Annotated in this window: 53 protein-coding genes (1 of these 53 only partly in view); 29 read left to right on the plus strand and 24 right to left on the minus strand. The window is 72.1% G+C overall.

Features of this window, described 5'->3' with window-relative positions:
• Positions 1 to 81: 81 nt before the first annotated feature.
• Together nagA and ACFWM7_RS00625 are read right to left on the minus strand one after the other, a co-directional pair.
• Entirely contained in the window at positions 82 to 1,239 is a 1,158-nt protein-coding gene (gene nagA / locus ACFWM7_RS00620) for an N-acetylglucosamine-6-phosphate deacetylase (RefSeq protein ID WP_383253412.1), read from the minus strand.
• The gene (locus ACFWM7_RS00625) at positions 1,239 to 2,132 is read right to left on the minus strand and encodes an ROK family protein (RefSeq protein ID WP_383253536.1); all 894 of its coding nucleotides are present in this window, start codon (positions 2,130 to 2,132) and stop codon (positions 1,239 to 1,241) included. Before ACFWM7_RS00625 ends, nagA begins: the two co-directional genes overlap by 1 nt.
• A 431-nt stretch (positions 2,133 to 2,563) precedes the next feature.
• Between ACFWM7_RS00625 and ACFWM7_RS00630 the strand changes: the two genes are divergently transcribed.
• Both ACFWM7_RS00630 and ACFWM7_RS00635 read left to right on the plus strand, forming a co-directional pair.
• On the plus strand, positions 2,564 to 3,841 hold the full coding sequence (locus ACFWM7_RS00630) for an ABC transporter substrate-binding protein (RefSeq protein ID WP_383253414.1): 1,278 nt from the start codon (positions 2,564 to 2,566) through the stop codon (positions 3,839 to 3,841).
• A 51-nt stretch (positions 3,842 to 3,892) separates the two neighbouring features.
• Positions 3,893 to 4,186, plus strand: coding sequence for a DUF3263 domain-containing protein (locus ACFWM7_RS00635; protein WP_383253416.1), 294 nt, complete (start codon positions 3,893 to 3,895; stop codon positions 4,184 to 4,186).
• Positions 4,187 to 4,285: 99 nt separating this feature from the next.
• On the opposite strand, the gene ACFWM7_RS00640 is transcribed toward ACFWM7_RS00635, so the two are convergent.
• Positions 4,286 to 4,966, minus strand: coding sequence for a phosphotransferase (locus tag ACFWM7_RS00640; protein ID WP_383253418.1), 681 nt, complete (start codon positions 4,964 to 4,966; stop codon positions 4,286 to 4,288).
• Between the two features lie 196 nt (positions 4,967 to 5,162).
• On the opposite strand from ACFWM7_RS00640, the gene ACFWM7_RS00645 reads away from it, so the two are divergent.
• Entirely contained in the window at positions 5,163 to 6,542 is a 1,380-nt protein-coding gene (locus tag ACFWM7_RS00645; RefSeq protein ID WP_383253420.1) for an alpha-lytic protease prodomain-containing protein, read from the plus strand.
• Between the two features lie 106 nt (positions 6,543 to 6,648).
• Entirely contained in the window at positions 6,649 to 7,521 is an 873-nt protein-coding gene (locus ACFWM7_RS00650) for a carbohydrate-binding protein (RefSeq protein ID WP_383253538.1), read from the plus strand.
• Between the two features lie 97 nt (positions 7,522 to 7,618).
• Here ACFWM7_RS00650 and ACFWM7_RS00655 read toward each other — a convergent pair whose 3' ends face one another.
• The gene (locus tag ACFWM7_RS00655) at positions 7,619 to 9,313 is read right to left on the minus strand and encodes a bifunctional 3'-5' exonuclease/DNA polymerase (protein WP_383253421.1); all 1,695 of its coding nucleotides are present in this window, start codon (positions 9,311 to 9,313) and stop codon (positions 7,619 to 7,621) included.
• A gap of 62 nt (positions 9,314 to 9,375) precedes the next feature.
• Here ACFWM7_RS00655 and ACFWM7_RS00660 point away from each other — a divergent pair, with 62 nt between their 5' ends.
• Together ACFWM7_RS00660 and ACFWM7_RS00665 are read left to right on the plus strand one after the other, a co-directional pair.
• Complete coding sequence (locus tag ACFWM7_RS00660; RefSeq protein WP_383253423.1) at positions 9,376 to 10,569, plus strand: DUF2786 domain-containing protein; 1,194 nt, start codon at positions 9,376 to 9,378, stop codon at positions 10,567 to 10,569.
• 49 nt (positions 10,570 to 10,618) lie between these two features.
• Positions 10,619 to 12,745: an FUSC family protein gene (locus tag ACFWM7_RS00665; protein WP_383253425.1), complete on the plus strand. Its 2,127-nt coding sequence runs from the start codon at positions 10,619 to 10,621 to the stop codon at positions 12,743 to 12,745.
• Positions 12,746 to 12,771: 26 nt separating this feature from the next.
• Here ACFWM7_RS00665 and ACFWM7_RS00670 read toward each other — a convergent pair whose 3' ends face one another.
• Positions 12,772 to 13,287 carry a hypothetical protein gene (locus ACFWM7_RS00670; protein WP_383253427.1) on the minus strand — a complete coding sequence of 172 codons (516 nt, stop codon included), beginning with the start codon at positions 13,285 to 13,287 and terminating at the stop codon, positions 12,772 to 12,774.
• A gap of 221 nt (positions 13,288 to 13,508) precedes the next feature.
• Here ACFWM7_RS00670 and ACFWM7_RS00675 point away from each other — a divergent pair, with 221 nt between their 5' ends.
• A complete protein-coding gene (locus ACFWM7_RS00675; RefSeq protein ID WP_003968242.1) occupies positions 13,509 to 13,751 on the plus strand; it encodes a DUF397 domain-containing protein in 243 nt (80 codons plus the stop codon).
• Between the two features lie 47 nt (positions 13,752 to 13,798).
• Here ACFWM7_RS00675 and ACFWM7_RS00680 read toward each other — a convergent pair whose 3' ends face one another.
• Positions 13,799 to 14,296, minus strand: coding sequence for an ATP-binding protein (locus ACFWM7_RS00680; protein ID WP_200719702.1), 498 nt, complete (start codon positions 14,294 to 14,296; stop codon positions 13,799 to 13,801).
• 356 nt (positions 14,297 to 14,652) lie between these two features.
• Between ACFWM7_RS00680 and ACFWM7_RS00685 the strand changes: the two genes are divergently transcribed.
• Both ACFWM7_RS00685 and ACFWM7_RS00690 read left to right on the plus strand, forming a co-directional pair.
• Complete coding sequence (locus ACFWM7_RS00685) at positions 14,653 to 15,516, plus strand: helix-turn-helix domain-containing protein (RefSeq protein WP_383253429.1); 864 nt, start codon at positions 14,653 to 14,655, stop codon at positions 15,514 to 15,516.
• 58 nt (positions 15,517 to 15,574) lie between these two features.
• The gene (locus ACFWM7_RS00690) at positions 15,575 to 17,032 is read left to right on the plus strand and encodes an aldehyde dehydrogenase family protein (protein ID WP_383253431.1); all 1,458 of its coding nucleotides are present in this window, start codon (positions 15,575 to 15,577) and stop codon (positions 17,030 to 17,032) included.
• A gap of 19 nt (positions 17,033 to 17,051) precedes the next feature.
• Here ACFWM7_RS00690 and ACFWM7_RS00695 read toward each other — a convergent pair whose 3' ends face one another.
• Positions 17,052 to 18,053, minus strand: coding sequence for a GlxA family transcriptional regulator (locus ACFWM7_RS00695; protein WP_383253433.1), 1,002 nt, complete (start codon positions 18,051 to 18,053; stop codon positions 17,052 to 17,054).
• A 64-nt stretch (positions 18,054 to 18,117) separates the two neighbouring features.
• On the opposite strand from ACFWM7_RS00695, the gene ACFWM7_RS00700 reads away from it, so the two are divergent.
• From ACFWM7_RS00700 to ACFWM7_RS00715, 4 genes are all read left to right on the plus strand, one after another.
• The gene (locus ACFWM7_RS00700; RefSeq protein ID WP_383253435.1) at positions 18,118 to 19,440 is read left to right on the plus strand and encodes an MFS transporter; all 1,323 of its coding nucleotides are present in this window, start codon (positions 18,118 to 18,120) and stop codon (positions 19,438 to 19,440) included.
• Positions 19,441 to 19,457: 17 nt separating this feature from the next.
• Positions 19,458 to 20,099: a PadR family transcriptional regulator gene (locus ACFWM7_RS00705; RefSeq protein WP_383253438.1), complete on the plus strand. Its 642-nt coding sequence runs from the start codon at positions 19,458 to 19,460 to the stop codon at positions 20,097 to 20,099.
• 96 nt (positions 20,100 to 20,195) lie between these two features.
• A complete protein-coding gene (locus ACFWM7_RS00710) occupies positions 20,196 to 21,161 on the plus strand; it encodes an ATP-binding cassette domain-containing protein (protein ID WP_383253439.1) in 966 nt (321 codons plus the stop codon).
• Entirely contained in the window at positions 21,158 to 22,000 is an 843-nt protein-coding gene (locus ACFWM7_RS00715) for an ABC transporter permease (protein ID WP_383253440.1), read from the plus strand. The genes ACFWM7_RS00710 and ACFWM7_RS00715 overlap by 4 nt, the downstream gene beginning before the upstream one ends.
• Here the strand turns inward: ACFWM7_RS00715 and ACFWM7_RS00720 are convergent.
• The 5 genes from ACFWM7_RS00720 to ACFWM7_RS00740 form a co-directional block, all read right to left on the minus strand.
• Positions 21,990 to 22,226 carry a hypothetical protein gene (locus ACFWM7_RS00720; RefSeq protein WP_383253442.1) on the minus strand — a complete coding sequence of 79 codons (237 nt, stop codon included), beginning with the start codon at positions 22,224 to 22,226 and terminating at the stop codon, positions 21,990 to 21,992. The genes ACFWM7_RS00715 and ACFWM7_RS00720 overlap by 11 nt on opposite strands.
• A gap of 111 nt (positions 22,227 to 22,337) precedes the next feature.
• The gene (locus ACFWM7_RS00725; RefSeq protein WP_383253444.1) at positions 22,338 to 23,765 is read right to left on the minus strand and encodes a glutamate decarboxylase; all 1,428 of its coding nucleotides are present in this window, start codon (positions 23,763 to 23,765) and stop codon (positions 22,338 to 22,340) included.
• A 57-nt stretch (positions 23,766 to 23,822) separates the two neighbouring features.
• Positions 23,823 to 24,446 carry an NAD(P)H:quinone oxidoreductase gene (gene wrbA / locus ACFWM7_RS00730; RefSeq protein WP_383253445.1) on the minus strand — a complete coding sequence of 208 codons (624 nt, stop codon included), beginning with the start codon at positions 24,444 to 24,446 and terminating at the stop codon, positions 23,823 to 23,825.
• A gap of 334 nt (positions 24,447 to 24,780) precedes the next feature.
• Complete coding sequence (locus tag ACFWM7_RS00735) at positions 24,781 to 26,073, minus strand: ion channel protein (RefSeq protein WP_383253447.1); 1,293 nt, start codon at positions 26,071 to 26,073, stop codon at positions 24,781 to 24,783.
• A gap of 62 nt (positions 26,074 to 26,135) precedes the next feature.
• Complete coding sequence (locus ACFWM7_RS00740) at positions 26,136 to 26,501, minus strand: YbjQ family protein (RefSeq protein WP_010063720.1); 366 nt, start codon at positions 26,499 to 26,501, stop codon at positions 26,136 to 26,138.
• A gap of 152 nt (positions 26,502 to 26,653) precedes the next feature.
• Here ACFWM7_RS00740 and ACFWM7_RS00745 point away from each other — a divergent pair, with 152 nt between their 5' ends.
• Positions 26,654 to 27,376, plus strand: a complete 723-nt coding sequence (locus ACFWM7_RS00745; protein WP_383253449.1) for a DedA family protein — start codon at positions 26,654 to 26,656, stop codon at positions 27,374 to 27,376.
• A gap of 83 nt (positions 27,377 to 27,459) precedes the next feature.
• Here ACFWM7_RS00745 and ACFWM7_RS00750 read toward each other — a convergent pair whose 3' ends face one another.
• Together ACFWM7_RS00750 and ACFWM7_RS00755 are read right to left on the minus strand one after the other, a co-directional pair.
• Positions 27,460 to 29,163, minus strand: a complete 1,704-nt coding sequence (locus ACFWM7_RS00750; RefSeq protein WP_383253451.1) for a threonine/serine exporter ThrE family protein — start codon at positions 29,161 to 29,163, stop codon at positions 27,460 to 27,462.
• Positions 29,164 to 29,363: 200 nt separating this feature from the next.
• Positions 29,364 to 29,858 (minus strand): inorganic diphosphatase, encoded by a 495-nt coding sequence (locus tag ACFWM7_RS00755; RefSeq protein ID WP_018959738.1) that lies wholly within the window; start codon positions 29,856 to 29,858, stop codon positions 29,364 to 29,366.
• A gap of 86 nt (positions 29,859 to 29,944) precedes the next feature.
• Here ACFWM7_RS00755 and dacB point away from each other — a divergent pair, with 86 nt between their 5' ends.
• The 6 genes from dacB to folE all read left to right on the plus strand — a co-directional run bounded on the left by dacB (position 29,945) and on the right by folE (position 37,580).
• A complete protein-coding gene (gene dacB / locus ACFWM7_RS00760) occupies positions 29,945 to 31,420 on the plus strand; it encodes a D-alanyl-D-alanine carboxypeptidase/D-alanyl-D-alanine-endopeptidase (RefSeq protein WP_383253453.1) in 1,476 nt (491 codons plus the stop codon).
• 70 nt (positions 31,421 to 31,490) lie between these two features.
• Positions 31,491 to 32,624, plus strand: a complete 1,134-nt coding sequence (locus tag ACFWM7_RS00765; protein ID WP_383253454.1) for a zinc-dependent metalloprotease — start codon at positions 31,491 to 31,493, stop codon at positions 32,622 to 32,624.
• A 197-nt stretch (positions 32,625 to 32,821) separates the two neighbouring features.
• Complete coding sequence (tilS, locus tag ACFWM7_RS00770) at positions 32,822 to 33,928, plus strand: tRNA lysidine(34) synthetase TilS (RefSeq protein WP_383253456.1); 1,107 nt, start codon at positions 32,822 to 32,824, stop codon at positions 33,926 to 33,928.
• Positions 33,929 to 34,036: 108 nt separating this feature from the next.
• Positions 34,037 to 34,576 carry a hypoxanthine phosphoribosyltransferase gene (gene hpt / locus ACFWM7_RS00775; RefSeq protein ID WP_003968263.1) on the plus strand — a complete coding sequence of 180 codons (540 nt, stop codon included), beginning with the start codon at positions 34,037 to 34,039 and terminating at the stop codon, positions 34,574 to 34,576.
• 183 nt (positions 34,577 to 34,759) lie between these two features.
• Positions 34,760 to 36,811, plus strand: coding sequence for an ATP-dependent zinc metalloprotease FtsH (gene ftsH, locus ACFWM7_RS00780; RefSeq protein ID WP_383253459.1), 2,052 nt, complete (start codon positions 34,760 to 34,762; stop codon positions 36,809 to 36,811).
• 163 nt (positions 36,812 to 36,974) lie between these two features.
• Positions 36,975 to 37,580, plus strand: coding sequence for a GTP cyclohydrolase I FolE (gene folE, locus ACFWM7_RS00785; RefSeq protein WP_383253461.1), 606 nt, complete (start codon positions 36,975 to 36,977; stop codon positions 37,578 to 37,580).
• A 65-nt stretch (positions 37,581 to 37,645) separates the two neighbouring features.
• On the opposite strand, the gene ACFWM7_RS00790 is transcribed toward folE, so the two are convergent.
• The 6 genes from ACFWM7_RS00790 to ACFWM7_RS00815 all read right to left on the minus strand — a co-directional run bounded on the left by ACFWM7_RS00790 (position 37,646) and on the right by ACFWM7_RS00815 (position 42,653).
• Positions 37,646 to 38,134 carry a DUF3180 domain-containing protein gene (locus ACFWM7_RS00790; protein WP_383253463.1) on the minus strand — a complete coding sequence of 163 codons (489 nt, stop codon included), beginning with the start codon at positions 38,132 to 38,134 and terminating at the stop codon, positions 37,646 to 37,648.
• Positions 38,135 to 38,208: 74 nt separating this feature from the next.
• On the minus strand, positions 38,209 to 38,820 hold the full coding sequence (gene folK, locus ACFWM7_RS00795) for a 2-amino-4-hydroxy-6-hydroxymethyldihydropteridine diphosphokinase (RefSeq protein ID WP_383253465.1): 612 nt from the start codon (positions 38,818 to 38,820) through the stop codon (positions 38,209 to 38,211).
• Complete coding sequence (gene folB / locus ACFWM7_RS00800) at positions 38,817 to 39,176, minus strand: dihydroneopterin aldolase (RefSeq protein WP_003968268.1); 360 nt, start codon at positions 39,174 to 39,176, stop codon at positions 38,817 to 38,819. The genes folK and folB overlap by 4 nt, the downstream gene beginning before the upstream one ends.
• Positions 39,177 to 39,424: 248 nt before the next feature.
• Positions 39,425 to 39,898, minus strand: a complete 474-nt coding sequence (locus ACFWM7_RS00805; RefSeq protein WP_383253468.1) for a nuclear transport factor 2 family protein — start codon at positions 39,896 to 39,898, stop codon at positions 39,425 to 39,427.
• Entirely contained in the window at positions 39,895 to 40,692 is a 798-nt protein-coding gene (folP, locus tag ACFWM7_RS00810; protein WP_383253541.1) for a dihydropteroate synthase, read from the minus strand. Before folP ends, ACFWM7_RS00805 begins: the two co-directional genes overlap by 4 nt.
• A 104-nt stretch (positions 40,693 to 40,796) precedes the next feature.
• On the minus strand, positions 40,797 to 42,653 hold the full coding sequence (locus ACFWM7_RS00815) for a phosphatidylglycerol lysyltransferase domain-containing protein (protein ID WP_383253470.1): 1,857 nt from the start codon (positions 42,651 to 42,653) through the stop codon (positions 40,797 to 40,799).
• 163 nt (positions 42,654 to 42,816) lie between these two features.
• On the opposite strand from ACFWM7_RS00815, the gene ACFWM7_RS00820 reads away from it, so the two are divergent.
• Positions 42,817 to 43,947, plus strand: coding sequence for an alpha/beta hydrolase (locus ACFWM7_RS00820; RefSeq protein ID WP_383253472.1), 1,131 nt, complete (start codon positions 42,817 to 42,819; stop codon positions 43,945 to 43,947).
• Positions 43,948 to 44,012: 65 nt separating this feature from the next.
• Here ACFWM7_RS00820 and ACFWM7_RS00825 read toward each other — a convergent pair whose 3' ends face one another.
• Positions 44,013 to 45,185 carry an ABC transporter ATP-binding protein gene (locus ACFWM7_RS00825; RefSeq protein ID WP_383253474.1) on the minus strand — a complete coding sequence of 391 codons (1,173 nt, stop codon included), beginning with the start codon at positions 45,183 to 45,185 and terminating at the stop codon, positions 44,013 to 44,015.
• A 159-nt stretch (positions 45,186 to 45,344) separates the two neighbouring features.
• Between ACFWM7_RS00825 and ACFWM7_RS00830 the strand changes: the two genes are divergently transcribed.
• From ACFWM7_RS00830 to ACFWM7_RS00845, 4 genes are all read left to right on the plus strand, one after another.
• On the plus strand, positions 45,345 to 46,127 hold the full coding sequence (locus tag ACFWM7_RS00830) for an ABC transporter permease (RefSeq protein WP_383253476.1): 783 nt from the start codon (positions 45,345 to 45,347) through the stop codon (positions 46,125 to 46,127).
• 3 nt (positions 46,128 to 46,130) lie between these two features.
• A complete protein-coding gene (locus ACFWM7_RS00835; RefSeq protein ID WP_205084548.1) occupies positions 46,131 to 46,805 on the plus strand; it encodes an ABC transporter permease in 675 nt (224 codons plus the stop codon).
• Between the two features lie 69 nt (positions 46,806 to 46,874).
• A complete protein-coding gene (locus ACFWM7_RS00840) occupies positions 46,875 to 47,846 on the plus strand; it encodes a glycine betaine ABC transporter substrate-binding protein (RefSeq protein ID WP_383253478.1) in 972 nt (323 codons plus the stop codon).
• Positions 47,847 to 47,966: 120 nt separating this feature from the next.
• Positions 47,967 to 49,151, plus strand: coding sequence for a hypothetical protein (locus tag ACFWM7_RS00845; protein ID WP_383253480.1), 1,185 nt, complete (start codon positions 47,967 to 47,969; stop codon positions 49,149 to 49,151).
• Positions 49,152 to 49,176: 25 nt separating this feature from the next.
• Here the strand turns inward: ACFWM7_RS00845 and ACFWM7_RS00850 are convergent, their stop codons facing one another.
• Both ACFWM7_RS00850 and ACFWM7_RS00855 read right to left on the minus strand, forming a co-directional pair.
• Positions 49,177 to 50,319, minus strand: coding sequence for an NADH-quinone oxidoreductase subunit D (locus ACFWM7_RS00850; RefSeq protein WP_383253482.1), 1,143 nt, complete (start codon positions 50,317 to 50,319; stop codon positions 49,177 to 49,179).
• Positions 50,320 to 50,377: 58 nt separating this feature from the next.
• Positions 50,378 to 51,379: an SAM-dependent methyltransferase gene (locus tag ACFWM7_RS00855; protein WP_383253484.1), complete on the minus strand. Its 1,002-nt coding sequence runs from the start codon at positions 51,377 to 51,379 to the stop codon at positions 50,378 to 50,380.
• Between the two features lie 96 nt (positions 51,380 to 51,475).
• Between ACFWM7_RS00855 and ACFWM7_RS00860 the strand changes: the two genes are divergently transcribed.
• The 3 genes from ACFWM7_RS00860 to ACFWM7_RS00870 all read left to right on the plus strand — a co-directional run bounded on the left by ACFWM7_RS00860 (position 51,476) and on the right by ACFWM7_RS00870 (position 54,102).
• Complete coding sequence (locus tag ACFWM7_RS00860) at positions 51,476 to 52,678, plus strand: sensor histidine kinase (protein ID WP_383253486.1); 1,203 nt, start codon at positions 51,476 to 51,478, stop codon at positions 52,676 to 52,678.
• 119 nt (positions 52,679 to 52,797) lie between these two features.
• Complete coding sequence (locus ACFWM7_RS00865) at positions 52,798 to 53,472, plus strand: response regulator transcription factor (RefSeq protein ID WP_205084542.1); 675 nt, start codon at positions 52,798 to 52,800, stop codon at positions 53,470 to 53,472.
• A 21-nt stretch (positions 53,473 to 53,493) separates the two neighbouring features.
• A complete protein-coding gene (locus ACFWM7_RS00870) occupies positions 53,494 to 54,102 on the plus strand; it encodes an AAA family ATPase (RefSeq protein WP_383253488.1) in 609 nt (202 codons plus the stop codon).
• 43 nt (positions 54,103 to 54,145) lie between these two features.
• Here the strand turns inward: ACFWM7_RS00870 and ACFWM7_RS00875 are convergent, their stop codons facing one another.
• Positions 54,146 to 55,258, minus strand: a complete 1,113-nt coding sequence (locus tag ACFWM7_RS00875; RefSeq protein WP_383253543.1) for a DUF5937 family protein — start codon at positions 55,256 to 55,258, stop codon at positions 54,146 to 54,148.
• Positions 55,259 to 55,362: 104 nt separating this feature from the next.
• Between ACFWM7_RS00875 and ACFWM7_RS00880 the strand changes: the two genes are divergently transcribed.
• A protein-coding gene (locus ACFWM7_RS00880) for a hypothetical protein (protein ID WP_383253490.1) crosses the window boundary here: on the plus strand, positions 55,363 to 55,392 show its 5' portion. It continues 189 nt past the right edge of the window; the window shows 30 of its 219 coding nt (coding positions 1-30); it begins with the start codon at positions 55,363 to 55,365; its stop codon lies beyond the right edge, outside the window.

A 55,392-nucleotide genomic window follows, 5' to 3' on the forward strand; every position in this document is an offset into this window, starting at 1 on the left:
GCCCAGTCCCGGGCGCCGACCGCCATCGCTTCGTTACGTGTTCGACGGCCCGCGGGCCTCGGGTCCACCGGCCCGCGGGCCTCAGGCCGTCTTCGGCTCGATGATCCACTCGCCCTTGCGCATGACGCCCGCCAGGGCGAAGTCCTCGTCGAGCACCACCAGGTCGGCGTCCTTGCCCGGCTCCAGCGAACCGACCCGGTCGTCGACGCCGAGCAGCCGGGCCGGGTTGGCGGAGATGGACCGTACGACGTCCTCGACGGGGATCTGGTCGAGGGTGACCGCCCGGCGGAACGCGGTGTCCAGGGTGAGGGTGGAGCCCGCGATCGAGCCGCCCTCCACCAGCCGGGCGACGCCGTCCTTGACCTCGACCGCGAGCGGCCCGAGGTCGTAGGAGCCGTCGCCGAAACCGGCGGCGTCCATCGCGTCGGTGATCAGCGCGACCCGTCCTGCGCCCTTGTGGCGGTAGGCCAGCTCCAGGACGGCCGGGTGCAGATGCGTGCCGTCGTTGATCAGCTCGACGGTGATCCGGTCGTCCTCCAGGAGGGCGGCGATCGGGCCGGGCTCGCGGTGGGCGAGCGGCGGCATCGCGTTGAACAGGTGCGTGGCGACGGTCGCGCCCGCGTCGATCGCCTCCACCGTCTGCTCGTACGTCGCGTCCGTGTGGCCGATCGCGGCGATGACCCCGTGCTCGGCGAGCAGCCGCACCGAGTCGATGCCGCCGGGCAGCTCGGTGGCGAGGGTGAACATCCGGGCGGTGCCGCGCGCGGCGTCCAGCAGCTTGCGGACCTCTGCCGGGTCCGGGTCGCGCAGCAGCTCCTCGCTGTGGGCGCCCTTGCGGCACGGCGAGATGAAGGGGCCCTCGAAGTGGATCCCCGCCAGGTCGCCCTGCTCGACCAGCTCGGACAGCTCGCCCGCGCGCCGGGCGAGGAAGTCCATCTCGCCGGTGACCGTGGAGGCGACCATCGTGGTGGTGCCGTGCTCGCGGTGCGTACGGATGCCGGTGAGGACCTCGTCCACGGTGCCGGAGGTGAAGGACGCCCCGCCGCCGCCGTGGTTGTGCATGTCCACGAAGCCGGGGACCACCCAGTGGCCGGTGAGGTCGACGACCCGGGCGCCCTCGGGTGCGGAGGCGGCGATGCGGGCGCCCTCGACGGTCACCCGGCCGTCCTCGACGGTGCCGGTGGGGAGCACCAGCCGGGCGCCGGCGAGAACGGTGCTGTCTGCTGCGCGTCCGGCCATCAGGCGGAAACCTCCGTGGAGAGTAGATCCCAGGCGAGCAGCCCCGCGCCCAGGCATCCGGCGGTGTCCCCGAGGGCCGCCGGGACGATGTGGGGCGGCTTCTGGAACGTGATGCGTTCCTCGACGGCCGCACGCAGTGGTGTGAACAAGGTTTCCCCGGCTTCGGCGAGACCGCCACCGATGATGAGCGTGCCCGGGTCGAGGAGGGTGAGCGCGGTGACGAGGCCGGCGGCGAGTGCGTCGATCGCGTTCTGCCAGACCTCGGTCGCCGCCGGGTCGCCGGACTCGACGGCCTTCGCGCAGTCCGCGGCGTCCGCCCCGGGATCCCCGGAGGCGGCGGCCCAGGCCCGGGTCACCGCGGCGGCGGAGGCCAGGGTCTCCAGGCAGCCGCGCTGGCCGCAGCTGCAGTCGGGTCCGTCCGGGCGGACGACGATGTGGCCGATCTCGCCCGCGTCCCCGTGGGCGCCCGCCTCGATCGCGCCCGCGATGCCGATGGCCCCGGCGATCCCGGTGCCGAGCGGGACGAACAGGAAGCGGTCCGTCCCGCGCCCGGCGCCGATCCGGCCCTCGGCGAGCCCGCCGGTGCGGACGTCGTGGCCGAGGGCGACCGGGACGGAGCCGAGCCGCTCGGCGAGCAGGGCGCGCAGCGGTACGTCGCGCCAACCCAGGTTCGCGGCGTACACCGCGATGCCCTTCTCGGAGTCGACGATGCCGGGCACGGCGACCCCGGCGGCGACGGCGCTCTCGCCGAGGTGCTCCTCGCCGTGGGCCCGCAGATCCGCCGCGAACGCGAGGATCGACTCGATGACCGCTTCGGCGCCGCGCTCCCGGTCGGTGGCCCGCCGCGCCTCGTGAAGGAGGGTGCCGTCGGTCCCGACCAGTGCGGCCTTCATTCCGGTGCCGCCCACATCGAGGGCGATGACATGTCTCACGGGAGACAGTTTCGCCCGCCGACCCCCAAAAGGTCTAGTCCACTAGCGTGGTTTGTTGCGCACCCATACAAAATGATGAACGAGTGAAGGCAGGTCTTTTTCTGCCGGAAAGTAACTTTTGGGAACCCTGGATCGGCGGAATCCGGATCAAAGGTCTGGACCAAGATACGGGTCGGGGCCTCCGACTTCCAGTACCCGCAAGCCAGTTGTGGCCTCCAGGGCCCGTATACGTTGCCGAAGCGATACGCCGGTGGTGTAGACCTTCGCGTCGGCAATGGGGGAAAATCGCAGTTCATCCGGACGGTGTCCAGGACAGGGCGGCACAGCCGCGGCCGAGCGAGGCCGTCGGCCGACGCCGTGCGCACCGTCCGTGAGCAGGCGTATCGACGAGGATGGGCGAGGCTGTGCAGCGGCGCTTTTTGGGTCTGACCGCGGCGGTGGCCGCGCTGGGAATGACGGCAACGTTGTCGGCCTGCGGAGGTGATGCCGGCTCGGGCGACGTCACGCTCAAGCTGGTCGCCGCCGACTACGGCACCGGACCGGAGAACAGCTCCGAGAAATACTGGAGTGGGGTCGCCTCGGGCTTCGAGAAGGAGCACCCCGGCATCAAGGTCGATGTCACCGTCCTCTCCTGGAAGGACGTCGACCGCGAGGTCGCGGCGATGGTCAAGGCCGGCAACGCCCCCGACATCGCCCAGATCGGCGCGTACGCGGACTACGCCAAGGCGGGCAAGCTCTACAGCGCCGACGAGATGCTCGCGATCCGCACCGCGGCGAACTTCCTGCCGTCGCTCACCGACGCGGGCAAGGTCGACGGCACGCTGTACGGCCTGCCCTTCGTCGCCAGCACCCGGCTGCTCTTCTACAACCAGCAGCTCTTCGACCAGGCGGGCCTGGACGCCCCCGAGACCTGGGACGACATCCGCACCGACGCCGCGGCCCTCAAGGCGAAGGGCGTCGACTACCCCTTCGCCCTGCCGCTCGGCCAGGAGGAGGCCCAGGCCGAGACCCTGATGTGGCTGCTCAGTGGCAACGGCGGCTACACCGACGACGTCGGCTCGTACGACATCGACTCGGCCGAGAACGTCGCCACGTTCCGCTGGCTGCGGGACAACCTCGTCGGCAAGGGCCTCACCGGCCCGGTCGCGCCGGGCAAGCTGGACCGCGCGAAGGCGTTCGAGGCGTTCACCGCCGGCAAGGTCGGCATGCTCAACGGCCACCCCACCCTGATGGACGAGGCCGAGGCCAAGGGCGTCAAGGTCGGCATGGTGCCGCTGCCCGGCGCCGACGGCCCGACCAAGGGCTCCATGGGCGTCGCCGACTGGATGATGGGCTTCAAGGAGAACGGCCACCGCAAGGAGATCGGCACGTTCCTGGACTACGCCTACTCCGACGAGAACGTGCTGGAGTTCGCCGAGGAGTACGACCTCCTCCCGGTGACCGGCAGCGCCTCCGCCGCGATGGAGACCGACAAGAAGCACAAGAAGCTGCACGAGTTCCTGGCCGCGCTGCCCAACTCCACCCTGCCCCCGTTCGGCAAGACGTCCTGGGCCACGGTCAGCGACGCGATCAAGAAGAACATCGGCAGCGCGGTCGCGCCGGGCAGCAACCCCGAGAGCATCCTCGGAGGGATAGCTTCCGAGGCGACGCAGGCGGAGGCCGCCGAATAGCGGACGCGGGGCGCGCGGGCGGTGTCGGGGGTGGGCATTAGGTTGGTTGATATGACCGCCCCCGGCCCTGATCCCGACCCCGATCGCCACGATGCCCCGGCCGTGCCCGCGCCCGGTGCGGACGAGCTGTCCGTACGGGACCGGGCGCTGCTGGCCCTGGAGCGGCGGTCCTGGGCCGGGCCCGGGGCGAAGGAGCGGGCGATCCGCGAGGAGCTCGGGATCTCGCCGGTCCGCTACTACCAGTTGCTCAACGCGCTGATCGATGACGAGCGGGCGCTGCGGGTGGATCCGGTCACGGTGAACCGGTTGCGGCGGGTGCGGGACGCCAGGCGCGGGCGGCGCTGAGCGCTGTTCGCCGGGACTCCGCCCCCGGGCCCCCGCTCCTCAATCGCCGGAGGGGCAGGAACGTGCCGGAGGCGCTTGGACGTGCCGGAGGGGCTTGATCTACGGCGAGGAATCCAGCACCAGGTCCACCGCCGCGTCCAGGCGGTCCCGTTCGGCCTCCGTCAGGTGCGGGTTCTGCTGCTGGCGGGTCCGGGCCGGCGCCAGATCGGCGGCCGACGCGCCCCCGTCGTCGGAGAGTTCCGCCAGGAGCGCCGTCAGCAAGGGCCGTACGTCCGCCCCGGCCGGGAGCGCAGGGTCGAGCGCGATCCGGGCCAGGGTCAGCGCCGACATCGCCCGGTCCAGGCCGGGCGGGCCCTCCGTCGCGGTGGACCAGTCGATCACCACCGCACCCCCTGCCGTGAGCACCACGTTCTCCGGATGCAGGTCCAGGTGGAGCACGCAGTCCTCCGGGTTCGTCGAGACCCGGGGGGGTATCGCGTGCAGCTCGCGCAGCAGGCGGGCGAGCAGCGCCCCCGCCTCGGCCGCCCCCAGCCGCCCCGCCAGCAGGGCCTCGGCCAGGGTCGGGCCGGTCAGCCGCTGGAGCACCAGGTCCGTGGAACGGGCCCCCTCGGCGGGCGGACCGATGCGCGGCACCGGGAAGCCGAAGGCGCCGACGTAACTCATCACGGCCAGCTCCTCCGTGGTGTCGGTGCGGTCCCGGTAGCGGCGAAGGACCCAGGAGCCGTCGAGTGCGTACACGTCGGCGGTGCGTCCCGAGCCCAGAAGTTGCCCTGTGTGCATGAGGGCGAACCTACCCGGGCGCCCCGCCGAAGGGGAGACGGCTTCCCCCTCGAAGGGGGTCCGGCCCCATAACGCGGAGGGAGGGGGTGAACGGGATCTCCTGCGCCGGGCGTCGCCGCCGCTACGGTTTCGGCAATTCCCTGGTCCGGACCAACCCCCGCCGGACCCGGACACCCCCTGAACCAAGGAGAGTTACGTGGAGAGAACCACGCTCCGCAGACGCGCCCTCGCCGTCGGCACCGCCACGGTGGCCGTGGGTGCGCTGGCCCTCGCCGGGCTGACCGGCGTGGCGTCCGCCGACCCCGCGGGCACCACCGCCCCGCCGGTCTCCGCCGCCAGCCTGTCGCCCGGACTGCTGGCCGCCATGGAACGCGACCTCGGCCTGGACGCGGACGACGCCCGCAGCCGGATAGCCGGCGAGTACCGCGCCGCGGCCGTCGCCGCCGGGTTGGAGAAGTCCCTCGGCGCCAGCTACGCGGGAGCCCGGGTCAGCGGTGTGAAGGCGACCCTGACCGTCGCCACCACCGACGCCTCCCAGGCCGCCCGGATCACCGGGGCCGGGGCGAAGGCCGAGGTCGTCGGCCACAGCCTGGACCGGCTCGAAGGCGTCAAGGAGAGCCTCGACCGGGCCGCGCTGCGCAAGGCCCCGAAGGACGTGCCCGTCTGGTACGTCGACGTCGAGGCCAACCGGGTCGTCGTGAACGCCGCGAGCGCCGCCGCCGGAGCGGCGTTCGTGAAGGCGGCCGGGGTCGACGGCGGCCTCGTCACCGTGGCCCGGTCCGCCGAGAAGCCCCGCACCTTCGCCGACCTCCGGGGCGGCGACGCGTACTACATGAACGGCTCCGGCCGCTGTTCCATCGGCTTCTCCGTCAAGCGCGGCACCCAGAACGGCTTCGCCACCGCGGGCCACTGCGGCCGGGTCGGCACCACCACCAACGGCTTCAACCAGCAGGCCCAGGGCACCTTCCAGGGCTCCACCTTCCCCGGCCGCGACTACGCCTGGGTCGCCACCAACGCCAACTGGACCCCGCGCCCGACGGTCAACGGCTACGGGCGGGGCGACGTCACCGTCGCCGGCTCCACCGCGTCCGTCGTCGGCGCCTCGGTCTGCCGCTCCGGCTCCACCACCGGCTGGCACTGCGGCACCATCCAGCAGCTCAACACCAGCGTCACCTACCCGGAGGGCACCATCTCCGGCGTGACCCGCACCAGCGTCTGCGCGGAACCGGGCGACTCCGGCGGCTCGTACATCTCCGGAAACCAGGCGCAGGGCGTCACCTCCGGCGGCTCGGGCAACTGCTCGTCGGGCGGTACGACGTACTTCCAGCCGCTCAACCCGCTGCTCCAGGCGTACGGGCTGACCCTGGTCACCAGCGGTACGCCCACCGACCCGCCCACCACGCCGCCGACGAACCCGCCCACCGACCCGCCGGGCGGCACCTGGGCGGCCGGCACCGCGTACGCCGCCGGAGCCACGGTGACGTACGGCGGAGCGACCTACCGCTGCCTCCAGGCGCACACGGCGCAGCCCGGCTGGACTCCTGCGGCCGTCCCCGCGCTCTGGCAGCGGATCTGAGGGCCCCGGGCCCGGCCCGGCGCCCCCGTAACAGCACCTCCTGAGCCTCCCGCCTCCCCGCGTCGAGGCTCCCCGAGGACTCCGAGGAACCGTCATGACCCCACACATGGACAGCCCGACCCCCCACGACCCGAACGCGTCCGACGAGCCGTCGGGGGACCGCCGGCGGATCAGCCGCAAAGGTCTCCTGAAGGCCGCGCTCGTCGCGAGCGCCGCACCCCTGCTCGCCGGCGGAGGCGTCGCGCTCGCCCGCGACGCCGCCGCCACCGGGAACGGGCCCCTGGCCCCCACCCCGGAGTGCGACGACGGCGACGACACGACGCCGCCGCAGATGGAGGGGCCGTACTTCAAGCCCGACTCACCGCGCCGCACCAGCCTGGTGACCCCGGGCACCCCCGGCGTACCGCTCACCGTGAGCGGTTACGTCTTCGGCCGGGCCTGCCGGCCCATCTCCGGGGCCCTGCTCGACTTCTGGCAGGCCGACACCAACGGGTCGTACGACATGGCCCGGTTCGCCTTCCGAGGACACCAATTCACCGGTGCGGACGGGTCGTTCAGCCTCACCACCGTCGTGCCGGGCCTCTACCCGGGCCGTACGCGCCACCTCCACGTGAAGGCACAGGCGCCCGGCGGCCGCATCCTCACCACCCAGCTGTACTTCCCGAACGAGCCGCGCAACAACACCGACGCCCTGTTCGACCCCGTGCTGCTGATGAACGTCCGCAACGTCGGGAACGGGCGCCAGGGCTCCTTCGACTTCGTCCTGGACGTCGCCCAGACGCCCGGCCCGACCGACCCGCCCACCGATCCGCCGACCTCTCCACCCACCGAGCCGGGGACCAGCTGGGCCTCCGGCACCTCCTACCGCGCGGGCGACCGCGTGACCTACGGCGGGGTCGCCTACCGCTGTCTGCAGGCGCACCAGGCCGTCTCCGGCTGGGAGCCGCCGAACGTCCCCGCGTTGTGGGAACGCGGGTAGACGACGGAAAACAGCGAGCGCGCACCACCGCCCGCGCCCCGTTCACGCCGTCCGGCGCGTGAACGGGGCGCTTCTCCGTCCGCCTCCGTCCTCACGGTCACTTCGCGTCCGCGTACCGCTCCACCACCGCCGTTGTGAAGGGGAACCGCACCGGCGTCTCCCCGAAGGCGGTCCGCCCGGCCAGCTCGCCCGCCGAGCGGATCGCCTCGGTGACGGCGGCGCTCTCCTCGGCCGGGCAGTGCACGATCACCTCGTCGTGCTGGAAGAACACCAACTGCGCCCGCAGCCCCTGCGCGAAGAGCGTCCGGCGCAGCCCGGCCAGGAGCAGCAGCGCCCAGTCGGCGGCGCTGCCCTGCACCACGAAGTTACGGGTGAAGCGCCCCCGGGCCCGCGCCGTACCGCCACCGGACCCGGCCCCGGGGCCCCCGGCGTCCCCGGCGCCCTCCGGGTCCTCCTGGGGGATGCCCGCCTCCTCGTCCTGGCCCGCCGAGACGACCGGCGGGCTGGTGCGGCCCAGCCAGGTCCGCACCACGCGCCCCTCCTCGCCCGCCCGCGCCGCGTCGTCCACGTACGCGACGGCCAGCGGGAAGCGGCGGCGCAGGGCGGCCAGGTTCTTCAGCCCGTCCCCGGAGGTCTGGCCGTAGATCGCGCCGAGCAGCGCCAGCTTGGCGTGCTGGCGGTCGCCGGAGAACGCCCGGTCGGACAGGGCCTTGTAGAGGTCGCCGTCATGACCGGCCACCTCCATCAGCCCCCGGTCGCGGGAGATCGCCGCCAGCACCCGGGGCTCCATCTGGTCGGCGTCCGCGACGACGAGCCGCCACCCCGGATCGGCGACGACGGCCTGCCGTATCACCTTGGGGATCTGGAGGGCCCCGCCGCCGTTGGTCGTCCAGCGGCCGCTGACCGTGCCGCCCGGCTGGTACTCCGGGCGGAACCGGCCCTCGCGCACCCAGTCCTGGAGCCAGGACCAGCCGTGCGCGGTCCAGATCCGGTACAGCTTCTTGTACGCGATCAGCGGCTCCACCGCCGGATGGTCCACCTCCTCCAGCTCCCACCGCCGGGTCGACTTCACCGGCATCCCCGCCTGTGCGAACGCCTTCACCACATCGGCGGGGAGGTCGGGGCGGACCCGTCTGCCGAACGCGGCCGACACCTCGTCCGCCAGCTCGGCGAGTCTGCGGGGCTCGCCGCCGCCCGCGTACCGCTCGCCCAGCAGTCCGTTCAGCAGCTCCCGGTGGACGTCGGCGCGCCAGGGCAGCCCGGCCCGGTGCATCTCGGCGGCCACGAGCATCCCCGCCGACTCCGACGCGGTCAGCAGCCGCATCCGGTCCGGGTGCTCCGCCGCGTCGTGCCGGCGCACCTGGTCCGCGTAGACCCGCAGGAGGCCCTCGAACGGCACGCCGGTCCCCGACGACGGCTCGAAGAGGGAGGACTGCGCGCCCGGCTCGGCGGACCGGGCGGGCGGGTCCGGCGGCACCGGCGCGTTGTCGAGGCGGGCCAGCGCGGCGGCGGCCGACCGGGGCTCGCCGAGGCGCCCGGCGTGCCCGAGCAGCAGCAGCTCGGCGCACTCGATGTCGTAACACCGCTCGACCCGGACCCCGGCGGCCAGCAGCCGGGGGTAGATCTCGGCGGTCGACCGCCACACCCAGCGCACCACCTCGGGGCGGGAGCGGACCGCCTCGACGAGGTCGGGCTCGATGACGACCGGACCGGCGGGCGTGCCGTCGCGCGCGAGCGGCGCGAGCAGCGCCCCGCCCCCGTCCGCAGCGGCCACCGCCCACCGTTCGGTCATGGGTGCGAGTCTGGCACCCGCCACTGACAACGCCGGGGAGCCGCGCGCCTACCCTTGGCCGGATGGAATCCGTGATCGACCGGGCGTGCGCCGCGGCCCTCTACGCGGGGGGCGACGCCGCCCTGGACACCGGCGCGTCCCTGCTCGCCGCCGCCCCGGACGCCGACGCGGAGGCGCACCTGCGCGGCGAGGAGTTCGTGCGCCGGGCGTGGGACCGGGGCTGGCACCCCGCCGACCTGGTCCGGTTCGTCCGCCGCGAGCTGGACGAGCGGCGGGCGGCGCTGGCCGCGACCCTGATCGCCGCCGAGACCGCCCGGTACGCGGAGCTGCCGCCCCGCTGGCTCCAGCAGCTCGCCGAGCTTCCGGACCCCGTGCCCCGCAACCGCCCCGACCGGTTCTCGTACGCCGGCGATCTGCTGGAGCTCTACCGGGTGCTGCTGCGGCTGCCCGCCATCGAGCCCGTGGGCCCGCCGCCCGGCGCGGCCGCCGACCACCTGCACCGGCCGCCCGCCGCCGACGAGCCCCGCATGCTCACCCGGATCCGGGCGCTGCTGGCGAAGGCGGAGGCGACCGGCTTCCCGGAGGAGGCCGAGGCGCTGACCACCAAGGCGCAGGAGCTGATGGCCCGGCACACCATCGACGAGGCCCTCCTCGCCGCCCGGACGCACAGCCGCGAGACGCCGGGGGCCTGCCGGATCGGGGTGGAACCCCCGTACGAGAGCGCCAAGGCGATCCTGCTGGACGCCGTCGCCTCCGCGAACCGCTGCCGGGCCGTGTGGAACGACGACCTCGGCTTCTCCACGGTCGTCGGCTTCGACGCGGACCTGGAGGCCGTCGAGCTGCTGTTCACCTCGCTGCTCGTCCAGGGGACGGCCGCGATGACCCGGGCGGAGGCTGGCCAGCGCGCCGGAGGCCGTAAACGGACCAAGACCTTCCGGCAGGCGTTCCTGATGGGGTACGCCCAGCGCCTCGGCCGACGGCTGGCCGCCGACGCCGAGCGGGTCACTGCGGCGGCGGACAGCGATACGGGCGGAGCAGGAGGGGCGGGCGGCGGGCTGCTCCCCGTCCTCGCCGCCCGGGACGTCGCGGTCGCCGACACCGCCGAGCGGATGTTCCCGAGGACCACGACCACCCGGCTCCGCGGTGTGTCCGACCTGGCGGGCTGGACGCACGGCACCGAGGCCGCCGACCGGGCCCGCATGGGCGGCGGGCGGGGCGGCGCGTCTCACCGATCCGGCCGCGAAATCACGTCATAAGCGAGTCATAAGTCGAGCTTGTCCGAGATTGCACGGTTAGGCTCGGCCCATGAGCTGGCTCCGGGCGCTGAAGGAGACCGCCCGCTCGGGGCTGGAGATCGAGCGGCAGAGGCTGGAACCCCTCATCGCCTTTCGCGGTGCGGCCGGCCTCGCCCTCGTCATCGGCACCAGCCTCGTGCTGTTCGGGCCGGAGATCGCGGCGAGTTCCGCGTTCGGCGCGTTCCAGGCGGCCATCGCCACCTTCCAGCGCAGCTGGCGGCCGCGCCCCGTCCTCGCCCTGGTCTCCGGCGCCAGCCTCGCCGTCTCGACGTTCCTCGGCTACGTCAGCGGCGCGCACGTCGTGCTCTTCCTCTGCCTGCTCGGCTTCTGGACCTTCCTCGCCGGTCTCGCCTGGTCGGCCGGTCCCACGGGCGGGATCATCGCCTCGTCCAACGTCGCGATCATGCTCGTGACGATCACCCTGCCCACCTCGGTCGTGGACGCCGCCGCCCACGCGGGGATGATCGCCGTCGGCGGCCTGGTGCAGGCGGCGCTCATCGTCCTCTTCCCGGTCCGCAGATGGGGCGCCCAGCGCGACGCGCTCGCCGACGCCCTGGCCGCCGAGGCCGACTACGCCCGCCGGCTGCGCCACGACCCGGTCGCCCCCTTCGACCCGCTGCCCCTGATGACCGCCCGCAGCGCCGCCGCCGTGACCCCGCGCGAGGCCCGCCGCCGCCCTGCCGAACTGCACGGGGCCCGCGGGGTGGCCGAGCGGCTCCGCCCGGTGCTGGCCTCGCTGGCGGACCCGGCGATGGGGGTACCCGGCGACGGCCTGGAGCGGCTCTGGGTGAACGAGCTGCTCGGCGCGGCCGGCTCGGTCCTGGACGCCGCCGCGCGGGCCGTCCGGCACGGCGAGCCCGTCCACCTCTCCGCCACCGACCTGGGCGTCCTGAAGACCCCCGACAACGACGTGATCCTCGTCGGCCCCGCCCGCCGCGCCGCCGACCGGCTCTCCGCCCTGCTCGACGACGTCCTGGAGATCGCGGAGGGCACCGGGACCGACAGCGGGGTGCCGTCCGACCTCGCCCCGGACACCCGCCGGCGGCCCACGCTCCTGCAACTCGTCCCGGTGGTGCTGGCCGCGATGCGCCGCGAACTGCACCACGGTTCACCGATCATGCGCCACGCGATCCGGGTCGCGGTGGTCGCCGTCTCCGGGTACTTCGTGGGCGAGGCCGTGCCGCTCGGCCACGGCTACTGGGCGCCGATGACCGCCGTCATGGTGATGCGGCCGGAGTTCTCGCAGACGTACGCCCGCGCCGCGGGACGCTTCGGCGGCACCCTGGTCGGCGTCGGGCTCGCCACCGCGATCGTGCAGACCGCCCACCCCGACGCCCGGCTCTCCGCGCTCCTCGCGGTGGTCTGCGCCGGGCTGATGTACCTGCTGATGCGGACCGGTTACGCGGTCGGCCAGGTCTGCGTCGCCGCGTACGTCGTCTTCCTGCTCGGCATGGCCGGCGACGACTGGTCCCAGACCGTCACCGAACGCATCGTGCTGACGCTGGTCGGCGGGCTCCTCGCGATGGTCTCGTACGCCGTCTACCCGGCCTGGGAGACCCCGAGGCTGCGCAACCGGCTGGCCGAGTGGCTGGTGGCGGACGGGCGGTACGCGGCCACGGTCGTCGACCGGTACGCCGACCCCACCGCCCGCGACAACGAGGACGTCCGGGACGCGCTGATCGCCACCCGGGAGGCCCGTGTGGCCTGGCAGGAGGCGCTGGCGACCGCCCAGCACGAACCCGTACGCCACCGGGGCATCTCCCGGGCCGCCGCCACCGACGCCCAGCACGCGCTGGCCCAGCTCGGCCGGTCCGCGATGGTCCTGGAGGCCCATCTGCCCGCCCGGTCGGCCGACCCGGTGCCCGGCGCCGCCCAACTGGCCGAGGCGCTGCGCCGGGCCACCGAGAAGGGCGCCAGGGCGGTACGGGAGCGGCGGCTGCCCGACTGGCAGCCGGTGGTGGACGCGGTGGCCCACTGGGACATGCCCACCCCGACCGAGGACGGCACGACCCCGGTCGGCGACCCGGTGGTGCGTCGGGGCGCTGCGCTGCTCCTGGACGCGCTGGAGGAGTTCACCCGCGCCCTGGACGAGCGCGGTGGCTCCACCCGCGTCAGCAGCACCCTCGCCGAGAGCTGAAACGTCCCCGGCGAGCCGGGCCCGCCTTACGGGGCGGGCAGGTCCGGGAGGTCGGGCAGGTCGGGGAGCGAGGGCATGCCGCTCGGCAGCTTGCCCGCCTCCGCCTTGGCGAGGGTGTCCTTGGCGCCGCCGTCCCACGAGACGACCAGCTTGGAGCCGTCGACGGAGTCGACCGCGCCCATCGTGCGGTCGGTGCCGCCATCCGTGCACTTCAGCGCGAGCATCGGCTCGCCGCCCATGTCCTTCACATCGCCCTGGCACACGGACTGGTCGGCGATGAGGGCGACCTTGCGGGAGGCGATGGACACGGTGACGTTTCTGCCGTCGGTCAGCCCCACCCAGGTGCCCTCCAGCGCGGCGGCGTCGACGGCGCTCCCGCCGGACTCCCCGGAGTCCTCGCCGCCACCGGCACCGGGCGTCGCGCTCGCCGACGCGTCCGTGCCGGAGTCCTTGTCCGCGTCGTCGCTGCCGCAGGCGGTCAGCGCGAACGATGCGGCCAGAGCGGCGACCGCGATGGCGCCGGTGCGTAGAGACCTGGTCACGTGGAGTTCCCCCTTGCTGTTGTCCGGTCGAAAGACCGCGCCACGTTACCAAGGTTCGCAACGATCAACTCCGTTAAGCGGGAGCGAAATAGGCGCCCCGTTCGTCTTGTAATCAAAGGAACACCCCCCGTGCACGTGCATCTGCTCATGCATTGGCATATGAACAGAGCTATGATCCGAGCTAGTTGACACTTGCACCTTTGCAACTCGGGGAGCGTCCTGTGCACCACGTGTACAACGGCATGGCGGCCACAGAGCTTCGCGGAGTCGTCTGGCAGAAGAGCAGGCACAGCAACTCCCAGGGATCCTGCGTGGAGTTCGCGCGGCTGCCCGGAGGGAATGTGGCGATGCGGAACTCCCGTCACCCCGACGGGCCCGCCCTCGTCTATACGCCCGCGGAGATCGAGGCGCTGCTGCTGGGCGTCAAGGACGGCGAGTTCGACCATCTCGCGGCCGGCGCCTGACGCCGGGCCCGGCCCAGGGGGGACCGGACCGGGGCTCTCCGTGAGCCCTACTTCGTCTTTTCCGGCAGCCGGAAAAGGGCCCAGACGACCTTGCCGTACAACGGCCCGGAAGGCAGTTCTCCGAGCGGTACGGGAGAGGGGTGCCAGCCCCAGCTGTCACTGACGCATTCCACCAGGAACAGGCCCCGGCCCGATTCGGCCGAATCCGCAGCCTCGCCCGCCACCGGGCTCTCCCGGCTGGGGTCGCGCACCGCGCACACCAGCCGCGAGGTCCACCGCATCAGATGCAGGCGCACCGGCGGGTCCTGGAATTCCCGGGGCGGATCACCGGGCAGCGCGTGGCGCAGGGCGTTGGTGACGAGTTCGGACACCACCAGGGCGACATCGTCGAAACGGTCTCCCAGCTCCCACCGCTCCAGCGTGGTCCGGGTGAACTTCCGTGCGCCGCCGACCGCTTCGTAACGTGCGGGCAGAGCGCAGGACGCCGATCCGGCAACCCCTGAGGGGTCGGTGGGGGGAAGCCCCTGCCGTAACGGCTCGAGCATCGTCGATCCATTCGTCCCCATACGAGGCACTCCCGGGATTCGCGGCTGTAGCGGCACTGCCTGTAGCGGTACTGCGGGGGGTACAGCGGCACAACACGAGCACGCAGGTGCGCGGGGACCATGGTTCCGAATGCGCAGAGCAGATGCAAGGGCAGATGCACGTGCACGCGCCGGACCTGCCCGATACCGTGGTGGTTGCGGGGCATTTCTTCCCGGGGTCAGTTTCGGAGCTTGCCGGACGTCTTCCCATTTCCGTAATCGAATGAGTACGGGCTGAAGCGTTTTGGTGGCAGAATCCGGCACTCCGGGTTCGGGGGGCTCCGGTGCCAGGGAAGGCGATGGGGAGGGTCGGGCCAGTGTCGGCAGGCGAGTCGAGTGGATCGGTGGTGCGGCGCATCCTCCTGGGCTCTCAGCTCAGGAGACTGCGGGAGTCGCGCGGAATCACCCGTGAGGCGGCCGGCTACTCGATCCGGGCCTCCGAATCGAAGATCAGCCGCATGGAGTTGGGACGGGTGAGCTTCAAGGCCAGGGACGTCGAGGACCTGCTCACGCTCTACGGAGTGGCCGACGAGGCGGAGCGGGACTCCCTTCTCGGCCTGGCGCGCGAGGCCAACGTGGCGGGCTGGTGGCACAGTTACGGCGATGTGCTGCCCGGCTGGTTCCAGACGTACATCGGTCTGGAGGGCGCCGCCTCCCTCATCCGTATCTACGAAGTCCAGTTCGTGCACGGTCTTTTGCAGACCGAGGCGTACGCCCACGCCGTCGTCTCGCGCGGGATGCGCGGCGCCTCGCCCGCCGAGATCGACCGCCGCGTCGCCCTGCGCCTGGAGCGCCAGAAGGCCCTCGTCTCGGAGCGCGCCCCGACGTTCCACGCCGTGCTCGACGAGGCGGCGCTGCGCCGCCCGTACGGCGAACGCGAGGTCATGCGCGCCCAATTGCGGCATCTGATCGACATGTCGGAGCAGCCCAACATCACGCTTCAGGTCATGCCGTTCAGTCACGGCGGCCATGCCGGTGAGAGCGGATCGTTCACGATGCTGCGTTTCCCGGAATCCGATCTGTCGGACATCGTCTATTTGGAGCAGCTGACGAGTGCGCTTTATCTGGACAAGCCCGAGGAAGTCGCGCAGTACGAAAAGGCCATGACGGGACTCGCCCAGGACAGTCCGGCGCCGGAAGAGAGCCGGGATCTTCTGCGGGGTCTCCTCCAACTGACATGATTTCTCGTTACGATGACGTCGCATCAGGAGTCTGCGAACGCCTGCAGTAAGGGATTGCATGTCCTTCTTCCATGAACTGGCCCACCAGTACATCGACGGCGAGTGGCTGACCGGCAGCGGCTCGTGGGACATCATCGATTTCAATCCCTACAACGGTGAGAAACTCGCCGCCGTCACCGTGGCCACCGCGCTGGAGGTCGACCGGGCCTACCGGGCCGCCGAACGGGCGCAGCAGGAGTGGGCCGCGGTCAATCCCTACGAGCGGCGCGCCGTCCTCGAACGCGCGCTCCGCATCACGGGCGAGCGCGCCGAGGAGATCGCCGAGGCGATCATCGACGAACTGGGCGGCACCCGGGGGCGGGCCCGGTACGAGGTCCGCGCGGCGACGGAGTTCCTGCGGGAGGCGATCCGCCAGGCGCTGCGGCCCACCGGGCGGCTGCTGCCCGCCGTGGGGGACGGCCGGGAGAACCGGCTCTACCGGCTGCCGGTCGGCGTCGTCGGGGTCATCAGCGCCTTCAACTTCCCTTTCCTGGTGACGATGAAATCCGTCGCGCCCGCACTCGCGCTCGGCAACGCGGTTGTCGTGAAACCCCACCAGAACGCCCCGGTCGTCGGCGGCGGTCTGGTGGCGAAGATATTCGAGGACGCGGGGCTGCCCGCCGGGCTGCTCAACGTCGTCATCACCGACAGCGCCGAGATCGGTGACGCGTTCATCGAGCACCCCGTGCCGAAGGTCATCTCGTTCACCGGCTCCGACCGGGTCGGCCGGCACATCGCCGCCACCGCGGCCGGCGCCTTCAAGCGGACCATCCTCGAACTGAGCGGCAACAGCGCCCTGGTGGTGCTGGAGGACGCCGATCTCGACCACGCCGTCCGGGCGGCCGTCTTCAGCCGCTTCCTGCACCAGGGCCAGGTCAGCACGGCGGCCAACCGGATCCTGGTGGACCGGTCGGTGGCCGATGAGTTCACCGAGCGGTTCACCGCCGAGGTGGCCGCCCTGCCGACCGGCGACCCGAGGGATCCGGAGACCCGGATCGGGCCGGTCATCAACGCCTTCCAGGCCGACGCGCTGGACGCCCTCGTCGACCGGGCGGTCGCGGACGGCGCGACAGCCCTCGTCCGGGGCCGGACGGTCGGCAACGTCGTCGGTCCGACCGTCCTCACCGGCCTCGCGGAGGACTCCCCGCTGCTTCAGCAGGAGATCCTCGGCCCGGTGGCCCTGCTGATGACGTTCGACGGCGAGGAGGAGGCCGTACGGATCGTCAACGACGGCCCGTACGGTCTCAGCGGCGCGGTCCACACCCGGGACGCGGAGCGCGGCGTGAAGTTCGCACAGCGCATCGTCAGCGGCATGTTCCACGTCAACGACTCCACCGTGCAGGACGATCCGCTGGTCGCGTTCGGCGGCGAGAAGACGTCCGGGATGGGGCGGCGAGACGGCGAGGCCGTGGTGGAGGCGTTCACCACGCAGAAGTGGATGTCGATCCAGCACGGCCGGTCAATCTTCCCGTTCTGACGGCCGCCCTCGCGTCGCCTCAGTTCCCCGGCCCCCGGAACGTGGTGCGGTAGGCGCTCGGCGAGACGCCCAGCGCCGCATGGAAGTGCTGGCGCAGATTGGCCGCCGTACCGAGTCCGGCGCGGGCGGCCACCTGCTCCACAGGTGTGTCCGACTCCTCCAGCAACTCCCGGGCCAGCTCGATACGTTGCCGGGTCAGCCAGGCCATGGGCGTCAGGCCGACCTCCTCCCGGAACCGCCGGGTGAAGTGCCGTACGCTCATCGACTCCCTGGCCGCCAACTGCCCCAGCGTGATGGGGTCCTGGAGCCGCCGCAGCGCCCAGTCGCGGGCCGCCGAGGTCCCCGGGGCCGACCGCCCCGGCACCGGCCGCCTGATGTACTGCACCTGGCCGCCCTCGCGGTGCGGCGGCACGACCGTGCGCCGGGCCACGTCGTTCGCGACGGCCGTCCCGTGGTCGCACCGGATCATGTGCAGGCACAGGTCGATGCCGGCGGCGCAGCCCGCCGAGGTCAGGACGGACCCCCCGTCGGTGTAGAGCACGTCCGGGTCCAGCGCGACGTGGGGGAAGAGCCGCCCGAACAGCTCCGTGTACCGCCAGTGGGTGGTGGCCGGGTGCCCGTCGAGGAGCCCGGCCGAGGCCAGCACGAACGCGCCGGTGCAGATCGACGCCACCCGGACGCCGGGCCGGATCAGCGCGAGCGCCTCCGCCAGCGGGGCCGGGAGCGCGGGCGTCTCCTGGACGTAGTCCTCGTACGACGACAGCACGATCACCGTGTCGGCCTCGGCCAGCGCCTCGGGTCCGTGTGCGACGGCCACGGTGAAATCGCCGTCCGTGCGCACGTCACCGGGCGTCGGGGAGCAGGTGGCCACCTCGTACAGCGGCTCGCCGTCCGCCGACGCCCCCTGCCGGGCCTGGCCGAAGAGCTGATGGACGATGCCCAGCTCGATGGGGAGCAGGACCTCGCGGGCGAGCACGGCGACGCGGTGCCGACCGGGGTGGGTGAAAACCGTCATGGCCATATTCTTGCGCACCTGGTCCATCGGGCCACTCGTGCGGGCGGCCCCCGCTCGCCAGGCTGCTCGTATGGCTTCTTCGACCTCGACCTCGTACGTACCGTCGATGCGCCGCCCGCCCCGTATCCACCGCGCGTGGCTGATGGCAGCCGTCGCGGGCGCGGCCATCGTCACGGCGGGCGCGTTCACCACCGTGCCCGGCCTGCTGGTGACGCCCCTGCACCAGGAGTACGGATGGGAGCGCGGGCAGATCGCGCTCGCCGCCTCGGTGAACATGGTGCTCTTCGGCCTCACCGCCCCGTTCGCGGCGGCGCTGATGGACCGGATCGGGGTCCGCCGGGTGGTGCTGGGCGCGCTGCTGCTGGTCGCGGCGGGGGCGCTGCTCACCGGCGTGATGACGCGGCCGTGGCAGCTGGTCGCGTACTGGGGGGTGCTGATCGGCCTCGGCAGCGGCTGCCTGACCATGACGTTCGCCGCCGGGGTCACCGCCCGCTGGTTCGACCGGCGGCGCTCCCTGGTGACCGGTGCGCTCAGCTCCTCCAGCCACCTGGGCCAGTTGCTCTTCCTGCCCCTGCTGGCCTGGTCCGTCGGCCGCCACGGCTGGCGTCCCCCGGTGGTGACGCTGGCGCTCGTGGCCCTGGCGGTGGCCCCCCTGGTGTTCCTGCTGCTGCGTGACCACCCGGCCGACGCGGGCGTAAAGCCGTACGGGGGACGGGAGTTCGTCCCGAGGCCGCCGCAGCCGTCCGGGGCGGCGGGGCGCACGCTGAAGGTGCTCCTGCGGGCGGCGCGCACCGGCCCGTTCTGGCTGCTGGCCGGGGCGTTCGCGCTCTGCGGGGCGTCCACCAACGGCATCATGTGGTCCAACTGGGCGCCCGCCGCGCACGATCACGGCATGCGGGCCACGGCGGCGGCCTCGCTGCTGTCCCTGATCGGGATCTTCTCCGCTCTCGGCGCGCTGCTGGCCGGCTGGCTGACCGACCGGTTCGACCCGCGCCGCGTGCTGACCGTCTGCTTCGCCGTCCGCGCGCTGACCCTCCTGGCTCTGCCCCTGGTGTTCGCCTCCACGGTCACGGCCCCGATGCTGCTGTTCGTGGCTGTCTACGGACTCGTCGACGTGGCGACCGTGCCGCCCGTCATCGAGCTGACCCGCCGCGTGTACGGGGAGGACGGCCCCATCGTCTTCGGCTGGACGAACGCCGCCCACCAACTGGGCGCGGGCGCCTCGGCGTTCCTCGGCGCCACCGCGCGGGACGTGTTCGGCACGTACGACGTGGTGTGGGCCGCGCTGGCGGCCGGATGCCTCGTCGCGGCGCTGCTGGCCCCGGCCGTACGGATGCGAGGGCACACCTGCCGCCCGGACGCAAACGGGCGGGGCTACCCTAGTCAAAGTTGAATACGAAGAGGAGTGCCATGTCCGCGATCCGGCTGCTGGTCCTCGGCGCCGTGCGCATGCACGGCCGCGCGCACGGCTACCAGGTCCGCAACGACCTGGAGTACTGGGGCGCGCACGAGTGGTCCAACGCCAAGCCCGGGTCGATCTACCACGCCCTGAAGCAGATGGCGAAGCAGGGACTGCTCCGCGCGCACGAGACGGCTCCCTCGACGGTCGGCGGCCCGCCGCGCACCGAGTACGAGGTCACCGACGAGGGCCTGGAGGAGTACCGCACCCTCCTGCGGGACGCCATCCGCTCCTACGACCAGGGCATGGACGTCCTCTCGGCGGCGGTCGGCTTCATCGTCGACCTGCCCCGCGAGGAGGCGGTCGCGCTGCTCAAGGAGCGGGTCGAGGCCATGAAGGGGTGGCGGGACGGGGTCACCGAGTACTACACGCCCGAGGACGGCCCCGAATCCCTCGGCCACATCGGCGAGATCATGAACCTGTGGGTGCATTCGGCCGACGCCGGCGCGGAGTGGACCCGGGGCCTGATCGAGCGCATCGAGGGCGGCGCGTACACCTTCGCGGGCGAGGGCGACCCGTTCATCGGCGTGCTCGCCGAAGGTGAGGAAAACCCCTACGCCACCGGTGTGCCCGACCCCGGGGACCACGACTAATCAAGTTTGACGAATGCCGTCGACGGGTTTATCTTCGCTCTTCTAGTCAAGTTTGATTAGAAGGGGTTGCGAAGGCGTGGAAGGGCGGCGGGGAACGTGACCGAAGCGATCGTGATGGACGGTGTGCACAAGCGGTACGGGGAGAAGCGCGCCCTGGACGGACTGGACCTGGCCGTCGCCGGCGGCACCGTGCACGGAGTCCTCGGCCCCAACGGGGCGGGCAAGACCACCGCCGTACGGATCATGTCGACGCTGCTGCGCCACGACGCGGGCCGGGTGACCGTCTCCGGCCTCGACGTCCGTGAGCGGGCGGGCGAGGTGCGGCGCAGGATCGGGCTGCTCGGGCAGCACGCGGCGGTGGACGAACAGCTCGGCGGGCGGCAGAACCTGGAGATGTTCGGGCGGCTGTACCACCTGGGCGCACGCCGGGCGGGCAGCCGGGCGGACGAGCTGCTTGAGCGGTTCGGCCTCGCGGACACCGGCCGCAAGGCCGTGAAGCAGTACAGCGGCGGCATGCGCAGGCGGCTGGACCTGGCCGCGTCGCTGATCACGGATCCGGACGTGCTGTTCCTGGACGAGCCGACGACCGGCCTCGACCCGCGCGGCCGGACCGAGGTGTGGGACGCGGTGCGGTCCCTGGTCGGCGGCGGCACCACCGTCCTGCTGACCACCCAGTATCTGGAGGAGGCGGACCAGCTGGCCGACCGGATCTCCCTGATCGACCACGGCCGGGCGGTCGCCGAGGGCACCCCCGACGAGCTGAAGGCCCGCGTCGGCGGCGACCGGATCGATGTCGTCCTGCGCGACGCGGCCCGGCTGGTGGAGGCGGCCGCCCTGCTCGGCGGCGAGGACCTGACGCTCGACCCCGACCGGCGGCTGATCGGCGCGCCCGCCCCGGACCGGATGGCGGCCCTGACCCGGACGGTACGGCTGCTGGCGGAGGCGGGCATCGAGGCGGAGGACATCGCGGTGCGCCGCCCGACCCTGGACGAGGTGTTCCTGTCCCTGACCGGACAGGGCGCGGAAGAACGGCGTACGGAGAACGCGGAGGTGGCGGCATGAGCGCGGCGACGACGACGGCGATCCCCGGACAGGGCGGCAGCGAGCGCGGGGCGCCCTTCCGGCTCGGCTGGGCGCTGGCCGACTCCTGGACGATGACCCGCCGCGAACTGGCGCACTGGGCCCGGCAGCCCGTCGCGGTCCTCGTCAACCTGGCGTTCCCGGTGATGCTGCTCCTGATGTTCACCTATCTGGTGGGCGGCGGCCGGGGCGTGGACGGCGACCCCACCGACTTCCTGGTTCCCGGGATGCTCGCGCTGACCATGGCCTTCGGCCTGGAGGCCACGATGCTCGCGGTCACCCAGGACCTCGGCAAAGGCGTCATCGACCGCTTCCGCTCGATGCCGATGGTCCCCGGCGCGGTGCTGGTCGGCCGCAGCGCGGCGGACATGCTCCAGTCGGTGGTCTCGCTCGCGGTGATGACCGGGGTGGGTTACGCGGTCGGCTGGCGCTGGCACAACGGGGCGGCGGCCGCGCTGGGGGCGGTGGGGCTGCTGCTCCTGCTGCGGTTCGCGATGCTCTGGGTCGGCATCCACCTCGCCATGGTCGCGGAGCGGCCGGAGATGGTCTCGGCGGTCCAGATCCTGGTCTGGCCGGTCGGCTTCCTCTCCAACGTGTTCGCCACCCCCGAGTCGATGCCGGGCTGGCTGGGCGCGGTGGTCGAGTGGAACCCCATGTCCGCGACCGCCACCGCCGTACGGGACCTGTTCGGCAACCCCGGCGGCGCGACCGGCTCCTGGGCCGCCGAACACGCCCAAATTCTCGCGGTGCTCTGGCCGCTGGCCATCATCGCGGTGTTCTTCCCGCTGGCGGTACGGAGGTTCGCGCGGCTCAGCAGGTAGCGGCCGGCCGGCGGGGCAGGCCCTGGTCGGTGTACGTCTGGCCCGGGCCGCTACGGACCGCGGCCCGGGCCAGGTCGTCGACGGTCCGCCACTGGTTGGTGATGTTCTTGGTGCAGGACCGGCTGTCCAGGGCCGACGCCGTGGGCGCGGTGCCGAGCACGGCGACGGCGACCGCGTCCGAGGCGGCGGCGAACCCCTGGCGCGGGCACAGGGGTTCATGCTGCACGGGAGAGCTTGGTCGTACCGTGCCGAGCTTTTTCGGGTGCCCTTCGAGCGTATTCCGAGCGCTCCTCGGGCGTCCTTCGGGCGTCCTTCGCGGACACGGCCCGGTGGCGCCCTAGTGGTGAAAGGCCGTCTGGGCCGACCGGTCATGGCTCAACGGATGCTTCTGCGCCCGCAGTTCGGGCAGCAGCGTCTTCAGGTCCTCGACCAGCAGCTCGGCCAGGTCGGAGGAGAACCCGTTGCGGCACACCACCCGCAGCACCGACAGGTCCTGCCGGTTGGCGGGGAAGGTGTACGCGGGCACCAGCCAGCCCCGCTCCCGCAGCCGGCGCGACACGTCGAACACGTCGTACGCGTGGACGTCGGCGGTCGTCGTGAACGCGAACACCGGCAACTCGTCGCCCCGGGTGAGCAATCGGAAGTCCCCGAGGTCCTCCACCGCACGCGCCAGTGAGCAGGCCACGTCCCGGGAGGCCTGCTGGACCGCCCGGTATCCGTCGTGCCCGAGGCGCAGGAACGTGTAGTACTGCGCGACCACCTGCGCCCCGGGCCGGGAGAAGTTCAGCGCGAACGTCGGCATGTCGCCGCCCAGGTAGTTGACCCGGAAGACCAGCTCCTCCGGCAGATCGTCCGCCGTACGCCACAGCGCCCAGCCGACCCCCGGGTAGACGAGGCCGTACTTGTGCCCGGAGGTGTTGATCGACGACACCCTCGGCAGCCGGAAGTCCCACACCAGGTCCGGGTCGAGGAAGGGCGCCACCATCGCGCCGGACGCCCCGTCCACATGGACCGGGATGTCGAGGCCCGTGCGCTCCTGGAGGGCGTCCAGGGCCGCGCAGAGGTCGGCGATCGGCTCGTAGGACCCGTCGAAGGTGGAGCCGAGGACGCCGACGACCCCGATGGTGTTCTCGTCGCACAGCTCGGCGGCGGCCGCCGGGTCGAGGTGGAACCGCTCGCCCTCCATCGGGACGAGCCGGGCCTCCACCTCCCAGAAGTTGCAGAACTTCTCCCAGCAGACCTGCACGTTGACACCCATCACCAGATTGGGCCGCGCCGTCGCCGGATAGCGGTCCGCGTTCCGCCTCGCCCAGCGCCGCTTCAGGGCGAGCCCCGCGAGCATGCACGCCTCGCTCGACCCGGTGGTCGAACACCCCACGGTCGCCCGCGGATCGGGCGCGTTCCACAGGTCGGCGAGCATCGCCACACAGCGCCGCTCCAGCTCGGCTGTGCGCGGGTACTCGTCCTTGTCGATCATGTTCTTGTCCCGGCACTCGCCCATCAGGACGCCGGCCTGCGGCTCCATCCAGGTGGTGACGAACGTGGCCAGGTTGAGCCGGGAGTTGCCGTCGAGCATCAGCTCGTCATGGACCAGCCGGTACGCGGTGAGCGGCGGCAGCGGCCCGTCCGGCAGCCGGTGCCGGGGCGGCGCGGTGTTCATCGCGGCCGTCGGGTCCGCCTCGCCGAAGAACGGGTTCAGGGCGAGCCTGCGCCGCTCCTCGGAGGGTTCGTCCTGCTCCGGGTGGGCACCGCGGTGGAGCGGCATGGTGGGGGAAGCCCTTCTCTCGGACGGCGGGGTCGGTGCGCGTCGCTCGGCGCGGGGTCAGTTCTCGGCGGCCAGGCCCGCCTTGATCGCCCGGGCGAACTTCACGACCCGCTCGGCCTGCACGCGGGCGGCGGTCAGGGTCTGCTCGCCGACCGGGTTGTCGCCCTGCCCGGCGACGTGGGAGGTGCCGTACGGGTTGCCGTCCACGAACTTCGTGGGGTCGGTGTACCCGGGGGTGACGAGGATCCCGCCGAAGTGGTGGATCGTGTTGTACAGCGCGAGCAGCGTGGACTCCTGGCCGCCGTGGGCCGTGGCGCTGGAGGTGAAGCCGCTGTAGACCTTGTCGGCGAGCTGCCCCGCCTGCCACATGCCGCCCAGCGTGTCGATGAACTGCTTGAGCTGGGCGGTGACGTTCCCGTACCGGGTCGGCGAACCGAAGATCACCGCGTCCGCCCACGCCATGTCGTCCGGCGAGACCTCGGGGATGTCCGCGGTCGCGCGGACGTTCTCGGCCCAGGCGGGGTTGGAGTCGATGGCCGCCTGCGGGGCCAGCTCCGCCGCCCGGCGCAGCCGCACCTGCGCCCCGGCCCGCTCCGCGTCCTCGGCCATCGCCTTCGCGATCGTGGCGACGGTGCCGGTGGAGGAGTAGTAGACGACGGCGACGTTGACGGGCGTGGGCATGGGGAGACCTCCGTCGGAACAGCTTCAGGACAAAGTGCTGCGAAAGCGCACGCAGCAGACGATACGGAGGTTCAGCGGGTCCGGCGCGCCGGACAGGGCCTTCTCCGTGACCGCGTACGCCACCGCTCGCCGCGACGGATGCGTACGCCGCTCGTTCACCGCGGCCGACGCGGACGCCGCTCGTTCACCGCGGCCGACGCGGACGCCGCTCGTTCACCGCGGCCGACGCGGACGCCGTCCCCTCACCTCATCGCGGCCGACGCGAGCGCAACCCGTTCACCGCGGCCGACGCGAGCGCAACCCGTTCACCGCGGCCGACGCGAGCGCAGCCCGTTCACCGCAGCGCCTTCCCGTCCCCGTCCAGCTGCATCTGGGCCCGCCCCGTGACCAGCAGCCAGGCGGGCAGAGTGGCCGCGCACAGCAGCGGCAGCACGGACGCGTCGCTGACCAGCACCGCCGCGGTGAACAGGCTCACCCAGCCCTGCCGGGTGACGGCGAGCAGCACGCCCAGCACCGCACAGGACACGGCGAGCGACGGCGGGACCGCGTCGACCAGGGCGTGGGCGCAGAGCCCGAGCGACACCCCCGCGAAGACCGCCGGGAAGATCCGCCCGCCCCGGAAGCCGCAGGTCGCCGCGGTCACGAGGGCGGCCATCTTCACCACGGCCATCCCCGCGAACTCCCCGGCCGACCACCCGTCCGGATCCCCCGCGATCACCTTCACCTCGTCGAGCCCCTTGAACAGGGTGAGATGGCCGCCCAGCGCACCGAGCAGCCCCAGCACCAGCCCGCCCGCCGTCAGGGCGAGCACCGGATGCCGCAGCGCCGTGAAGACCCGGTGCGCCACCGGGAACGCGTACACCGCGAGCAGCCCGAGGAGCGCGCCGGCCGAGGCGATCAGCAGGGCGGAGAGCAGATCGCCCCAGTGCGGTCCGGTGTACGCGGGGAGGGACAGGTCGAAGCTGGGCTCGGCGATCAGCGACATGGTGAGCGCCCCCGCCGTGCCGGCCGCGAGCGGGGCGAACAGCCGGTCCCAGAACGCCCCGGGGCCCGGCTGCGAGGCCAGCACCTCGGAGAGGATCAGCGCGGCGGCCACCGGGGTGCCGAAGAGGGCTCCGATCGTCCCGGCCGCCGCGAGCGCCACCCACAGCTCGCCCGGAGCGCCGGGCGCGAACCGCCGGCCGAGCCAGAAGGCCAGCGCGATGTTGGCGGCGGTGATCGGGTTCTCCGGCCCGAGGCTCACCCCGCCCGCCAGCGCCAGGACGGTCACCAGGAGCAGCCCGGGCACGATGCCGGGCCGCATCGGGGCGTCGACCAGCCCGGTGGTGGCCGGATCCGGCCCGCCGTGACCGGGTACGGCGCGCAGGACGAGCCCCACCGCGAGGCCGGTCGCCGTGAGCATCACGACCATCCACACCGAGGAGAACCGCCCCACCCCGAGCGTGTCGGGCAGGGTCTCCCAGAGCACGTCCTGGAGCCGCTCGGCCAGCAGGCTCACCCCGAGCAGGATCAGCGCGCAGACGACGCCGACGACGATCGCGGGCAGGACGAGCGGCAGCAGCCGCCGGGCCGGGGCGGCCGGAGGGTGCGGGGGAGCCGACGGGGACGCGGGGGGTTCGGGGGCCACCGGCCCACCCTAGGACGGCAAAACGGATAAACCGCCTCAAGCGGCGGCCGGCCGGCGCCGCGTCACACCTTGCTGATCACCGCCGCCGTCCCGTACGCGCAGACCTCCGTACCGACGTCCGCCGCCTCGGTCACGTCGAAGCGCATCATCAGGACCGCGTTGGCGCCTCGGGCCCGCGCCTGCTCCACGAGCCGCTCCATCGCCTGGTTACGGGTCTCGACCAGGGTCTTGGTCAGCCCCCTCAGCTCGCCGCCGATCATCGACTTCAGCCCGGCGCCGATCTGGCTGCCGAGGTGACGGGACCGGACCGTCAGCCCGAAGACCTCGCCGATGACCTGGGTCACCTGGTAGCCGGGTACGTCGTTCGTGGTGACGACCAGCACGTCCGCCTGGGCCGTCTGGCCACCGCCGAATTCCTCAATGCCCATGTTTGTGGCACCTCCTGTGATCAGCTTCGGGCCGCTTCCCAGGATGCGCATTCCCGCTGGGCGCCACTGGAACCACGGGCATCCATCGGGCGTTGATAGCTTGGGGCAGCCACAGAGCCGCCATCGCACCCATCATCCTGGAGCCCGGACCCTTGAATACGCTTGCGCTCGGACCGAGCTGGCTGGACCCGGACTATCTGCTCAACACGTTCGGGCTCCCCGGCCTGCTCCTCATCGTCTTCGCCGAGTCCGGCCTCCTGATCGGGTTCTTCCTGCCCGGCGACTCGCTGCTGTTCACCACGGGTCTGCTGGTGACCACGGGACAGCTGAAGTACCCCCTCTGGCTGGTCTGCACGCTGATCGCGGTGGCCGCGATCGTCGGCGACCAGGTGGGCTATCTCTTCGGCCGCAAGGTCGGCCCGGCCCTCTTCAAGCGCCCCGACTCCCGCCTCTTCAAGCAGGAGAACGTGGAGAAGGCCCACGAGTTCTTCGAGAAGCACGGCCCGAAGTCCCTGGTCCTGGCGCGCTTCGTGCCCATCGTGCGCACCTTCACGCCGATCATCGCGGGCGTCAGCCGGATGAACTACCGCTCTTTCATCACGTACAACATCGTCGGCGCGATCCTCTGGGGCGTCGGCGTCACCGTGCTCGGAGCCCTCCTCGGCAAGATCGACTTCGTGCACGAGCACATCGAGGTGATCCTCATCCTGATCGTGCTCATCTCCGTGGTGCCGATCGTGGTCGAGGTGCTGCGGGCCCGCAGCCAGGGCAAGAAGGCCGCCGCGGCCGAGGCGCCGGAGGGTGACGGCTCCGGCCGCCCCCCGGGCGGCAACGGCCCCTCCACCGGCCAGCGCGGCCGGCACGCCAAGCGCTGACCCCGCGCCGTACGCGAGCAGGGAAACGCCCCACCCCGAAAGCTCCGGGGTGGGGCGCTCGTGTACGTACGGTGGGCGCGGGCTCAGAACCCCCTGGTCCGCTTCGCCGCCCGGCGGCTCGCCCCGCCGATCGCCCCCGGCAGCCCCATGAACAGCCGCGAGATCTCGCTCCCCAGGTTCACCCCGATCGCGATGGCCAGCGCCGTCGCGACCGCCGTCGACAGCGAGGCCAGCCCGGTGTCCAGCTCGTTCTGCGCCACGCCCAGCAGACCGAAATACGTCGCCGAACCGGGCAGCAGCGGCCCGATCGCCGCCGTGATGTACGGCAGCGAGGAGTGGAACCGGTAGCGCGAGAACAGCTGGCCGAACAGGCCCACCAGGCCCGCCGCCACCGCCGTCGCCGCGACCGGCGAGATCCCCCCGGTCCGCGCCAGCGCCCCGAAGATGATCCAGGCCACACCGCCGTTCAAGGTGACCGCCAGCACGGTCGACCGCTCCTGCTGGAGCAGCACCGCGAAGGCCAGACTCAGCGCCATCGACGCCAGGATCTGGATCACCGGCTCGTCGTACGGCGTGAACCGGGCCTCGGGGTTGAGCTGCGCCCCCAGCTGGAGACCCAGGTACAGGACGATCAGCACGCCCGCGACGATCCCGATGAAGAAGTACATGACTTCGAGCAGCCGGGCCGAGGCGGTGATGTAGTAACCGGTCAGCCCGTCCTGAACCCCCGCCACCAGTGCCCGCCCCGGCAGCAGTGCGAACAGCCCACCGGTGATCACCGCGGAGGGGCGGACGTCCGTCGAATGGGTCAGCGTCAGCGCCACCCCCAGCGCGGCGGGCGGCATCGCGGCCACCGTGAACTGGTAGAACTCCGGCAGCCCGCGCCCGGCGCACAGCCACGCAAGACGGTCGCCGAGCATCGCGCCCGCCGCCGCCACGATGAACACCAGGAACCCACCGCCGACCAGCACGGAGGCCGAACCCGCCAGCAGTCCGGCGGCCGCCGTCAGTACCCAGCCCGGGTACGGGTGGCGGTTACGGCGGATCTCCGCGAGCCGCCGGTAGGCCTCCTCCAGCGACACCTCGGCGTCCGCGCTCGTGATGTCGTCGACCAGCCGGAACACCGCCGCCAGACGGGTGTAGTCGGTGCCCCGGCGGCGTACGGTACGGCTCGCCGTCACCGGGTCGTCGACCAGCGACGGCTGGTGCGAGATGGACAGCAGCGTGAACGTCACCGTCGGCTCGCTGCGGTCGAGCCCGTAGGACCGGGTCACCGCGAACATCGCCGCCTCGACGTCCTCCGCGCCCTCGCCGCCCGCCAGCAGCAGCTCCCCGATACGCAGCGTCAGGTCGAGGACGCGCGGAACCGCGGGCCCCGTTTCGTCGTCGGTGCGCTGGATCGACTCCGCGGCCGGGCGCTCGGTCACCGGCATCCGCAGCATCGTGCGCATCCGGTCCTGCCAGGGCGCCTCCTTGGTCAGCTTGACCATCGGAATGCCCTGCGCCGGAGTGAACGCGGGCGGCGACTGCTGCGCCTTGTACGTGCTCGGCGGGGTGAAAGCGGAACTCAGCGTGTCCGAGTTCGAGCCACCTGCGGAACCGCCCCCGGAACCCGCCTGGCCACTCGCATCGGGCTGCACTCCGGTCGGGATCGCGAACTCCGACGTCGGATGGTCCTCCTCGGGCGGTGACACCGGATGCATCGTCCCCGCGGGCGGAGCGAAAGCGCTCCGCGCCTCGTCGGACTGGGGCTTCTGGTCCTCAGGACCGCCCGATTCCGCCACCACTCGACCTCGTTCCTCCTCGACCGCATGTCCCTGGGACGTCCCTGGGAGCATGTCCCGCCGCACGTGTGCCCAGTATGGCCACGGGCATGGGCGCCGCACGCGCGGGAGTGCGGACAGCGAAACGGGCGGCACACCCGCGAGGGTGTACCGCCCGTTCGAAGACGGCCGTCCGGCTCACAAACGGAACCGGAAGAGGGACGTCAGTGCGCGCCGCCCTGCGCCTCAAGGCGCTTGTACGAGGCCTCGATCTCGGCCTCCGCCTCGGTACGGCCGACCCAGTCGGCGCCCTCGACGGACTTGCCCGGCTCCAGGTCCTTGTAGACCTCGAAGAAGTGCTGGATCTCCAGCCGGTCGAACTCCGACACGTGGTGGATGTCGCGCAGGTGCTCCACGCGCGGGTCGGACGCCGGGACGCAGAGCAGCTTGTCGTCGCCGCCCGCCTCGTCGGTCATCCGGAACATACCGATGGCGCGGCACTTGATGAGGCAACCGGGGAAGGTCGGCTCGTCCAGGATGACCAGCGCGTCCAGCGGGTCGCCGTCCTCGCCGAGGGTGTTCTCGACGAAGCCGTAGTCGGCCGGGTAGCTGGTCGAGGTGAAGAGTCGACGGTCCAGGCGGATCCGACCGGTCTCGTGGTCCACCTCGTACTTGTTCCGCGAACCCTTCGGGATCTCGATGGTGACGTCGAACTCCACGGGTGGCTCCTCCATGATCAACACATACGACTGGTGATTAAGTGTCCCCCACGCAGAAGAGTGCTCGCGAAAGGGGCTGGTCAGCGGTGGCCGAGCAGGTGGAAGAACCGTCGATGCGCCCCTCGGACCCGTGGGGCGGGCCGAAGATCCTGACGAAGAAGCGCAACGGGGCGTACACCTGGCAGGTGATCGCAGGCTCCGCAACGCTCGGCCTGGTCGTCGCAACCGGCGCCGTCCTCGCCGCCGGCCCCTGGGACAACGGTCAGCGTAAGGCCGAGCGGGAGCTGGCAGTCGCCGCGGACCGTACAGGTGGCGCACATCACGGCCGCACCACGCCCGACGGCCCCCGCCCGGCCCCCAGCGCCCCCGCCGTCCTGCCCGCCCTCGGCACCACCGCCCACGACGCCCCCCAGGACGCCGCCGGGCTCCGCGACGCCCTCGCCCCGCTCATCGGCGCGCCCGGACTCGGCAACAAGGTCGCCGCGTCCGTCATCGACACCGCCACCGGCAAGCAGCTGTACGGGCGGGGCGCCACCGCCCCGATGACTCCGGCCTCCACCATCAAGATCGCCACCACCACGGCCGCCCTCTCCGTCCTCGGCCCCGACCACCGCATCGCCACCACCGCCGCGCTGTCCCCCGACTCCCGCACCCTCACCCTCGTCGGCGGCGGCGACCCCACGCTCAGCGAGGCGGCCCTGCGCTCGATGGCCGACAAGGCCGCCGAGGCGCTCCGCGAGGACGACCGGGCCTCCGTACGGCTCACGTACGACACCTCCCGCTACACCGGCCCCGTGCTCCACCCGATCAGCCCCAACGACAACATCGCGCCGGTCACCGCCCTGATGGTCAACGAGGGCCGCCTCAACGACACGGACCGCGGCCACGCGCCCCGTACCGAAGACCCCGCCGGCGACGCCGCCCGCACCTTCGCCGCGGCCCTGAAGAAGGCGGGCGTCAAGGTCACCGGCGCCCCCCGCGAGGCCCGCGCGACCGACGAGGCCCGCACCGTCGCCACCCACCGCTCGGCCCGGCTCTCCGCCCTCGTCGAGCGCACCCTCACCAACAGCGACAACGACATCGCCGAGGCCCTCGCCCGACAGACCGCCATCGCCAAGGGCGAGAGCGCCTCCTTCGCCGGGGCCCGCCGCGCCGTCACCAACGAGCTGAAGAAGCTCGAAATCCCGGTCTCCGGCGCCCACTTCGCCGACGGCAGCGGCCTGGACCGCAAGGGCCGGGTCACCCCCGCCCTCCTCACCGCCCTCCTCGCCCGCGCCGCCGACCCCGACCGCCCCGGACTGCGCCCGGTCCTCACCGGCCTCCCGATCGCCGGTTTCAGCGGCACCCTCGGCGGCCGTTACGCACAGGACGCCGAAGGCACCGGCCTGGTCCGCGCCAAGACCGGCACCCTCCTGGGCGTCAACTCCCTCGCCGGAACCGTCGTCGACCGCCAGGGCCGCCTGCTCGCCTTCGCCTTCCTCGCCTCCGGCAGCATCTCCGCGACGGAGGCCGAACCCGCCCTCGACGCCCTGGCCACCGCCCTCGCCGGAACAGGCGGCTGAGCAGACCCCCGTACCCGAAGAGCCCTGCAAGACCCCACCAAGGGGCGACAAGCTCACGTACGGTTGACGCATGACGAGCATCGGTGGTGCCCAGATGGTCGACTGGAATCTCGCGGTGGCGACCGCGACCCGGCTCGTACGGCCCGGGCCCGACATCAGCCGCGAGGAGGCCCGCGCCGTCGTCGCGGAGCTCCGGCGGCACGCCAAGGCCTCCGAGGAGCACGTCCGGCTCTTCACCCGGATGATCCCCGAGGGGACCGAACCCGAGGACACCCCTGTCCTCGTCGTCGACCGGCCCGGCTGGATCAAGGCCAACGTCGCCGGCTTCCGCGAACTCCTGAAGCCCCTGCTCACCAAGATGGAGAGCCGCCGCACCGGCGGACCCGGCGGCGCCGTCCTCGGCGCGGTCGGCGGCAAGGTCACCGGCGTCGAGCTGGGCATGCTGCTCTCGTTCCTCGCCTCCCGGGTGCTCGGCCAGTACGAGACGTTCGCCCCCGCCACCCGGGAGCTGCCCGCTTCCGCGAACGGCGGCGGCCGCCTTCTCCTCGTCGCCCCCAACATCGTCCACGTCGAACGCGAGCTGGACGTCGATCCGCACGACTTCCGGCTCTGGGTCGCCCTCCACGAGGAGACCCACCGCACCCAGTTCACCGGCGTGCCCTGGCTCCGCGACCACCTCCAGGGCGAGATCCAGACGTTCCTCGACGAGACCGACGTCGACCCGATGACCTTCCTGGAACGCCTCCGCGAGGCCGCCCAGTCCCTCGCCGGCGGCCGCCCCGAGGGCGAACAGGGCGAGAGCGACACCCGCAGCCTCGTCGACATCGTCCAGACCCCCGCCCAGCGCGAGGTCCTCGGCCGCCTCACCGCCGTCATGTCCCTCCTCGAAGGACACGCCGACTACGTCATGGACGGCGTCGGCCCCGACGTCGTCGGCTCCGTCTCCGAGATCCGGGAGAAGTTCCAGCAGCGCCGCGCCCAGGGCGCCGGCCGCCTCGACCAGGCCCTGCGCAAGCTCCTCGGCCTCGACGCCAAGCTCCGCCAGTACAAGGACGGCGAGAAGTTCGTACGATCGGTCGTCGACGAGGTCGGCATGGACGGCTTCAACCGTGTCTGGACCTCGCCCAACACCCTCCCGACCAAGGCCGAGATCGCCAAGCCCGCCGACTGGGTCGCGCGCGTGCACCGTAAGGCCGAATCCTGACCACCGGGCCGCCCGGATACTCCTCGGGGACCGATATTCGCTCCCCAATCACCCATCCGAGGGACCATGGAGGCATGGGAAGGCGTGCAATGCTCGATGAACAGCTTGCCTCTGTCACCATCGACGCACTCTGAGTGACGGGACTCACGCGTTCCGGCGCTCGACGCACCTCCCGAACTCCACGAAGGGCACCGGACATGGGTCCCCATCCTGCGGTCGCGGCGATACGCCTGGCGGTCCGCCGCGTACTCCACGACGTCATCACCGAATTCCAGCGGAACGCCGGCCACCACCGGCCCGCCGAAGCGGCCAGGCGCCCCGCGCACGCCGCCCCCTACGCCGAGGCCGCCGCCGCGGGCGGCCCCCGCACCGCCCTCCCCGAGCGCCCCGAGACCCCGCTCGTCCTCGTCGCCTGCTCCGGCGGCGCCGACTCCATGGCGCTCGCCTCCGCGCTCGCCTTCGAGGCCCGCAAGCTCGACGTCCGGGCCGGCGGCATCACCGTCGACCACAACCTCCAGCCGGGCTCCGGCCTCCGCGCCGCCGAGGTCGTCACCCGGCTCACCGCCATGGACCTCGACCCCGTCGAGGCCGTCGCCGTGCACGTCGGACGCGAGGGCGGCCCCGAGGCCGCCGCCCGCGACGCCCGCTACGCCGCGCTGGACGCCGCCGCCGAACGCCACGGCGCCGCCGCCGTCCTGCTCGGCCACACCCGCGACGACCAGGCCGAGACCGTCCTCCTCGGCCTCGCCCGCGGCTCCGGCATCCGCTCGCTCTCCGGCATGGCCGCCGCCTCCGGACCGGCGGGCCGCTACCGCCGCCCCTTCCTCCAGCTCGACCGGCAGACCGCCCGCAAGGCCTGCCTGGTCCAGTCGATCCCCGTCTGGGACGACCCGCACAACATCGACCCCGCCTACACCCGCTCCCGGCTCCGCCACGAAGGCCTGCCCGCCCTGGAGAAGGCGCTCGGCAAAGGCGTCGTCGAGGCCCTCGCCCGCACCGCCCAGCTCTCCCGCGACGACGCCGACGCCCTGGACACCTGGGCCGCCGAGGCCGAGCTGTCCGTACGCGACGAGACCGGCCGCCTGGAGTGCGCGAAGCTCTACGCCCTGCCGCCCGCCGTACGCCGCCGGGTGCTGCGCCGCGCACTGGTCGAGGCCGGCTCGCCCCCCGGCTCCCTCTTCGCCCGGCACCTCGAAGAAGTCGACCGCCTGATCACCGGCTGGCGCGGCCAGCGGGCCATCAACCTGCCCGGCCGCGTCGAGGCGCTGCGGCAGGGTGGCAGACTGGTCATTCGGCAGAGCTGACGCGCGAGCGGCTGAAGTGCAGGCGAACCGCCGCCGGCCCGGGAGCACCCGGACCGGCGGGCCAGGGCGTCGGCAGCACAGAAAGAGACGTGGGTGAACGAGAAGGACATGGGTACCGACCTTCAGTCGGTGCTCCTCACCAAGGAAGAGATCGACGCGAAGCTCGTCGAGCTGGCCGCGAAGATCGACGCGGAGTACGCGGGCAAGGACCTGCTGATCGTCGGCGTCCTCAAGGGCGCGGTGATGGTCATGGCGGACCTGGCGCGCGCGCTGTCCACCCCCGTCACGATGGACTGGATGGCCGTCTCCTCGTACGGGGCGGGCACCCAGTCCTCCGGCGTCGTGCGGATCCTCAAGGACCTCGACACCGACATCAAGGGCAAGCACGTCCTGATCGTCGAGGACATCATCGACTCCGGACTGACGCTGTCCTGGCTGCTGTCCAACCTGGGCTCCCGGGAGCCGGCCTCGCTGGAGGTCTGCACCCTGCTGCGCAAGCCGGATGCCGCAAAGGTCGCGATCGATGTGAAGTGGATCGGTTTCGACATCCCCAACGAGTTCGTCGTCGGCTACGGGCTGGACTACGCGGAGAAGTACCGCAACCTGCCCTTCGTCGGCACGCTGGCCCCGCACGTCTACGGCGGCTGACCCCCGGGCGGGCCGCCGGGGAACCCTCACCGCCTCCGGGCCGTTGGAGCTTCGAAAGCAGGTTTCTCCGCTGCACCCAGCGGTCGTGGGTGCCCATGCTGAGGTACCGTCCGAAGAACACTCTTTTCAAACAGCAGCATTTACCTACGGGCAGGAGGGACGGGGCGTCTTCGCTCCGTATGGATGGACGTGAAGCGATACTTCCGTGGGCCGGTCATGTGGATCGTGCTGGCCGTCCTCGCCGTGGTCGTGTTGATGCAGGTCGTCGGCTCGTCGGGCGGCTACAAGACGGTGGACACCGGCAAGGTGATCCAGGCGATCAGCAAGGACCAGGTGGAGCAGGCCAAGCTGACCACCGGTGACGAACAAATCCTCAAGATCGAACTGAAGGACGGCCAGAAGCTCGAAGGCGAGTCCGGAGCCAAGTTCCAGGCGAGCTACATCGGCAACCAGGGCGTCGAGCTCGCCGACACGCTGCAGACGAAGTTCGAGGCGGGTGACATCGAGAAGGGTTACACCGTCTCGCCGTCGAAGCAGTCCCCGTTCGTCTCGATCCTCCTCTCGCTGCTGCCCTTCGTCCTCATCGTGGTCGTCTTCCTGTTTCTGATGAATCAGATGCAGGGCGGCGGTTCCAAGGTCATGCAGTTCGGCAAGTCCAAGGCCAAGCTGATCACCAAGGACACCCCCAAGACGACCTTCGCCGATGTGGCGGGATCCGACGAGGCGGTCGAAGAACTCCACGAGATCAAGGAGTTCCTCCAGGAGCCGGCGAAGTTCCAGGCCGTCGGCGCCAAGATCCCCAAGGGCGTCCTGCTCTACGGCCCGCCCGGTACGGGCAAGACGCTGCTCGCGCGCGCCGTCGCCGGCGAGGCGGGCGTCCCGTTCTACTCGATCTCCGGTTCCGACTTCGTCGAGATGTTCGTCGGCGTCGGCGCCTCCCGGGTGCGTGACCTCTTCGAGCAGGCCAAGGCGAACGCCCCGGCGATCGTCTTCGTCGACGAGATCGACGCCGTCGGCCGCCACCGCGGCGCCGGCATGGGCGGCGGTCACGACGAGCGCGAGCAGACGCTCAACCAGCTGCTCGTCGAGATGGACGGATTCGACGTGAAGGGCGGCGTCATCCTGATCGCCGCCACGAACCGCCCGGACATCCTCGACCCGGCGCTCCTGCGCCCGGGCCGCTTCGACCGGCAGATCGCGGTCGACCGCCCCGACATGCAGGGCCGCCTGGAGATCCTCAAGGTGCACCAGAAGGGCAAGCCCGTGGCGGAGGGCGTCGACCTCGGCGCCGTCGCGCGGCGCACGCCCGGCTTCACCGGTGCCGACCTGTCGAACGTGCTCAACGAAGCGGCGCTCCTGACGGCGCGCACCGACAAGACGCGCATCGATAACGAGAGCCTCGACGAGGCGATCGACCGTGTCGTGGCGGGCCCGCAGAAGCGGACCCGGATCATGTCCGAGAAGGAAAAGAAGATCACCGCGTACCACGAGGGCGGACACGCCCTGGTCGCGGCGGCCTCCCCCCAGTCGGACCCGGTTCACAAGATCACGATCCTCTCCCGCGGCCGTGCCCTCGGTTACACGATGGTGCTCCCGGAGGAGGACAAGTACTCCACGACCCGCAACGAGATGCTCGACCAGCTGGCGTACATGCTGGGCGGGCGTGCGGCCGAGGAGCTGGTCTTCCACGACCCGACCACCGGCGCCGCGAACGACATCGAGAAGGCCACGGCGACGGCCCGCGCGATGGTCACGCAGTACGGCATGACGGAGCGCCTCGGCGCGATCAAGTTCGGCGGCGACAACTCGGAGCCCTTCCTGGGCCGCGAGATGGGCCACCAGCGCGACTACTCGGAAGAGGTCGCGGCCCTGGTCGACGAGGAGGTCAAGAAGCTCATCGAGACCGCCCACAACGACGCGTGGGAGATCCTCGTCGAGAACCGCGACATCCTCGACGCCCTGGTGCTCGAACTGCTGGAGAAGGAGACGCTCGGCAAGGACGAGATCGCCGAGATCTTCGCCCCCATCGTCAAGCGCCCCGCCCGCCCGGCATGGACCGGATCCGCCCGACGCACCCCGTCGACGCGGCCCCCGGTGCTCTCTCCCAAGGAGCTGGCCCTCACCAACGGCAGCGCCAACGGCTCGGCCACCCCGCCGGAGATCGCCCCGACGGACCTGACCAAGGACATCGCCCCGTCCACCGAGGCGATCCCCGAGGACCGTCCCGAGAGCTAGCCCCGGCCCCGCTCCGGTGAGACCCCCGTCACGGGGGCCGACCCGGTCCCGGAATGGATGCCGCGCCCCCCAGGTTTTAGCCTGTGGGGGCGCGGCTTTTTTGTATGCCTGCGATGTCCATGTGCGATCCGCGCACGGGGCAGCACAGAGGAACGAGGCACAGATGACCGACCCGGTGACGTTGGACGGCCAGGGTTCGATCGGCGAATTCGACGAGAAGCGGGCCGAGGCAGCCGTACGCGAACTGCTGCTCGCTGTCGGGGAGGACCCGGACCGTGAGGGTCTGCGGGAGACGCCGGGGCGGGTGGCGCGGGCGTACAAGGAGATATTCGCGGGCCTTTACCAGCAGCCCGAGGATGTCCTGACGACCACGTTCGACCTGGGTCACGACGAGATGGTGCTGGTCAAGGACATTGAGGTGTTCAGTACATGTGAGCATCACCTGGTGCCGTTCAGGGGCGTCGCGCACGTCGGCTACATCCCCGCGTCCACCGGCAAGATCACCGGCCTGTCCAAGCTGGCCCGGCTGGTCGACGTCTACGCCCGCCGCCCGCAGGTCCAGGAGCGGCTGACGACCCAGATCGCCGAGTCCCTCATGTCGATCCTGGAGCCGCGCGGGGTCGTTGTCGTCGTCGAGTGCGAGCACATGTGCATGTCCATGCGCGGCATCCGCAAGCCCGGGGCGAAGACCCTCACCTCGGCGGTGCGCGGTCAGCTCCGCGACCCCGCGACCCGCGCCGAGGCGATGAGCCTCATCATGGCGCGCTGACGCCCCGGAGCACACGACTGGGGCCCGACTGCCGCTGACAGCGGCAGCCGGGCCCCAGTCGTGCGTCACGCCGCAGCCGTGCCCGTGCCGTCGTGGTCGTTGCCGTCTTCCGGGAGGCGGCAGACGCGTTCCAGGAAGAGGGCGGCCGCGATGACGCCGATGCCGGCGATCACCGCCGCGCCCGCGTAGATGGCCTGGTCGCGGCGGGGCGGGATGTCGAGGTAGCTCAGGAGGAAGACGCCGGTGCCGCCGTACATTCCGGCGACCAGGGCGGCGACCAGCGCGCTCGCCTGGCCGAAGACGACCGCGCGGGCCGCGAACAGGGGCTCGACGCCCTTGGCGCCGGGGCGGCGTTCGCGTTGGGCGCGGAGGCGGTTGCGGGTGGAGAGGGCGGTCGCGAGGAGGATCACCGCGATCACGGCGAGCACGATCGACGCGGCCAGCGGGACGCTCGGCAGGGTGCCGAAGGAGTCCCAGAGGCGGGCCCCGCCCCAGGAGAGGACGCCGGCGGCGGCGAAGAGGCCCGCCAGTACCCCGAGCCGTAGTTGCTTCACCGAGTGAGCCGCCCTTCGCGCCGCCTGTGCCCGGTCCGGCCGTGCGCCGGACCACCGTCCGTCGAGCCTAACGATTACTCCGGCAGGCGCAGTTCCAGGTCGGCGCGGGGCAGCACGCTGTCACGGCCGACCTGCGCGAGGAGCTGGACCACCGCTCCGGCGCCGGGCAGCTGGGCCTCGGGGTCCACGTCGTGCCAGGGGGCGAGGACGAAGGCCCGCTCGTGGGCGCGCGGGTGGGGGAGCGTGAGCACCGGGTCGTCGGAGAGGACGTCGGCGTACGACACGATGTCGACGTCGATGGTGCGCGGGCCCCAGCGCTCCTCGCGGACCCGGTCGAAGGCCTCCTCGACGGCCTGGCCGCGCTCCAGCAGGGAGGCGGGGGGCAGCGTCGTCTTCACGAGGATGACCGCGTTGAAGTACGACGGCTGGGAATTCGCCTCGACGCCCCAGGGCTCCGTCTCGTACACCGGGGAGACGGCCTTGACCCGCAGGCCCGGGGTGTCCTCCAGGGCGTCGACGGCCCCCTGGAGGGTCTCCAGGCGGTTGCCCAGGTTGGAGCCGAGGGAGATCACGGCCATCTTGGGGTTGGAGAGCGTGATGTCGGCGGCGTCCACCTGCCGGACGACGGCGGTCGGAACCGGCTGTACGGTCGGGTCGCTCTGCCCTTCGGTCGAAAATGCAGTCATGCTCGGCTCCGGGTGATGGTGATGGTCACGTCGTCGAAGGGGACGGTGATCGGCGCGTCCGGCTTGTGCACCACGACCTCGACCTCCTGGACGCCTTCGTGCTTCAGGCACTGCTGGGCGATGCGCTCGGCGAGCGTCTCGATCAGATCGACCGGTTCGCCCGTCACCACGTCGACGACCTCCTCGGCCACCACGCCGTAGTGCACGGTGCGGGCCAGGTCGTCGGTGGCTGCCGCGGGGCGGGTGTCGAGGCCGAGCACCAGGTCGACGATGAAGGTCTGGCCCTCTTCCCGCTCCCGGGGGAAGACGCCGTGGTGCCCACGGGCCTTGAGGCCGCGCAGCGCGACACGATCCACGCGAATCACTCCTGCTGTCGTTGGTCGAGAGGCACCCGGCCGCGTGCGGGCGGCGAGGTGCCTTCTTTCGAATCTACCTGCGAGCACCGACAGTGCTCGCCCGTGGGGGCCATGGACAACGCCTCACCGGGCTGGTAGCCGCCCATACCCCTGGGGCATCGGTTCCAATCCACTATCGGTCCCGTACCCACTCGGGAGAGTGTTTCCTCCTCGGGAAGGGGTTTCCCCGTCAGGAAAGGGTTTCCCCGTCAGGAGGGGGATTCCTCGTCGTCGTCCTCGTCGGACTCCGTCAGGACGGGCGAACCGTGGTGCGACCAGAGCTTCCAGCCGTCGGGAGTGCGCCGGAACACGTTCGTCGCGACGACCAGCTGGCCCACCAGCGGTCCCAGCGCGTTGCCCTCCTCGGCCGGGCCGCCGCTGAGGATGTTCTCGGTGCAGGTGACCAGCGCGGTGTCGCCGGTCATCGCGATGTTGACGTCGGTCAGGAAGAACTGGATGTACTCGGTGTTCGCCATGATCAGGGCGTAGCTGCGCAGCACCTCGCCCCGCCCCGTGAGCACCGGCCAGCCGGGGTGGACGCAGGAGACGGTGAGGTCCTCGCCGGGCAGCCAGCTCTCGGAGAGCGTCTCGTGGTCGCCGCGTTCCAGCGCCTCGTAGAAGGCGGTGTTGGCGGCCTCGACCTCCGCGATGTCGGCGGCGGCCTGTGCGTGCTCCTCGTTCACGCGGCTCCCTCCACCGCGCGGGCGACGCGGACCGCGTCGGCGGTGGCCCGCACCTCGTGGACCCGGACCGCCCAGGCGCCGGCCTGCGCGGACAGCGCGGATACGGCCGCTGTCGCCGCGTCCCGTTCGCGGGCGGGCGGCGGGGCGGCGTCCGGGGCGGCCAGGACGTGGCCGAGGAAACGTTTGCGGGAGGCGGCCACCAGCAGCGGGCGGCCCAGCGTGCGCAGCTCGGCCAGGTGCGCGACGAGCGCCAGGTCGTGGGCGGCGTCCTTCGCGAAGCCGAGGCCGGGGTCGATCACGACGCGTTCCGGGGCGACCCCGCCCGCGATCACCGCGTCCATCCGCTGCCGCAGTTCGTCGAGGACTTCCGCGACGACGTCCCCGTACACCGCGCGGCTGTTCATCGACTCGCTGAAGCCGCGCCAGTGCATCACGACGAACGGGACCTCGGCGGCGGCGACGGCCGGGATCATGTCCGGGTCGGCGAGGCCGCCGCTGACGTCGTTGACCAGGGCGGCCCCGGCGGCGACGGCCTGTTCGGCGACGCGGGCGCGCATGGTGTCCACGGAGACGGTGACGCCCTCGGAGGCCAGCCCCTTGACGACCGGGACGACCCGGCGCAGTTCCTCGGCCTCGTCGACCCGGCTGGCGCCGGGACGGGTGGACTCGCCGCCCACGTCGACCAGGTCCGCGCCCTCGGACACCAGGTGCAGGCCGTGCTTGACCGCGGCCGTGGTGTCGAACCAGCGGCCGCCGTCGGAGAAGGAGTCGGGCGTCACGTTGACGACGCCCATGACCGCGCAGCGGTCCCACTCCGGCAGCCCTCGGACCGTGCCCCGCGTGCGTGACGTACTCATACGACCAGACTAGGGCGTGTCGTTTCCCCCGTACGACGCCGTTACGCCGCGCTCACCTCGTGCTCCGGGCGCGTATGCGCGGTGTGACCGCACGGGCGGGGTGTGCGGGGCCGGAACGGGCGGGGCGGCGTGAGGTTCACGAAGCCCTCCGCCCGCATCGCCGCGATCCCGATGCGGGGCAGGTCGCGGCTGGTGCGGAAGACCACGAAGCGGGGCTCCCAGCGGGGCTTGAACTTGGCGTTGAACCTGTACAGCGACTCGATCTGGAACCAGCGGGAGAGGAAGACGAGGAGCCCTCGCCAGCAGCGCAGCACCGGGCCCGCGCCGAGCCGCTCGCCGCGGGCCAGCGCGGAGCGGAACATCGCGAAGTTCAGCGAGACCCGGGCGATGCCGAGCTTCTCGGCGGCCTGGAGGGAGGCGACGATGAGCAGCTCGTTCATGCCGGGGTCGGCCGCGCGGTCGCGGCGCATCAGCTCCAGCGACATCCCGTCGCGCCCCCACGGTACGAAGTGGAGGACGGCCTTCAGGTCGCCGTGCGGGGAGTCCTCCGTAGCGGAGCCGGGCAGGTGCGCGGTGGCGATCACGCAGTCGCCGTCGGCCGGGTCGCCGATCCGGCCGAGCGCCATGGAGAAGCCGCGTTCGGTGTCGGTGCCGCGCCAGTCGGCGGCGGCGCGGCGGATGCGGTCCAGCTCGGCGCCGCCGATGTCACGTGCCCGCCGGACCCGGGTCTCGTAGCCGCCGCGTTCGATGCGCTTGACCATCTGCCGCACGTTCCGCATGGCGCGTCCGGCGAGGGAGAAATCCGCCACGTCCACCACCGCCTCGTCGCCCAGCTCCAGGGCGGTGAGCCCGGTCTCGCGGGTCCAGACCTGGCCGCCGGTCTCGCTGCAGCCCATCACGGCGGGGGTCCAGGAGTGGGCCCGCGCCTCGTCCATGAAGCGTTCGATCGCGCCCGGCCAGGCCTCCACGTCGCCGATGGGGTCACCGCCGGCCAGCATCACCCCGGAGACGACCCGGTAGCAGACGGCGGCCTTGCCGCTGGGGGAGAAGACGACGCCCTTGTCGCGGCGGAGCGCGAAGTGGCCGAGCGAGTCCCGGCCGCCGTGCCGCTCCAGCAGCTCCCGCAGCCGGCTCTCGTCGTCCTCGGTGAGGCGGGCCGCCGGGTGTTCGGGGCGGAAGGCGAGGTAGATGGTGGTGACGGCGGTCAGCAGGCCGAGCGCGCCCAGCGAGTAGGCCACCGTCCCGCTGGTCCTCCCCGCGTAGTCGACGGGCCCCTCGACGCCGAACAGGCCGTACAGCACGTGCTGGAGGCGGTCGGCGATCGACGGGTCGCCGACGACCCGGCCGGGGTGGACGCTGACGATGATCAGCCCGAGCCCCAGCGAACCGGCCCCGAGCAGTACGAAGTTGGCGAGCGCCCGCCAGCGGCTGCGCGGGTCGGGCAGCGCCCGGAACTGGTCGCGGTGGCGCACCAGCAGCCAGCAGAGCGTCAGCGAGACGAGCACGCCGATGACCGAGTGGCGGTAGGCGAACTGGGCCGCGGCCCCCGCGGGCAGCAGGACCACCGCCGCCCGCCAGGCCCGCCGCTTGTGCCGCTTCAGCCCGTGCGCGAGCAGGAGCAGCAGCATGCCCGCGCTGAGCGAGAGCGCGGCGGCGAACGGGCCGAGCGCCCCGGGGAGCACTTCGGCGAGGGTGTGCATCCGGCTGTGCCGGAAGCGGGGGAAGACCCCGGCGGCGACGTCGATCAGCCCGACGACGGTGCAGGCGGTACCGACGAGAGCCGGTACGGATTCGGGGCGCGGCCCGCGCAGCAACCGGCGTACGCCGCGCAGCGTGTGCGTCCGGCGCGTCCGGTGCGGAACCGATACTGACTTATCCCCATCTAGCGTGACAGACATCGTTTCCTGTGGCTTCGCGAGAGATTCCTTGGGTCCGTCCCCGGGCCGGGGCCCTGCGGACGGTGTGCGCCCTCTAGGACGTGGGCCGGGGAGCGCGGGTTCACCCACATTCCGGAAATTTCCCGCATCCGCCCCTCGACGTAATCGCGGAGAAAGCACGCCCATGGGTCTCACCAGCACCACAGTTCTGGCGGTCGTGGCGGCGCTGGCCGTCGCGCTGTTCGCCGCCACGGTCCGGGTCTGGCCGCGGCTGGCCCGGCCGGGCGCCGCCGCGGTGTCGGGCCGGATCGGTCTGCTGCTGGCGACCCAGCTGACGCTGTTCGCCGCGGTGGGTCTCGCGGCCAACAACGCCTTTCTCTTCTACGGCTCCTGGGCCGATCTCTTCGGGCAGAAGCAGGAGCTGGGGGTCGTCACCGACCACGGGGCCGGCGCGGCCGGAGCGGACGGCTCGCGGCACATGACGCGCATCGGCACCCAGTACCCGGACGTGCCGGGCGGGCGGGTGCCCTCGGTCGGCGGGCGGATCGACAAGGTGGTGATCTCGGGGCGTACGTCGGGCATCGAGTCCCCGGCGTACGTCTATCTGCCGCCGGAGTATTTTCGGAGCGCGCACGCCGGGCGGACGTTCCCGGCGGCCGTGGTTCTCACCGGCTACCCGGGCACGGCGGAGAACCTGCTGAAGGGGCTGCGCTACCCGCAGACCGCGCATGACCTGGTGAAGTCGGGGAAGGCCCGGCCGATGATCCTGGTGATGCTGCGGCCGACGGTCGCGCCGCCCCGGGACACCGAGTGCGTGGACATCCCCGGGGGCCCGCAGACCGAGACGTATCTCGCGAAGGACCTCCCGGAGGCGATCGCGGGGTCCTACCGGGCCGGGAAGAAGGCCCGCGACTGGGGCATCATCGGCAACTCCACCGGCGGCTACTGCGCGTTGAAGATCGGGCTGCACCACCCGGACCGGTACGCGGCGAGCGCCGGGCTCTCCGCGTACTACAAGGCGGCCGAGGACCCGACGACGGGCGATCTGTTCCACGGGAAGCAGGAGCTGCGCGACCGGGCCGACCTGCTGTGGACCCTGGAGAACCGGCCGCCGTCCGGGGGCTCGTTCCTGGTGACGACGTCCCGGCGGGGCGAGGGCAACCTCGGGAGCACGATGGAGTTCATCGAGAAGGTGAGGGCGCCCGCCAAGGTGTCCTCCATCGTGCTCGACAGCGGCGGGCACAACTTCACGACCTGGCGGCGGGAGATCCCCCCGGCGTTGGAGTGGCTGAGCGCCCGGCTCGGCGAGGGCTGAACCGGGGCGGGCCCCGGGAGCCGGGCCGGGCCGGCCGCCCCGTCCCGCCCGGTCCCCGTCCCGTACTACGCGGTCGCCACCGTCTCCACCGCGACCTCCGCACGCGGTACGTCCTGGGCGTCCGCGTCGATCGAGCGGCGCAGGGCCTCGTGCAGCCGGGCGGGGGTCAGGACGCCGAGGAAGCGGCCCTCGCTCTCCTTGTCGATGACCGCGATCCAGCCCGCGTCGTGCTGGAGCATGGTGGCGAACGCCTGCTTGAGGGGCGCGCCGAGCGGGAGCCAGGCCTCCATCCGGCGGGCGTGCTCGCGGACGGTGCCCTCGGCCGTGGCATCGGGGGTCGCGTCGGCGGGGATCCAGCCGTGGAGGTTGTCCCGGCCGTCCAGGACGACCGCCCAGCGCGCGCCCTCGGCCCTGAGCCGTTCGGTGGCCGCGGCCAGCGGGTCGTCGAGGTGGACGACCGGCGGCTGGTCGAGGTCGCTCTGTTCGATCGGCGTCACCGAGAGCCGCTTGAGCCCGCGGTCCGCGCCGACGAAGTCGGCCACGTACGGCGTCGCGGGGGCCCCGAGGACGGTGGCGGGGGAGTCGAACTGCTCGATGCGGCCCTGTCCGTAGACGGCGATGCGGTCGCCGAGGCGGACGGCCTCCTCGATGTCGTGCGTGACGAACAGCACGGTCTTACGGACCTGGGCCTGGAGTTTCAGGAATTCGTTCTGGAGGCGTTCGCGGACGACCGGGTCGACCGCCCCGAAAGGCTCGTCCATGAGGAGAACGGGCGGATCGGCGGCCAATGCGCGGGCCACGCCCACGCGTTGACGCTGCCCGCCGGAAAGCTGTTCCGGATAGCGGTCACCATAAACGGAAGGGTCGAGTCCGACGAGGTCGAGGAGTTCGGCGGCGCGTTCGCGTCCCTTTCCGCGCTTCCAGCCCAGCAGATGGGGAACGGTCGCGGTGTTCTCCAGCACCGTCTTGTGCGGGAAGAGACCCACCTGCTGGATCACATAGCCGATGCGGCGGCGCAGTTCGACGGGGTCGATGGTGGATATGTCGTCCCCGTCGAGGAATATCCCGCCCTCGGTCGGTTCGATCAGCCGGTTCACCATCTTCATGGTGGTCGTCTTGCCGCAACCGGAAGGTCCGACGAGCGTGACCAGTTCACCCTCGGCGACCTCGAAGGAAAGGTCGTCGACGGCGGTGGTGCCATCGGCGTACCGCTTGGTGACGTGCTCGAAACGGATCATGGTTCCCCATTGTGGAGGGCGTTCTGTGAAGGGCATGTTGCCGGAATGCGACAGCCTCCGCGATTGTCAGTGGTCGAGGATAGGCTCGTCAGTCATCAGTTCGATCCGGGCGATCCGGGGCATCCGGCGTGACGAGGGAAAGCAGGAGGCGGGGGGCGGATGGCCGAGCAGAGCTGCCTGGTGACGAACGACTGGATCTGCGGGGAGTATCTGCGCTCCCGCAGCCAGGAGTTGACCGACGCGACCGTGCAGCACATCGGGATCACGGTGGTCTCGGTGCTGATCGGGCTCGCGGTGGCCCTTCCGCTGGCGCTGCTCGCCCGCCGGGGCCCGCGCTTCGCCGGGCCGGTGCTCGGGCTGACGACCGTGCTCTACACCGTGCCATCGCTGGCGATGTTCTCGCTGCTGCTGCCCCTGTTCGGGCTGTCGGCCGCGCTCGTCGTCACGGGCCTGGTGCTCTACTCGCTGACCATCCTCGTGCGCAACATCCTGGCCGGGCTCGAAGCGGTGCCGCAGGAGGCCAGGGAGGCCGCCCGCGGCATGGGGTACGGGCCGGTCCGGCTGCTGTGGGAGGTGGAGCTTCCGCTGGCGCTGCCCGCGGTGATGGCGGGGCTGCGGATAGCCACCGTGTCGACGGTCGCGCTGACCACGGTCGGCTCGCTCGTCGGCAAGGGGGGCCTCGGCAATCTCATCGAGGACGCGCTGCCCAGCTTCTTCAAGGCCCAGGTGCTCGCCGCCTCGGTGCTGTGCGTGCTGCTCGCGGTGACCGCGGACCTGCTGCTGCTCGGTCTCCAGCGGCTGTTGACGCCCTGGACCCGGATACCCGGGGCGGCCGTCCCGCCGCCCGGCCCGGGGAAGGCGGAGGCGTCCGCGTCCGCCTCGCCCGGCCCGGGGAAGGCGGAGGCGTCCGCGTCAGCCCCGGCGAAGGCGGAGGTGGGCTGACCCGTGGGAGTCATCGGTGACGCCTGGACCTGGCTGACCACCGGGGCCAACTGGTCGGGGGACGGCGGGGCCGCGCACCGGCTCGGCGAGCATCTGTACGTGAGCGGGGTCGCCCTCGCGGTGGCCTGCGCGATAGCCCTGCCGCTCGCCCTGTATCTGGGGCACATCGGCAAGGGGGGCGCCCTCGCGGTGAACCTCTCCAACGTGGGGCGGGCCGTCCCGGTCTTCGCGGTGCTGGCCCTTTTCATGGTCACGCCCCTGCGCAACTCGGGGTACTGGCCCACGATCATCGCGCTGGTGCTGTTCGCGGTGCCGCCGCTGCTGACCAACGCCTATGTCGGGATGCGGGAGGTGGACCGGGCGGTGGTGGAGGCCGCACGCGGCATGGGGATGTCGGGCGGGCAGCTCTTCGTCCGGGTCGAGCTGCCGCTCGCCTACCCGATGATCATGACCGGGCTACGGTCCGCCGCCGTCCAGGTCGTGGCCACCGCGTCGATCGCCGCGATGGTCGGCCTCGGCGGCCTCGGCCGGATCATCACCGCCGGGTTCAACACCTACGACACCGCCCAGGTCTTCGCGGGCGCGGTCCTGGTCGCCGGTCTCGCCCTGGTGGTGGAGGGCGTGCTGGCGGGCCTGGACCGGCTGCTGTCCCCGCTGCGCCGCCGCAGGCCCGCGTGAGCGCACAGCCCATTTTTTTCGACGTGCTTTCTTCTGGTCACTTTCTTCTGTTCGGACGGAGAACAACACATGAGCAGGACCTCGCGGATAGCTGGAGCGGTCATCGGCATGGTGGCGCTGGCCGGGTCGCTCGCGGCCTGCGGCGGCGACAGCCTGGAGAAGGAGAAGGGTGGGTCGGACTCCTCGGCCGGTGACGGGAAGAAGGGTTCGCTGGTCGTCGGTTCGGCCTCCTTCACCGAGTCCAAGGTGCTCGCCGAGCTGTACGCACAGATCCTCGGCGACGCCGGGTACAGCGCCTCGGTCACCACGGTGAAGAACCGTGAGCTGTACGAGCCCTCGGTGGAGAAGGGCGAGATCGACGTCGTACCGGAGTACGCCGCCACGCTCGCCGAGTTCCTCAACGCCAAGGTCAACGGGGCGGACAAGGTCCAGGCCGAGCCGGTGGCCTCCGGGGACGTCGAGGCCACGGTCTCCGCGCTGAAGCAGCTCGCCGAGCCGCTGGGGCTCACGGTCCTCCCGGCCGGGAAGGCCGTCGACCAGAACGCCTTTGCGGTCTCGAAGGAATTCGCCGAGAAGAACAGCCTCAAGACGCTTTCCGATCTCGGGAAGTCGAAGCTGAAGGTGAAGATCGCGGCGGGCGACGAGTGCGAGGTGCGGCCGTTCTGCGCACCCGGTCTGAAGAAGACGTACGGCATCGACGTCACCGGGATCGACCCCACGGGCGTCGGTACCCCGGTGTCCAAGCAGGCCGTCCGGGACGGCAAGGCCCAGCTGGTCCTGACGACCACCACGGACGCGGTGCTGGACGGGCTCGTGTTCCTGGAGGACGACAAGAAGCTCCAGAACGCGGACAACGTGCTGCCGGTCCTGAATACCAAGGACGCGGGCGACCCGGAGATCGCCGACGCGCTGGGCAAGCTCACCGCCGCGCTCACCACGGAGGATCTCGCCGAGCTGAACCGGAAGGTCGACGCGGAGCGGGCCAAGCCGGCCGATGTGGCCAAGGAGTATCTGGAGTCGAAGGATCTGATCAAGAATTAGTTCTTGATCCATAGGCAAAGGGCCGTGGAGAGGGCTTCCGGGGGGCCGCGAGGTAACCGGCGGGGAACAGATTCCCGAGCGGCTCCCCAAGTGGCCCGCACACACGGTAAATTTCAGGCCATGCCACGTGGACGCCACCGCCATTCACCGCCCCTCCACAGAATCCTGCCCCCCTCCGTGGTGGCGGGAGTGTCGGTCGTCGGTGCTGCCGGCGCCTGGCTGCTGGCCGAACCCCTGGTCCTGCGCGGCCTGGTGGCCGCCGTGGCGGCCGCCGCCGTGACCGGTGCGTATCTGATGCGCAGCTGGGACCGGGCGGCGGGGCTGCGGGTCGCCGAGCTGACCCGGGCCCGGGCCGGTGACGAATGGCGGGCCGAGGAGCGGATAGCCGAGCTGGAGCAGGATCTGGAGGAGTCGCGCGAGCTGCGCACCCGTCTGGAGACCAAGCTCCGGCGCAAGCGGGTGGAACTCGCGGGGCTGCGCGGCGAGCACGCCGGACTGCTGCGCCGCTACGCCAACGCCGAGACCGAGCGGGCCAGCGCGCTGGAGGGCCGCAGGCAGCTCGCCATCGAGGCCGCGGCTCCCAAGGAGCTGCTGCCCGCGCGGTCCACGCCGACCCCCGAGTCGTACCGGCGCGCGGACGAGGCCCTGATGAACCTCACGCGCAACGCGGCGCTCCAGGAGACCCGCCGCACGGTGGAGGCGGTCCGGCAGCGCCAGCTCGCCGTCGCCGACCGGCACCGGGATGCGGAGGCCGAGAACCCGGAGGGGAAGCACGCGGCGGCCACCGGGGCGGGCGAGCACCGGGACCATCAGCACGGCCGCCCCTCGACCACCCCGCCCGCCCCGGCCGCGAACGCCCAGAACGCGCACACCCCCGCCCCGGCCGCGAACGCCCAGAACGCGAACGCCCAGAACGCGAACGCCGAGAAGGCGAACGCCGAGAAGGCGAACGCCCAGAACGTGACCACACCGGCACTCGCCCAGGCCACGGCCGCCATCGCGCCCGTGCGCGTGCCGCGGGCGATCCCGGCCGCCTCGGCCGTCGTCCCGTACGCCACCGCGCGCCGCCACCTGGCTCCTCAGGGCAACTTCGACTTCTTCGGCACCCAGAACGCCCAGAAGGCCAACGCCGCGATCGAGTCCGTGCAGAACGAGGACCTCGCGGACGTCGTCGGCGAGGAGGCGCTCGCCGCCCACCGCACCGGGGCCGTGGACAACCGGGCCGTCGGCAAGGTCATCGACCTCACCGCGCACGACGAGACCGAGCAGGTCGACGTGGCACAACTGCGCGGCGCGGTCTCCTGACGCGGCACCGCCCCGGCCCCGCCCGCTACTTGTCGATGTCCCCGACGACGAAGAACAGCGACCCCAGGATCGCCACCATGTCGGCGACCAGGGTGCCTGGCAGCAGCTCGGTCAGCGCCTGGATGTTGTTGAACGAGGCGGAGCGCAACTTCAGCCGGTAGGGCGTCTTCTCGCCCTTGGACACCAGGTAGTAGCCGTTGACGCCGAGCGGGTTCTCCGTCCAGGCGTACGTGTGGCCCTCAGGGGCCTTGAGCACCTTGGGCAGCCGCTGGTTGATCGGCCCCGGCTCCAGGCCGGCCATCCGGTCCAGGCAGGCGTCCGCCAGGTCCAGGGAGTTGAGGGTCTGCTCCAGCAGGCACTCGAAGCGGGCCAGGCAGTCGCCCTCGGTCCGGGTGACGACCTTCAGGGTGTCCTGGAGTTCCCCGTACGCGAGATACGGCTCGTCGCGCCGCAGGTCGAAGTCGACGCCCGAGGCGCGGGCGATCGGCCCCGACACCCCGTACGCGTGCACCGCTCCGGCGGACAGCACGCCCACGTCGCGCGTACGGCCCCGGAAGATCTCGTTGCCGAGGACGAGGTTCTCGTAGACGTCCATGCGGGAACGGACGGAGGCGACGGCGTCGCGGACCCGCCCGGCCCAGCCCGCCGGGACGTCCTCCTTGAGGCCGCCGACCCGGTTGAACATGTAGTGCATCCGGCCGCCGGAGACCTCCTCCATCACCGCCTGGAGTTCCTCGCGCTCCCGGAAGGCGTGGAAGACCGGGGTGATGCCGCCGAGTTCGAGGGGGTAGGAGCCGAGGAACATCAGGTGGTTGAGGACCCGGTTCAGCTCGGCGAGCAGCGTCCGCGTCCACACGGCGCGCTCGGGGACCTCCATGCCGAGCATCCGCTCGACGGCCATCACCACGCCCAGCTCGTTCGAGAACGCGGACAGCCAGTCGTGGCGGTTGGCGAGCATGATGATCTGCCGGTAGTCGCGCGCCTCGAAGAGCTTCTCCGCGCCCCGGTGCATATAGCCGATGACCGGCTCCGCGTGCTGGACCCGTTCGCCGTCCAGCACGATCCGCAGCCGGAGGACCCCGTGCGTCGAGGGGTGCTGGGGACCGATGTTCAGCACCATGTCGGTGCTCTCCGCCGCTCCGCCGATGCCGATCGTCGTCTCCGTCATGCGGGACAGTATTCCCTGCGGCCGCGGTGCATCCCCCGCGCCCGCTGCGCGAGGGCGGTCACCCGGGTTCCGGCAGCCCCACCCGGTGCAGCAGCCAGCCGAAGTCGCCGAGGCCGCCGCGCGCGGTCAGCTCCGCCGCCTCGCCCGCCGCCGCCAGCGCGGTGACGTACCCCGCCGGGTCGGTGGCGGCCAGGCCCAGCGGCGGCCGGTCGCCGCCGACGCCGAGGCGGCGGAGCGCCGCCCGCTGGTCGGTCAGTTCGGTGCTCGCCTGCGCCACGGCGGATGACACCGCCGCCGCGCAGGCGTCCAGCGCCACATGCGCGGTCAGGTCGCAGGAGCCGTCCGGCACCGGACGCACCTCACGCCCGCCCCGGAAGCCGGTCAGCGTCCCGAAGGGCGGCCGGGCGCCCCGTACATGCGCGTAGTCCACCGCCACCGCGAGCCCGGCGGCGAGAGAGCCCGCCGCCCGCGCCCAGGCCGCGTCCCGGGGCCGCCCGATCTCCGCCCGCTCGCCCGGCCCGGACAGCGGCCACCAGCGCTCCAGCCACGCCGCGTCCGCCCCGCTCACCGGCGTACCGAGCCGCTCCGCACCGTCCGAGGTCCGCACCTGGACGTACCGGGGGACGCCGTCCGCGTCCGCCTGGGCCACCTCCACCGGCACGTTGTCCAGCCACTCGTTGGCGAACAGCAGCCCGGTGATCCCGGCGGGCAACTCCGCACACCACTCGATCCGGGGATCCAGTCCCGGGGGCCGGGCGGCGACCTCGACGGCGTACGGGATCACTTCCAGCCCCTGTGGCAGCGCGGCCAGCACTCCGGTCAGCAGCTCGCCCCGCCCCGCCCCCACATCGACCAGCGCGACCGTGCCGGTGTCCAGCTCCCGCGCGATTCCGGTCAGCAGCCGGGCCACCGCGGTCGCGAACAGCGGCGAGGCGTGGACCGACGTACGGAAGTGGCCCGCCGGCCCCTCCGGGCTCCGCAGCGGGCTGCGATAAAAGCCCTCATCCCCGTACAGAGCGGCCTCAGCCGCCTCCCGCCAACCGCGCCACTCGTCCGTCACATAGGCAAGTCTCCACCTTGGGGAGTACGGTCCCAGGACCTGGATCGGCCCTCCGGTTGACCCGGGCACCGATCCGCTGTCCCTACGCTGGGTTACGTGCAGCGCCTCTACGACTTCATCCGCAGACACCCGACGGGCGTCGACGTCTTCTGGGCCGTCTTCCTCCTCGGGCTCTCCGGCATGTCGATGGTCTCGGGCATGTACGACGCGGGGCGCGAGGAGATCGTCGCCGTTCCGGTCGCGCTGGGGCTCTCCACGGTCGTGGCGCTGCGCCGCAAGGCCCCCGAGAAGATGCTGCTGCTCGCCATCCTGGTGGGCGTCGTCCAGCTGGTGTTCGACGTCCGGCCGGGCATCGGGAACTTCGCGATGCTGGTGATCACGTACACGGTGGCCACGGTCGGGGAGCGCTGGGCGTCCCGGCTCGCCCTGATCGGCAGTCTGAGCGCGGCGGCCCTGTCCCAGCTGCGGTGGGAGGCCGAGCCCGGCGGATCCTGGGTCCAGGTGATCTTCGTGACGGTCATCATGACCGTGCCGTTCGTGCTGGCCTGGGTGCTCGGGGACTCGCTGCGGACCCGGCGGGCCTACTTCGACCAGCTGGAGGAGCGTGCCGCCCGGCTGGAGCGGGAACGCGAGGCGCAGTCCAAGGTCGCGGTCGCCGCCGAGCGCGCCCGGATCGCCCGCGAGCTGCACGACGTCGTCGCGCACAACGTGTCCGTGATGGTCGTTCAGGCCGACGGCGCCGCCTATGTCATGGACGCCGCCCCCGACCAGGCCAAGCAGGCCCTGGAGACCATCTCCAGCACCGGCCGCCAGGCGCTCGCGGAGATGCGCCGGCTGCTCGGGGTGCTGCGGACCGGTGACGCCCCGGAGAGCGGGGAGTACGTCCCCCAGCCCGACGTCGAACAGATCGAGGACCTGGTCGCGCAGGTGCGGCAGACCGGCCTGGAGGTCGACTTCAAGGTCGAGGGCACCCCGCGTCCGCTGCCCAGCGGCGTGGAGCTGACCGCGTACCGCGTCGTGCAGGAAGCCCTGACCAACACCCGCAAGCACGGCGGACCCGACGCCGGGGCCAGCGTCCGGCTGGTCTACTTCGACGACGGCCTCGGGCTGCTGATCGAGGACGACGGCCGGGGCGCGGCGCACGAGCTGTACGAGGACGGCGGCGCGGACGGCGCCGGGCACGGGATGATCGGGATGCGGGAGCGGGTCGGCATGGTCGGCGGCACCCTGGACGCGGGGCCCCGGCCCGGCGGGGGCTTCCGGATCAGCGCCCTGCTGCCGCTCAAACCCCCGGGCTGACCCGGCCTCCGACGACCACCGGACCACGACGATCACGACCGCCACGACGATCACGACCGCTACGACGACGACCGCTACGACGACCGACCGACCCCAGGACAGGACACGTTCCCATGACCATGGCCATCCGCGTGATGCTCGTCGACGACCAGGTGCTGCTGCGGACCGGCTTCCGGATGGTGCTCGCCGCCCAGCCCGACATGGAGGTCGTCGCCGAGGCCGGGGACGGGGCGGAAGCGATCGAGATCCTGCGGTCCACGGCCGTCGACGTGGTCCTGATGGACGTCCGTATGCCCCGGCTGGACGGCGTCGAGGCGACCCGCCGCATCTGCGCGCAGCAGGATCCGCCGAAGGTGCTCATCCTGACCACCTTCGACCTCGACGAGTACGCCTTCTCCGGGCTCAAGGCGGGGGCCAGCGGCTTCATGCTCAAGGACGTGCCGCCCGCCGAGCTGCTCGCCGCGATCCGTTCCGTGCACAGCGGCGACGCGGTCGTCGCCCCGTCCACCACCCGCCGGCTGCTCGACCGCTTCTCGCCGATGCTGCCCAGCGGCGACAAGGAGCCGAAGAACAAGCACGTCGGCAAGCTCACCGAACGCGAACGGGAAGTCATGCTCCTGGTCGCCCAGGGCCTGTCGAACGGGGAGATCGCGGCCCGGCTGGTGCTCTCGGAGGCCACGGTCAAGACGCACGTCGGCCGCATCCTCACCAAGCTGAACCTCCGCGACCGGGTCCAGGTCGTCGTCCTCGCCTATGAGACCGGCCTGGTCAGGGCCGGCGGCGGCGCGGGCTGAGGAGCGGCGGGAGGCGGGGCCGTGGGCACGCTGCTGTGGATCAACGGACCGTTCGGGGGCGGCAAGACCCAGACGGCGTACGAGCTGCACCGGCGGCTCCCCGGCAGCGTGGTCTGCGACCCCGAGCACATCGGCTTCGGGCTGCACCGGACCCTGCCGCCCCGCCTGCGCGGCGACTTCCAGGACCTGACGTCCTGGCGCTCAGGCGTACGCGAGGTGCTCGGCCTCGCCGCCGGGAGCCACCCGGGGCCGGTGATCGTCCCGATGACGCTGGTCGACCGGGGGTACTTCGCCGAGATCGTCGGGCGGCTGCGCGAGGACGGCCACACCGTCCACCACAGCACCCTGCTCGCCGACCGGGACACGGTCCTGCGCCGGCTGCGCGAACGCGGTCTCGGGCGCGGGCTGAAGCGGGAGAGCTTTGCCGTGGGCCGGCTGGACGACTGCCTGGAGCGGCTCGCGCGCCCGGAGTTCGCCCGCCACATCCGTACGGACCGGGCGACGGTCCCTCAGGTGGCGGACCTGGTGGCCGGGGCGGCGGGCCTGACGCCGCTGCCGGACACGGACGGCCGGCTGCGGCACCGGCTGCGGCGGACCTGGACGGGCGTGCGGCACATCCGCTTCGACTGAGACATCCCGGGCCGAGGGGGCACCCCGGCCTGAGGGGGGAGGCTCAGCGCAGGACGCCCTCCAGGAAGTCGCTGCCGAGGCGGGCGACGACCGTCAGGTCCAGCTGGTGCAGGACGTAGCGCCCCCGGCGGCGCGTGGTGACCAGGCCTGCCTTCTTGAGCACGGACAGATGCCGGGACACCTCGGGCGAGGTGATGCTGTGCGACTCGGCCAGTTCGCCGGTGGTGTACGGGGAGCGGGCCAGGTTGCGGCACAGCCGCATCCGCATCGGGTGGGCCAGGGCCTCCATCCGCAGCTGGAGCTGTTCCACGGAGGCGGGGGACGGCAGATCCGGCATTCGGACCGGGTAGTGGATCACCGGCCGCCAGTGATGGGCGTGCAGCACCGTCAGGTGCGGCCAGCCGAAGCTGGTGGGGACGAGGGTGAGCCCGACGCCGACGTCCGGGGCGACGGCGGTGGTCCGGCCCTCGGTCAGCTTGTCGACCGTGATCCGCTCCGCTGTCTCGTCGAGCGTCAGGGCGGAGGAGACCGCACCGATCGCTTCGGCGAGCCCCTTGCGCCGCAGCAGCTCGGTCTTGTGCCGGGCGTCGGCGACCAGCTGGACGGAGACCCGCTGCCAGGTGTCCGCGAAGAACGCCTGGTCGCAGTCCTCCAGGAGCCGCCGGATCCATCCGCGTACGGAGACGGGGTCGGCCAGCAGCCGCTTGGTGAACTCCACCTGCCGCGGGCCGCGCGCCGCCGCCATGTCCAGGGCCCGGGCCCGCATGCCGGGGTCCGTCAGCGGGGAGGGGGCGTCGCTCCCGTACATGCTGGAGCAGGTGAACTCCGTCGCCGCCGCGACGAACCGCTCGTCGTCGAGCCGGTCCAGGATGTCCAGGTCCTCCGTCAGGGTCGCCCCGGTCCTGCCGTCGCCGCCGCGGATGCCGGAGAACGGCAGGAAGATGTCGGCGAAGGTGTTCCGCCACAGGAACTCCGCCTCCAGCATGCGGTCGGCGAGGTCCGGTTCCAGGGCCGCCGCGGTCGCGGTGACCCAGCCGTGCAGCCCCGGATGGTGGCCGGGCTCGGAGAGCGCGTGCAAGGCAAGGCCCAGCTCGGCGAGGGGAGAGGTCGCGAAAACGACGCGTTCGGCGGGCAGTCCCGCGATGTCTATGTGCACGCTCACCCCTTCATAGTGGGGGCACGGGCCCCGGGCCGACGTTCCATTTGACGGGGGCCGTCAATCAACGCGCGAGCCCGCCGCGACCTGCGCAGGCTGGAGTCATGGACGCGATGCAGCAGCACATGCTCGAC

Source organism: Streptomyces sp. NPDC058375, assembly GCF_042723425.1.
Taxonomy (GTDB): Bacteria; Actinomycetota; Actinomycetes; order Streptomycetales; family Streptomycetaceae; genus Streptomyces; species Streptomyces durocortorensis.

What these genes read in the sequence shown, in the direction of transcription:
- ACFWM7_RS00640 (WP_383253418.1), bottom strand. Translation starts at nt 4,966, where the DNA reads ATGCACACAGGGCAACTTCTGGGCTCGGGACGCACCGCCGACGTGTAC.
- ACFWM7_RS00630 (WP_383253414.1), top strand. Translation starts at nt 2,564, where the DNA reads ATGGGCGAGGCTGTGCAGCGGCGCTTTTTGGGTCTGACCGCGGCGGTG.
- ACFWM7_RS00625 (WP_383253536.1), bottom strand. Translation starts at nt 2,132, where the DNA reads ATGAAGGCCGCACTGGTCGGGACCGACGGCACCCTCCTTCACGAGGCG.
- ACFWM7_RS00635 (WP_383253416.1), top strand. Translation starts at nt 3,893, where the DNA reads ATGACCGCCCCCGGCCCTGATCCCGACCCCGATCGCCACGATGCCCCG.
- ACFWM7_RS00650 (WP_383253538.1), top strand. Translation starts at nt 6,649, where the DNA reads ATGGACAGCCCGACCCCCCACGACCCGAACGCGTCCGACGAGCCGTCG.
- ACFWM7_RS00850 (WP_383253482.1), bottom strand. Translation starts at nt 50,319, where the DNA reads ATGACGGAGACGACGATCGGCATCGGCGGAGCGGCGGAGAGCACCGAC.
- ACFWM7_RS00845 (WP_383253480.1), top strand. Translation starts at nt 47,967, where the DNA reads ATGCCACGTGGACGCCACCGCCATTCACCGCCCCTCCACAGAATCCTG.
- hpt (WP_003968263.1), top strand. Translation starts at nt 34,037, where the DNA reads ATGGGTACCGACCTTCAGTCGGTGCTCCTCACCAAGGAAGAGATCGAC.
- folP (WP_383253541.1), bottom strand. Translation starts at nt 40,692, where the DNA reads ATGGGCGTCGTCAACGTGACGCCCGACTCCTTCTCCGACGGCGGCCGC.
- ACFWM7_RS00660 (WP_383253423.1), top strand. Translation starts at nt 9,376, where the DNA reads ATGGAATCCGTGATCGACCGGGCGTGCGCCGCGGCCCTCTACGCGGGG.
- ftsH (WP_383253459.1), top strand. Translation starts at nt 34,760, where the DNA reads ATGGACGTGAAGCGATACTTCCGTGGGCCGGTCATGTGGATCGTGCTG.
- ACFWM7_RS00740 (WP_010063720.1), bottom strand. Translation starts at nt 26,501, where the DNA reads ATGGGCATTGAGGAATTCGGCGGTGGCCAGACGGCCCAGGCGGACGTG.
- ACFWM7_RS00695 (WP_383253433.1), bottom strand. Translation starts at nt 18,053, where the DNA reads ATGGCCATGACGGTTTTCACCCACCCCGGTCGGCACCGCGTCGCCGTG.
- ACFWM7_RS00690 (WP_383253431.1), top strand. Translation starts at nt 15,575, where the DNA reads ATGTCCTTCTTCCATGAACTGGCCCACCAGTACATCGACGGCGAGTGG.
- ACFWM7_RS00830 (WP_383253476.1), top strand. Translation starts at nt 45,345, where the DNA reads ATGGCCGAGCAGAGCTGCCTGGTGACGAACGACTGGATCTGCGGGGAG.
- folE (WP_383253461.1), top strand. Translation starts at nt 36,975, where the DNA reads ATGACCGACCCGGTGACGTTGGACGGCCAGGGTTCGATCGGCGAATTC.
- folK (WP_383253465.1), bottom strand. Translation starts at nt 38,820, where the DNA reads ATGACTGCATTTTCGACCGAAGGGCAGAGCGACCCGACCGTACAGCCG.
- ACFWM7_RS00840 (WP_383253478.1), top strand. Translation starts at nt 46,875, where the DNA reads ATGAGCAGGACCTCGCGGATAGCTGGAGCGGTCATCGGCATGGTGGCG.
- ACFWM7_RS00705 (WP_383253438.1), top strand. Translation starts at nt 19,458, where the DNA reads ATGTCCGCGATCCGGCTGCTGGTCCTCGGCGCCGTGCGCATGCACGGC.
- ACFWM7_RS00865 (WP_205084542.1), top strand. Translation starts at nt 52,798, where the DNA reads ATGGCCATCCGCGTGATGCTCGTCGACGACCAGGTGCTGCTGCGGACC.
- ACFWM7_RS00820 (WP_383253472.1), top strand. Translation starts at nt 42,817, where the DNA reads ATGGGTCTCACCAGCACCACAGTTCTGGCGGTCGTGGCGGCGCTGGCC.
- tilS (WP_383253456.1), top strand. Translation starts at nt 32,822, where the DNA reads ATGGGTCCCCATCCTGCGGTCGCGGCGATACGCCTGGCGGTCCGCCGC.
- ACFWM7_RS00680 (WP_200719702.1), bottom strand. Translation starts at nt 14,296, where the DNA reads ATGCTCGAGCCGTTACGGCAGGGGCTTCCCCCCACCGACCCCTCAGGG.
- ACFWM7_RS00715 (WP_383253440.1), top strand. Translation starts at nt 21,158, where the DNA reads ATGAGCGCGGCGACGACGACGGCGATCCCCGGACAGGGCGGCAGCGAG.
- ACFWM7_RS00725 (WP_383253444.1), bottom strand. Translation starts at nt 23,765, where the DNA reads ATGCCGCTCCACCGCGGTGCCCACCCGGAGCAGGACGAACCCTCCGAG.
- nagA (WP_383253412.1), bottom strand. Translation starts at nt 1,239, where the DNA reads ATGGCCGGACGCGCAGCAGACAGCACCGTTCTCGCCGGCGCCCGGCTG.
- ACFWM7_RS00700 (WP_383253435.1), top strand. Translation starts at nt 18,118, where the DNA reads ATGGCTTCTTCGACCTCGACCTCGTACGTACCGTCGATGCGCCGCCCG.
- ACFWM7_RS00655 (WP_383253421.1), bottom strand. Translation starts at nt 9,313, where the DNA reads ATGACCGAACGGTGGGCGGTGGCCGCTGCGGACGGGGGCGGGGCGCTG.
- ACFWM7_RS00815 (WP_383253470.1), bottom strand. Translation starts at nt 42,653, where the DNA reads ATGTCTGTCACGCTAGATGGGGATAAGTCAGTATCGGTTCCGCACCGG.
- ACFWM7_RS00665 (WP_383253425.1), top strand. Translation starts at nt 10,619, where the DNA reads ATGAGCTGGCTCCGGGCGCTGAAGGAGACCGCCCGCTCGGGGCTGGAG.
- ACFWM7_RS00825 (WP_383253474.1), bottom strand. Translation starts at nt 45,185, where the DNA reads ATGATCCGTTTCGAGCACGTCACCAAGCGGTACGCCGATGGCACCACC.
- ACFWM7_RS00765 (WP_383253454.1), top strand. Translation starts at nt 31,491, where the DNA reads ATGACGAGCATCGGTGGTGCCCAGATGGTCGACTGGAATCTCGCGGTG.
- wrbA (WP_383253445.1), bottom strand. Translation starts at nt 24,446, where the DNA reads ATGCCCACGCCCGTCAACGTCGCCGTCGTCTACTACTCCTCCACCGGC.